The 54,510-nt window shown below is 67.8% G+C and carries 54 protein-coding genes, 1 tRNA gene and 1 pseudogene (1 of these 56 only partly in view); 28 read left to right on the plus strand and 28 right to left on the minus strand.

All coding sequences use genetic code 11. The features are described from left to right. From OEZ60_RS12365 to lpdA, 7 genes and pseudogenes are all read left to right on the plus strand, one after another. Positions 1-221: pseudogene (locus tag OEZ60_RS12365) on the plus strand (succinate--CoA ligase subunit alpha); the annotation flags it as partial. Between the two features lie 54 nt (positions 222-275). After that, positions 276-998, plus strand: coding sequence for a sulfotransferase family protein (locus OEZ60_RS12370; protein WP_263336591.1), 723 nt, complete (start codon positions 276-278; stop codon positions 996-998). Positions 999-1,095: 97 nt separating this feature from the next. Beyond that, on the plus strand, positions 1,096-4,062 hold the full coding sequence (locus OEZ60_RS12375; RefSeq protein WP_263336592.1) for a 2-oxoglutarate dehydrogenase E1 component: 2,967 nt from the start codon (positions 1,096-1,098) through the stop codon (positions 4,060-4,062). Further along, positions 4,062-5,609 (plus strand): 2-oxoglutarate dehydrogenase complex dihydrolipoyllysine-residue succinyltransferase, encoded by a 1,548-nt coding sequence (gene odhB, locus OEZ60_RS12380; RefSeq protein ID WP_263336594.1) that lies wholly within the window; start codon positions 4,062-4,064, stop codon positions 5,607-5,609. Before OEZ60_RS12375 ends, odhB begins: the two co-directional genes overlap by 1 nt. 30 nt (positions 5,610-5,639) lie before the next feature. Next, positions 5,640-6,026: a RidA family protein gene (locus OEZ60_RS12385; RefSeq protein WP_263336596.1), complete on the plus strand. Its 387-nt coding sequence runs from the start codon at positions 5,640-5,642 to the stop codon at positions 6,024-6,026. Positions 6,027-6,040: 14 nt separating this feature from the next. Next, the gene (locus OEZ60_RS12390) at positions 6,041-6,436 is read left to right on the plus strand and encodes an MAPEG family protein (protein WP_263336598.1); all 396 of its coding nucleotides are present in this window, start codon (positions 6,041-6,043) and stop codon (positions 6,434-6,436) included. Positions 6,437-6,589: 153 nt separating this feature from the next. Then, positions 6,590-7,978: a dihydrolipoyl dehydrogenase gene (gene lpdA, locus OEZ60_RS12395; RefSeq protein WP_263336600.1), complete on the plus strand. Its 1,389-nt coding sequence runs from the start codon at positions 6,590-6,592 to the stop codon at positions 7,976-7,978. 49 nt (positions 7,979-8,027) lie between these two features. Here the strand turns inward: lpdA and OEZ60_RS12400 are convergent, their stop codons facing one another. The 3 genes from OEZ60_RS12400 to OEZ60_RS12410 all read right to left on the minus strand — a co-directional run bounded on the left by OEZ60_RS12400 (position 8,028) and on the right by OEZ60_RS12410 (position 10,542). Beyond that, on the minus strand, positions 8,028-9,017 hold the full coding sequence (locus OEZ60_RS12400) for a sterol desaturase family protein (protein WP_263336601.1): 990 nt from the start codon (positions 9,015-9,017) through the stop codon (positions 8,028-8,030). 132 nt (positions 9,018-9,149) lie between these two features. Then, positions 9,150-9,800 carry a GntR family transcriptional regulator gene (locus OEZ60_RS12405; protein ID WP_263336604.1) on the minus strand — a complete coding sequence of 217 codons (651 nt, stop codon included), beginning with the start codon at positions 9,798-9,800 and terminating at the stop codon, positions 9,150-9,152. A 55-nt stretch (positions 9,801-9,855) separates the two neighbouring features. After that, the gene (locus tag OEZ60_RS12410; RefSeq protein ID WP_263336607.1) at positions 9,856-10,542 is read right to left on the minus strand and encodes a M48 family metallopeptidase; all 687 of its coding nucleotides are present in this window, start codon (positions 10,540-10,542) and stop codon (positions 9,856-9,858) included. A 159-nt stretch (positions 10,543-10,701) separates the two neighbouring features. Between OEZ60_RS12410 and OEZ60_RS12415 the strand changes: the two genes are divergently transcribed. The 4 genes from OEZ60_RS12415 (at position 10,702) to OEZ60_RS12430 (ending at position 13,466) form a co-directional block, all read left to right on the plus strand. After that, positions 10,702-11,031, plus strand: a complete 330-nt coding sequence (locus OEZ60_RS12415) for a TIGR02300 family protein (protein WP_263336610.1) — start codon at positions 10,702-10,704, stop codon at positions 11,029-11,031. A gap of 180 nt (positions 11,032-11,211) precedes the next feature. After that, a tRNA-Ala gene (locus OEZ60_RS12420) sits at positions 11,212-11,287 on the plus strand. Between the two features lie 197 nt (positions 11,288-11,484). After that, the gene (locus OEZ60_RS12425) at positions 11,485-12,012 is read left to right on the plus strand and encodes a hypothetical protein (protein WP_263336612.1); all 528 of its coding nucleotides are present in this window, start codon (positions 11,485-11,487) and stop codon (positions 12,010-12,012) included. A 431-nt stretch (positions 12,013-12,443) separates the two neighbouring features. Next, positions 12,444-13,466, plus strand: coding sequence for an acyltransferase family protein (locus OEZ60_RS12430; RefSeq protein ID WP_263336614.1), 1,023 nt, complete (start codon positions 12,444-12,446; stop codon positions 13,464-13,466). A 485-nt stretch (positions 13,467-13,951) separates the two neighbouring features. Here OEZ60_RS12430 and OEZ60_RS12435 read toward each other — a convergent pair whose 3' ends face one another. The 9 genes from OEZ60_RS12435 to OEZ60_RS12475 form a co-directional block, all read right to left on the minus strand. Further along, on the minus strand, positions 13,952-14,179 hold the full coding sequence (locus OEZ60_RS12435) for a hypothetical protein (RefSeq protein ID WP_263336617.1): 228 nt from the start codon (positions 14,177-14,179) through the stop codon (positions 13,952-13,954). Between the two features lie 397 nt (positions 14,180-14,576). Next, positions 14,577-14,957 carry a c-type cytochrome gene (locus tag OEZ60_RS12440; protein WP_263336620.1) on the minus strand — a complete coding sequence of 127 codons (381 nt, stop codon included), beginning with the start codon at positions 14,955-14,957 and terminating at the stop codon, positions 14,577-14,579. 24 nt (positions 14,958-14,981) lie between these two features. Beyond that, positions 14,982-15,902: an FAD:protein FMN transferase gene (locus OEZ60_RS12445; protein ID WP_263336623.1), complete on the minus strand. Its 921-nt coding sequence runs from the start codon at positions 15,900-15,902 to the stop codon at positions 14,982-14,984. Next, positions 15,899-16,411 carry a nitrous oxide reductase accessory protein NosL gene (locus OEZ60_RS12450; RefSeq protein ID WP_263336626.1) on the minus strand — a complete coding sequence of 171 codons (513 nt, stop codon included), beginning with the start codon at positions 16,409-16,411 and terminating at the stop codon, positions 15,899-15,901. The genes OEZ60_RS12445 and OEZ60_RS12450 overlap by 4 nt, the downstream gene beginning before the upstream one ends. Then, positions 16,408-17,229, minus strand: a complete 822-nt coding sequence (locus tag OEZ60_RS12455; RefSeq protein WP_263336629.1) for an ABC transporter permease — start codon at positions 17,227-17,229, stop codon at positions 16,408-16,410. Before OEZ60_RS12455 ends, OEZ60_RS12450 begins: the two co-directional genes overlap by 4 nt. Next, a complete protein-coding gene (locus tag OEZ60_RS12460; RefSeq protein WP_263336631.1) occupies positions 17,226-18,125 on the minus strand; it encodes an ABC transporter ATP-binding protein in 900 nt (299 codons plus the stop codon). Before OEZ60_RS12460 ends, OEZ60_RS12455 begins: the two co-directional genes overlap by 4 nt. After that, the gene (locus OEZ60_RS12465) at positions 18,118-19,368 is read right to left on the minus strand and encodes a nitrous oxide reductase family maturation protein NosD (RefSeq protein ID WP_263336633.1); all 1,251 of its coding nucleotides are present in this window, start codon (positions 19,366-19,368) and stop codon (positions 18,118-18,120) included. Before OEZ60_RS12465 ends, OEZ60_RS12460 begins: the two co-directional genes overlap by 8 nt. 3 nt (positions 19,369-19,371) lie before the next feature. Further along, a complete protein-coding gene (nosZ, locus tag OEZ60_RS12470) occupies positions 19,372-21,285 on the minus strand; it encodes a TAT-dependent nitrous-oxide reductase (protein WP_263336637.1) in 1,914 nt (637 codons plus the stop codon). A gap of 16 nt (positions 21,286-21,301) precedes the next feature. Next, positions 21,302-23,461 (minus strand): 4Fe-4S binding protein, encoded by a 2,160-nt coding sequence (locus OEZ60_RS12475; protein ID WP_411709803.1) that lies wholly within the window; start codon positions 23,459-23,461, stop codon positions 21,302-21,304. Positions 23,462-23,682: 221 nt separating this feature from the next. On the opposite strand from OEZ60_RS12475, the gene OEZ60_RS12480 reads away from it, so the two are divergent. Next, positions 23,683-24,390, plus strand: coding sequence for a Crp/Fnr family transcriptional regulator (locus OEZ60_RS12480; RefSeq protein WP_263336642.1), 708 nt, complete (start codon positions 23,683-23,685; stop codon positions 24,388-24,390). A 123-nt stretch (positions 24,391-24,513) separates the two neighbouring features. Here OEZ60_RS12480 and OEZ60_RS12485 read toward each other — a convergent pair whose 3' ends face one another. From OEZ60_RS12485 to OEZ60_RS12520, 8 genes are all read right to left on the minus strand, one after another. Beyond that, complete coding sequence (locus OEZ60_RS12485) at positions 24,514-24,765, minus strand: nitric oxide reductase F protein (RefSeq protein WP_263336644.1); 252 nt, start codon at positions 24,763-24,765, stop codon at positions 24,514-24,516. 3 nt (positions 24,766-24,768) lie between these two features. Beyond that, on the minus strand, positions 24,769-25,329 hold the full coding sequence (locus tag OEZ60_RS12490) for a cytochrome c oxidase subunit 3 (RefSeq protein ID WP_263336648.1): 561 nt from the start codon (positions 25,327-25,329) through the stop codon (positions 24,769-24,771). Further along, positions 25,326-27,245 (minus strand): nitric oxide reductase activation protein NorD, encoded by a 1,920-nt coding sequence (locus OEZ60_RS12495; protein ID WP_263336650.1) that lies wholly within the window; start codon positions 27,243-27,245, stop codon positions 25,326-25,328. Before OEZ60_RS12495 ends, OEZ60_RS12490 begins: the two co-directional genes overlap by 4 nt. Before the next feature lie 8 nt (positions 27,246-27,253). Further along, positions 27,254-28,057: a CbbQ/NirQ/NorQ/GpvN family protein gene (locus tag OEZ60_RS12500; RefSeq protein WP_290428730.1), complete on the minus strand. Its 804-nt coding sequence runs from the start codon at positions 28,055-28,057 to the stop codon at positions 27,254-27,256. A gap of 8 nt (positions 28,058-28,065) precedes the next feature. Then, positions 28,066-29,436 (minus strand): cbb3-type cytochrome c oxidase subunit I, encoded by a 1,371-nt coding sequence (locus tag OEZ60_RS12505; RefSeq protein WP_263336653.1) that lies wholly within the window; start codon positions 29,434-29,436, stop codon positions 28,066-28,068. 12 nt (positions 29,437-29,448) lie between these two features. Beyond that, a complete protein-coding gene (locus tag OEZ60_RS12510; protein ID WP_263336655.1) occupies positions 29,449-29,901 on the minus strand; it encodes a c-type cytochrome in 453 nt (150 codons plus the stop codon). A gap of 74 nt (positions 29,902-29,975) precedes the next feature. Beyond that, on the minus strand, positions 29,976-31,223 hold the full coding sequence (locus OEZ60_RS12515; protein ID WP_263336656.1) for an NnrS family protein: 1,248 nt from the start codon (positions 31,221-31,223) through the stop codon (positions 29,976-29,978). Beyond that, positions 31,220-33,283 (minus strand): NosR/NirI family protein, encoded by a 2,064-nt coding sequence (locus OEZ60_RS12520; protein WP_263336659.1) that lies wholly within the window; start codon positions 33,281-33,283, stop codon positions 31,220-31,222. Before OEZ60_RS12520 ends, OEZ60_RS12515 begins: the two co-directional genes overlap by 4 nt. A 133-nt stretch (positions 33,284-33,416) precedes the next feature. Between OEZ60_RS12520 and OEZ60_RS12525 the strand changes: the two genes are divergently transcribed. The 10 genes from OEZ60_RS12525 (at position 33,417) to OEZ60_RS12570 (ending at position 42,359) form a co-directional block, all read left to right on the plus strand. Beyond that, on the plus strand, positions 33,417-35,171 hold the full coding sequence (locus tag OEZ60_RS12525; protein ID WP_263336660.1) for a nitrite reductase: 1,755 nt from the start codon (positions 33,417-33,419) through the stop codon (positions 35,169-35,171). Between the two features lie 66 nt (positions 35,172-35,237). Next, the gene (gene cobA / locus OEZ60_RS12530) at positions 35,238-36,011 is read left to right on the plus strand and encodes a uroporphyrinogen-III C-methyltransferase (protein WP_263336662.1); all 774 of its coding nucleotides are present in this window, start codon (positions 35,238-35,240) and stop codon (positions 36,009-36,011) included. Beyond that, on the plus strand, positions 36,004-36,309 hold the full coding sequence (locus OEZ60_RS12535) for a c-type cytochrome (protein WP_263336664.1): 306 nt from the start codon (positions 36,004-36,006) through the stop codon (positions 36,307-36,309). Before cobA ends, OEZ60_RS12535 begins: the two co-directional genes overlap by 8 nt. Continuing rightward, entirely contained in the window at positions 36,306-37,445 is a 1,140-nt protein-coding gene (locus tag OEZ60_RS12540; RefSeq protein WP_263336665.1) for a cytochrome D1 domain-containing protein, read from the plus strand. Before OEZ60_RS12535 ends, OEZ60_RS12540 begins: the two co-directional genes overlap by 4 nt. A 2-nt stretch (positions 37,446-37,447) precedes the next feature. Continuing rightward, on the plus strand, positions 37,448-38,440 hold the full coding sequence (ahbB, locus tag OEZ60_RS12545) for a siroheme decarboxylase subunit beta (protein ID WP_263336667.1): 993 nt from the start codon (positions 37,448-37,450) through the stop codon (positions 38,438-38,440). Then, entirely contained in the window at positions 38,437-38,910 is a 474-nt protein-coding gene (locus tag OEZ60_RS12550) for an Lrp/AsnC family transcriptional regulator (RefSeq protein ID WP_263336669.1), read from the plus strand. Before ahbB (OEZ60_RS12545) ends, OEZ60_RS12550 begins: the two co-directional genes overlap by 4 nt. Beyond that, complete coding sequence (ahbB, locus tag OEZ60_RS12555; RefSeq protein WP_263336671.1) at positions 38,907-39,395, plus strand: siroheme decarboxylase subunit beta; 489 nt, start codon at positions 38,907-38,909, stop codon at positions 39,393-39,395. Before OEZ60_RS12550 ends, ahbB (OEZ60_RS12555) begins: the two co-directional genes overlap by 4 nt. Before the next feature lies 1 nt (position 39,396). Beyond that, on the plus strand, positions 39,397-40,608 hold the full coding sequence (nirJ, locus tag OEZ60_RS12560; protein ID WP_263336673.1) for a heme d1 biosynthesis radical SAM protein NirJ: 1,212 nt from the start codon (positions 39,397-39,399) through the stop codon (positions 40,606-40,608). Then, entirely contained in the window at positions 40,583-42,139 is a 1,557-nt protein-coding gene (locus tag OEZ60_RS12565) for a nitrite reductase (protein ID WP_263336675.1), read from the plus strand. Before nirJ ends, OEZ60_RS12565 begins: the two co-directional genes overlap by 26 nt. After that, positions 42,096-42,359, plus strand: a complete 264-nt coding sequence (locus OEZ60_RS12570) for a hypothetical protein (RefSeq protein WP_263336677.1) — start codon at positions 42,096-42,098, stop codon at positions 42,357-42,359. Before OEZ60_RS12565 ends, OEZ60_RS12570 begins: the two co-directional genes overlap by 44 nt. A gap of 165 nt (positions 42,360-42,524) precedes the next feature. Here the strand turns inward: OEZ60_RS12570 and OEZ60_RS12575 are convergent, their stop codons facing one another. From OEZ60_RS12575 to OEZ60_RS12585, 3 genes are read right to left on the minus strand one after another with little or no spacing between them, the layout of a single operon-like run. Then, on the minus strand, positions 42,525-43,265 hold the full coding sequence (locus OEZ60_RS12575; protein ID WP_263336679.1) for a maleate cis-trans isomerase family protein: 741 nt from the start codon (positions 43,263-43,265) through the stop codon (positions 42,525-42,527). Positions 43,266-43,275: 10 nt separating this feature from the next. Continuing rightward, positions 43,276-44,442 carry a M24 family metallopeptidase gene (locus OEZ60_RS12580; protein ID WP_263336680.1) on the minus strand — a complete coding sequence of 389 codons (1,167 nt, stop codon included), beginning with the start codon at positions 44,440-44,442 and terminating at the stop codon, positions 43,276-43,278. After that, a complete protein-coding gene (locus OEZ60_RS12585) occupies positions 44,439-45,629 on the minus strand; it encodes a diaminopropionate ammonia-lyase (RefSeq protein ID WP_263336682.1) in 1,191 nt (396 codons plus the stop codon). The genes OEZ60_RS12580 and OEZ60_RS12585 overlap by 4 nt, the downstream gene beginning before the upstream one ends. Positions 45,630-45,778: 149 nt before the next feature. Between OEZ60_RS12585 and OEZ60_RS12590 the strand changes: the two genes are divergently transcribed. Both OEZ60_RS12590 and ade read left to right on the plus strand, forming a co-directional pair. After that, positions 45,779-46,258: an Lrp/AsnC family transcriptional regulator gene (locus tag OEZ60_RS12590; RefSeq protein ID WP_263336685.1), complete on the plus strand. Its 480-nt coding sequence runs from the start codon at positions 45,779-45,781 to the stop codon at positions 46,256-46,258. Between the two features lie 65 nt (positions 46,259-46,323). After that, positions 46,324-48,021: an adenine deaminase gene (gene ade, locus OEZ60_RS12595; protein WP_263336687.1), complete on the plus strand. Its 1,698-nt coding sequence runs from the start codon at positions 46,324-46,326 to the stop codon at positions 48,019-48,021. 87 nt (positions 48,022-48,108) lie between these two features. Here ade and OEZ60_RS12600 read toward each other — a convergent pair whose 3' ends face one another. The 4 genes from OEZ60_RS12600 to OEZ60_RS12615 form a co-directional block, all read right to left on the minus strand. Next, positions 48,109-48,912 (minus strand): ABC transporter substrate-binding protein, encoded by an 804-nt coding sequence (locus tag OEZ60_RS12600; RefSeq protein ID WP_263336689.1) that lies wholly within the window; start codon positions 48,910-48,912, stop codon positions 48,109-48,111. Continuing rightward, complete coding sequence (locus OEZ60_RS12605) at positions 48,909-49,625, minus strand: ATP-binding cassette domain-containing protein (RefSeq protein WP_263336691.1); 717 nt, start codon at positions 49,623-49,625, stop codon at positions 48,909-48,911. Before OEZ60_RS12605 ends, OEZ60_RS12600 begins: the two co-directional genes overlap by 4 nt. Continuing rightward, positions 49,619-50,323 (minus strand): ABC transporter permease, encoded by a 705-nt coding sequence (locus tag OEZ60_RS12610; protein WP_263336692.1) that lies wholly within the window; start codon positions 50,321-50,323, stop codon positions 49,619-49,621. Before OEZ60_RS12610 ends, OEZ60_RS12605 begins: the two co-directional genes overlap by 7 nt. A 117-nt stretch (positions 50,324-50,440) precedes the next feature. After that, positions 50,441-50,947 (minus strand): DUF2478 domain-containing protein, encoded by a 507-nt coding sequence (locus OEZ60_RS12615; protein WP_263336694.1) that lies wholly within the window; start codon positions 50,945-50,947, stop codon positions 50,441-50,443. A 67-nt stretch (positions 50,948-51,014) separates the two neighbouring features. Here OEZ60_RS12615 and OEZ60_RS12620 point away from each other — a divergent pair, with 67 nt between their 5' ends. The 4 genes from OEZ60_RS12620 to OEZ60_RS12635 are packed head-to-tail and all read left to right on the plus strand — an operon-like array spanning position 51,015 to position 54,247. After that, entirely contained in the window at positions 51,015-51,887 is an 873-nt protein-coding gene (locus tag OEZ60_RS12620) for a formate dehydrogenase accessory sulfurtransferase FdhD (protein WP_263336695.1), read from the plus strand. Continuing rightward, a complete protein-coding gene (gene mobA / locus OEZ60_RS12625; protein WP_263336697.1) occupies positions 51,880-52,491 on the plus strand; it encodes a molybdenum cofactor guanylyltransferase MobA in 612 nt (203 codons plus the stop codon). The genes OEZ60_RS12620 and mobA overlap by 8 nt, the downstream gene beginning before the upstream one ends. Beyond that, positions 52,488-52,982, plus strand: coding sequence for a molybdopterin-guanine dinucleotide biosynthesis protein B (gene mobB, locus OEZ60_RS12630; RefSeq protein ID WP_263336699.1), 495 nt, complete (start codon positions 52,488-52,490; stop codon positions 52,980-52,982). The genes mobA and mobB overlap by 4 nt, the downstream gene beginning before the upstream one ends. Beyond that, complete coding sequence (locus OEZ60_RS12635) at positions 52,979-54,247, plus strand: molybdopterin-binding protein (protein ID WP_263336700.1); 1,269 nt, start codon at positions 52,979-52,981, stop codon at positions 54,245-54,247. The genes mobB and OEZ60_RS12635 overlap by 4 nt, the downstream gene beginning before the upstream one ends. Before the next feature lie 58 nt (positions 54,248-54,305). Here the strand turns inward: OEZ60_RS12635 and OEZ60_RS12640 are convergent, their stop codons facing one another. Then, on the minus strand, positions 54,306-54,510 hold the 3' portion of the coding sequence (locus OEZ60_RS12640; protein ID WP_263336954.1) for a sulfurtransferase TusA family protein. Its footprint extends 23 nt past the window's final position; the window shows 205 of its 228 coding nt (coding positions 24-228); the start codon falls outside the window, past its right edge; it ends in the stop codon at positions 54,306-54,308.

Below are 54,510 nucleotides of genomic sequence, written 5' to 3' on the forward strand. Positions count from 1 at the left end.
TCCTCAAGGACGAGGCCAGGCGCGGCCGCAAGAAGCCGGTCGCGGGCTTCATCGCGGGGCGCACCGCGCCTCCGGGCCGGCGCATGGGCCATGCCGGCGCCATTGTCGCGGGCGGCAAGGGCGGCGCAGAAGAGAAGATCGAGGCGATGCGCTCGGCCGGCATCGTCGTGGCCGACAGCCCGGCAACGCTGGGCGAGGCGGTCCTCAAGGCCATCGGGTGAATCACTGCCCGCCCCGGCACGGGCCGGGGCGGGCATCATGAAAGAGTGACGGAAATGCCGATTTTCCGGATAGGCGACCAGCTCCACTACTTCGCGCATGTCCCGAAATGCGGCGGGTCATCGGTCGAGGCCTATCTGACATCCCGCTTCGGCAGCCTCGCCTTCGTCGACACCCGCCATCTCGACCTGCCCGAGGCGCGGCGCTGGACCCGCTCCTCGCCGCAGCATGTCGCGATGGCCGACTTCCACCGGCTGGTGCCAGCCGACTGGATCGCCTCGTCCTTCGCGGTGGTGCGCCACCCGGTGAAGCGGCTGGTCTCGGCCTTCCGCTTCCAGGTCGAGGTCGAGGGCACGGTGGCCGCCCTCTGGTCGATCGACGAGTGGTTCGACGACTGGCTGAAACGGACCGAGGCGGAGCCGTTCCTCTACGACAACCATCTCCGCCCGCAGTCCGAAATCGTGCCGGAGGACGCCACGCTGTTCCGGATCGAGGACGGGCTCGACCGGCTGGTGCCGCATCTCGACGCGCTGGCCGGCAACACCGACGGCGCCCGCACGATCCCGGCCGAGAACGTCCGCAAGAAGTCGATTGGGCCGGATGCGGCGCGGCTGAAGCCCTCGGCCGAGACGCTGGCGCGGATCGGCGTCTTCTACGCCGACGACTTCCGGCGCTTCGGCTACGGTCTGCACGACGACATCCCGTCGGCCTCGACGCAGGCGCCCCAGCGCGGCCTGATGGGGCGGCTGGCCAAGACCTTCGCGGGGAAGCGGACATGACCAAGATCCGCCCCATTCGATTTCATCCGGCCGCGCGCGAGCGCGGTCCAACCCATGATGACAGGAGCGGCAGGCTCGCGCCTCGCCGAGTGAGATCATGACGGAACACAGCCCCAACGACCAGTTCCACGCCTCAAGCTTCCTTCAGGGCGCGAATGCCGAATATGTAGAGCAGCTCTATGCTCGCTTCGCCAATGATCCTGGCGCGGTCGACGCGACATGGGCGGAGTTCTTCCGTTCGCTCGGCGATGCCGAGAACGATGTTCGCAAGGAGGCGCGCGGCGCCTCGTGGGAGCGGCCCGATTGGCCGCCGATGCCCACCGACGAGCTGACCTCGGCGCTGACCGGCGAATGGCCGATCGCGGCGAAGGAGGCCAAGGGCGCGGGCGACAAGATCAAGGCGAAGGCCGCCGCGATGGGCGTCGCGGTCAGCGACGACCAGGTCAAGCAGGCGGTGCTGGATTCGATCCGCGCGCTGATGATCATCCGCGCCTACCGGATCCGCGGCCATCTCGTGGCCGACCTCGACCCTCTCGGCATGCGCTCGGAAACGCCGCATCCCGAGCTTGACCCGCGCTCCTACGGCTTTGCCGAGGCCGACATGGACCGGCCGATCTTCATCGACAAGGTGCTCGGCCTCGAACATGCCTCGATGCGCGAGATCCTCGACATCGTGAAGCGCACCTATTGCGGCACATTTGCGCTGCAGTACATGCACATCTCGAACCCCGAGGAGGCCGGCTGGCTCAAGGAGCGGATCGAGGGCTTCGGCAAGGAGATCGCCTTCACCCGCGAGGGCCGCAAGGCGATCCTCAACAAGCTCGTCGAGGCCGAGGGCTTCGAGAAGTTCCTGCATGTCAAATACATGGGCACCAAGCGTTTCGGCCTCGACGGCGGCGAGGCGCTGATCCCGGCGATGGAACAGATCATCAAGCGCGGCGGCAGCCTCGGCGTCCAGGACATCGTCATCGGCATGCCGCATCGCGGCCGGCTCTCGGTCTTGGCCAACGTGATGGCCAAGCCCTACCGGGCGATCTTCAACGAGTTCCAGGGCGGCAGCTTCAAGCCCGAGGATGTCGACGGTTCGGGCGACGTGAAATACCACCTCGGCGCCTCGTCGGACCGCACCTTCGACGGCAACACGGTGCACCTCTCGCTGACCGCGAACCCCTCGCATCTAGAGGCGGTCAACCCCGTCGTGCTTGGCAAGGTCCGCGCCAAGCAGGCACAGCTCAACGATACCGACCGGACCAGGGTCCTGCCGATCCTGCTGCACGGCGACGCGGCCTTCGCCGGCCAGGGCGTCGTGGCCGAATGCTTCGGCCTCTCGGGCCTCACCGGCCACCGCACCGGCGGCACGATGCACATCATCGTCAACAACCAGATCGGCTTCACCACCGCGCCGCACTTCAGCCGGTCGAGCCCCTACCCGACCGACATCGCGCTGATGGTCGAGGCGCCGATCTTCCACGTCAACGGCGACGACCCCGAAGCCGTGGTCCACGCCGCCAAGGTCGCGATCGAGTTCCGCCAGAAGTTCCACAAGGACGTTGTCATCGACATGTTCTGCTACCGCCGCTTCGGTCACAACGAGGGCGACGAGCCGATGTTCACCAATCCGCAGATGTACAAGCGGATCAAGACTCACAAGACGACGCTCCAGCTCTATACCGAGCGGCTGGTCAAGGACGGCCTGATCCCCGAGGGCGAGATCGAGGACATGAAGGCCGCCTTCCAGGCGCATCTCAACGAGGAGTTCGAGACCGGCAAGAACTTCAAGCCCAACAAGGCCGACTGGCTCGACGGCCGCTGGTCGCATCTCGACCGCGAGGGCGAGGAATACAGCCCTGGCAAGACCGCGATCACCAAGAAGCTGATGGCCGAGATCGGCACCGCGCTGACCCGCGTGCCGGAGGGCTTCGACATCCACAAGACCGTGGCACGCCAGCTCGACGGCAAGGCGGCGATGTTCAAGAAGGGCGAGGGCTTCGACTGGGCCACCGCCGAGGCGCTCGCCTTCGGCTCGCTTCTGACCGAGGGCTACCCGGTCCGCCTCGCCGGCCAGGACTGCACCCGCGGCACCTTCTCGCAGCGCCACTCCGCCTTCATCGACCAGTCGACCGAGGAACGCTACTACCCCTTGAACCACATCAAGGCCGGCCAGTCGCGCTACGAGGTCATCGACTCGATGCTCTCCGAATATGCCGTGCTCGGCTTCGAATACGGCTACTCGCTCGCCGAGCCGAACGCGCTGGTGATGTGGGAGGCGCAGTTCGGGGACTTCGCCAACGGCGCCCAGATCATGTTCGACCAGTTCGTCTCCTCGGGCGAATCGAAATGGCTCCGGATGTCGGGCCTCGTCTGCCTCCTGCCGCACGGCTTCGAGGGCCAGGGGCCGGAACACTCCTCCGCCCGGCTCGAACGCTTCCTGCAGATGTGCGCCCAGGACAACTGGATCGTGGCGAACTGCTCGACCCCGGCGAACTACTTCCACATCCTGCGCCGCCAGCTCCACCGCACGTTCAGGAAGCCGCTCATTCTGGTGACGCCGAAGTCGCTGCTGCGCCACCCGATGTGCATCTCCGATGCCGACGACTTCACCACCGGCTCGACCTTCCACCGCGTCCTCTGGGACGACGCCCAGAAGGGCCATTCCGAGACGAAACTGGTGGCCGACGAGACGATCAAGCGCGTGGTGATGTGCTCGGGCAAGGTCTACTACGACCTCCTCGCCGAACGCGACGCGCGCGGCATCGACGATGTGTATCTCCTGCGGCTCGAACAGTTCTATCCCTTCCCCGCGCAATCGGTGGTGAAGGAACTCGGTCGCTTCAAGCAGGCCGAGGTGATCTGGTGCCAGGAAGAGCCCAAGAACCAGGGCGCCTGGACCTTCGTCGAGCCCAATATCGAATGGGTGCTCGGCCGGATCGGCGCGAAGTCGCAGCGCCCGCGCTATGTCGGCCGCCAAGCCTCGGCCTCGCCGGCGACCGGGCTTGCCTCGCGCCACAAGGCCGAGCAGGACGCGCTCGTCAACGAAGCACTGACCGTCGGGGAGGCCAGCTGATGGGTATCGAGGTAAGGGTTCCGACGCTCGGCGAAAGCGTCTCGGAGGCGACCGTGGCGACCTGGTTCAAGAAGCCGGGCGACCGGGTCGCGGTCGACGAGATGCTCTGCGAACTCGAGACCGACAAGGTCACCGTCGAGGTGCCGGCGCCGGCCGCCGGCACGCTCGCCGAAATCGTGGCGGCCGAGGGCGCGACCGTCGCGGTCAACGCGCTGCTCGCGCAGATCGCCGAGGCGGGCGAGGCCCTGCCGGCGGAACCGACAGACAAGGGCGCCGCGAAAGCGCCGAAAGCGGATGAGGGCAAGATGTCTCCCAGGAATACCGACGTGATGGTGCCGACCCTCGGCGAAAGCGTGACCGAGGCCACGGTCTCGACCTGGTTCAAGAAGATCGGCGACAGCGTCGCCCAGGACGAGATGCTGTGCGAGCTCGAGACCGACAAGGTCTCGGTCGAGGTGCCTTCCCCGGTCGCCGGCCGGCTGGCCGAGATCCTCGCCCCCGAAGGCGCCACGGTCGACGCCAAGGCCCGCCTCGCGGTGATCGCCGAGGGCGCGGGCGCCGCCGCGGCCGCCCCCGCCGCACCCGCGGCCGAGGCCCCCGCCCCGGCCGCCGCGGGGGCCAAGGATGTCGAAGACGCGCCCGCCGCCAAGAAGGCGATGGCCGAGGCCGGGCTTTCGGCCGATCAGGTCACCGGCACCGGCCGCGACGGCCGCATCATGAAGGACGACGTCGCCAGGGCCGCCGCCGGGGCCGCCGCCGCGCCCGCCCCGGCCCCCTCCGCTGCCGCTCCGGCACCGGCGCCCGCCCCCGCGCAGGCGCCGCGCGCCCCGGTCCCGGCCGAGGATGCCGCCCGCGAGGAGCGGGTGAAGATGACCCGGCTCCGCGCCACCATCGCCCGCCGCCTCAAGGACGCCCAGAACACCGCGGCGATGCTGACGACCTACAACGAGGTCGACATGTCGGCGGTGATGGATCTGCGCAACGCCTACAAGGACGCCTTCGAGAAGAAGCACGGCGTGAAGATGGGCTTCATGTCCTTCTTCGTGAAGGCCTGCTGCCACGCGCTGAAGGAGGTTCCGGAAGTCAATGCCGAGATCGACGGCGGCGACGTCGTCTACAAGAACTTCGTCCACATGGGCGTCGCCGTCGGCACACCGACGGGCCTCGTCGTCCCGGTCGTGCGCGACGCCGACCAGATGTCCTTCGCCGCGATCGAGAAGAAGATCGGCGAGCTTGGCCTGCGCGCCCGCGACGGCAAGCTCTCGATGGCCGAGATGCAGGGCGGCTCGTTCACCATCTCGAACGGCGGCGTCTACGGCTCGCTGATGTCCTCGCCGATCCTCAACCCGCCGCAATCGGGCATCCTTGGCATGCACAAGATCCAGGACCGCCCCGTGGTGGTGAACGGCCAGATCGTCATCCGCCCGATGATGTACTTGGCCCTCAGCTACGACCACCGCATCGTCGACGGCAAGGGCGCGGTGACCTTCCTCGTCCGGGTGAAAGAGGCGCTCGAGGACCCGCGCCGGCTGCTGATGGATCTCTGAGGCAGCGGCCGGAACGGGAAGGGGCATGCCATGACACATCGGTTCATTGTCGACGTGCCGGGCGTGCCCGCCTCGCCCTCCCCGATCTCAAACGCGGTGATCGCAGGCGGGACGTGCCACATCTCGGGTCAGCTCGCCGTCTACGATGACGGATACCGCGCCGGCAGCGCCACCGAGGAGGCTGAGCGCGCGTTCGAGCTGGTCTTCCGGATCGCCGCACATTGCGGTTTCGCGCGCGAGGAGATCGTCTATGTCGACATCGCGTTTTCGAACCTTGATGATGTCGGCGAAGTCAACGCGGTCTACGGCCGGCTCTTCCCGGTGAACCGGCCGGCACGAACCATCTATCAGGCCGCCCGGTTGCCATTTGGCGGCAAGGTCAAGGTACAGGCCGTCGCGATGCGCGCATCAGAGTGAAAGGACCACGACCCATGTCCAGCGAACTGAACATCCTCGCGCTCTACGGGCTCTATACCTGCGTGATCCTGATCCTGAAGGTGACCGGCGCCACCGGCCAGCTCGGCATGGGCTATCTCCTCTCCTCGCGTGACGAACACCGCACGCTCACCGGCATCACCGCCCGCCTCGACCGGGCGCTGACGAACTCGGTGACCGCGATGGCGCTCTTCGCCCCCGCCATCCTCATCCTCGCGCTGAAGGACGGCTTCAGCCCGGCGACGCTCACCGCCGCCCAGGCCTTCCTGATCGCCCGCGTGCTCTACGTCCCGGCCTACGGCCTCGGCATTACCGGCATCCGCACCCTTCTCTGGCTCGTCGGCTTCGCCGCGACCGTGCTGCTCTACCTCATGGCGCTGATGGCCTCATGATTTCTTCTTTTCGCAAATATCCTCGGGGGGCGCGGCCGAATGGCCGCGGCGGGGGGCAGACAGCCCCCCGTCCGACGCCCGCCGCAGGGTCCGACGCCTGCCATACAGTCTGCCGACACCGCGCAGACACCGAAATGACCAAAGGAGTACCCCATGGCTGAGTTCGACGTGATCATCATCGGCGCCGGCCCCGGCGGCTATGTCTCGGCGATCCGCTGCGCGCAACTCGGCCTCAAGACCGCCGTCGTCGAGGGCCGCGAGACCCTCGGCGGCACCTGCCTCAACGTCGGCTGCATCCCGTCGAAGGCGCTCCTTCACGCCTCCCATGCGCTCCACGACGCCGAGACGAATTTCGAGAAGATGGGCCTGATGGGCGCCAAGCCGAAGGTCGACTGGGCCAAGATGCTTGCTTACAAGGACGAGGTCATCGGCCAGAACACCAAGGGCATCGAGTTCCTGTTCAAGAAGAACAAGATCACCTGGCTCAAGGGCTGGGGCTCGATCCCCGAACCCGGCAAGGTGAAGGTCGGCGACGAGGTCCACGCGGCGAAAAACATCGTCATTGCAACCGGTTCCGAACCGCTGCACCTGCCCGGCGTCACTGTGGACGAGAAGGTGATCGTGACCTCCACCGGCGCCCTCGAACTGCCGAAGATCCCGAAGTCGATGGTCGTGATCGGCGCCGGCGTGATCGGGCTCGAACTCGGCTCGGTCTATGCGCGCCTCGGCAGCGAGGTCACCGTCGTCGAATATCTCGACACGATCACGCCGGGCATGGACGGCGAGGTCGCCAAGACCTTCCAGCGGCTCCTCAAGCGCCAGGGCCTCGACTTCGTCCTCGGTGCCGCGGTGCAGTCGGCCGAGGTCAAGAAGGGCAAGGCCACGGTCAGCTACAAGCTGAGGAAGGACGACAGCGCCGCCACGCTCGAGGCCGACTGCGTGCTCGTCGCGACCGGCCGCGGCCCCTATACCGACGGGCTCGGGCTCGCCGAGATCGGTGTCGAGATGGAAAAGCGCGGCCAGATCAAGACCGACAGCCACTGGCAGACCAATATCAAGGGCATCTACGCGATCGGCGACGCGATCACCGGCCCGATGCTCGCCCACAAGGCTGAGGACGAGGGCATGGCGGTGGCCGAGGTCATCGCCGGCAAGCATGGCCACGTCAATTACGACGTGATCCCCGGCGTCATCTACACCACGCCCGAGGTTGCCACGGTGGGGCGCACCGAGGAGAGCCTGAAGGAGGAAGGCCGCGCCTACAAGGTCGGCAAGTTCGCCTTCATGGGCAACGGTCGCGCCAAGGCGGTGTTCCAGGGCGACGGTTTCGTCAAGATTCTCGCCGACAAGGAGACCGACCGCGTGCTCGGCGCCCATATCATCGGGCCCTCGGCGGGCGAACTCATCCACGAGATCTGCGTCGGCATGGAGTTCGGCGCCTCGGCCGAGGACATCGCGCTGACCTGCCACGCCCACCCGACCTTCTCGGAAGCGGTGCGCGAAGCCGCGCTCGCCTGCGGCGACGGGCCGATCCACAGCTGATCCACCCCTGGATGGCGCCGGACCGGCGGCAAGAGCCGCCGGACTTTCCTTACCTGTTGCGGACGCGCACCCGGGCTAGCGCACCGACCATTCGCCGGCCGTAGCGCCGCTTGAGGAGCCGCCAGGCATCGCGGAAGGGAATGATGTACAGCTTCACGCAGCTGTTCATCTCCGCGGCCGATTTCTTGTCGTGAATCCCGAAGACGACGTCACGGTTGTCCTCAGGAACAACGTAGGTTCCGAACAGCACGTCCCAGACCGGAAACATGAACGCGAAGTTCTTGTCGAAATGGTCGGGGTGGCAGCTGTGATGGACATGATGGTGGGCCGGAGAAGGAAAGACCTTCGACCAGACGCCCGGCCAGCGAAGCCAGACATGGGAATGTCGTAGGTTGTAGCCGGCCAGGTTGAACGCGAGCATCAGCAGCGGCACGCCGAGAAGCATCGGCATCGTCGGTATGTAGCCCAGGAGCTTGTAGGCCGCCACGGCCACCAACCCGTAGGAGCCTCCGATCACCGCCGCGTAGACGAGATTGTCGATCGGGTGTTCGCGGTAGTTGGACAGCGGGTGCATCACCTCGGCGCTGTGGTGAACCTTGTGGAACTGCCACAGCACCGGCACCTTGTGTTGCAGGTAGTGGATCACATAGGCCACGAAGTCGACGACGAGCGTTGCCACGAACATGAACCCGACGGCCATGCCGAGACCCGCAGCGCCCCCCGCCTCGGAACTAGTGGCGGCGTCGATGATCCCGACCCCGCCTGAAAACCACTCGAAGGCATAGGACGTGGACGCCGCGCCGAGCCCGAGCAGCAGAAAATGGCCGATGAGCTGGTGAAAGAAGAAATAGCGCAGGTCGAGCCATGCCGAGGGATGGCTCCAGACATGCGCCGGGAACAGAAACCGCAGGAATGAGGCGCGTTTGCCGGTCCGGCCGGCCCTTGCCTGCCGCCGGAACACCGCATAGGCGAACAGCGCCGATGTCGCGAGGTAGAGAAAATAAATCCGGTTCGCGGGATCGAACGGAAACCGGATCACCGACCATGAATGTAGTACGAAAGAGCGAAGCACTTCGCTGACCAAATCCATCATGGCTCGCTCACCCGGCCCTTCCTCTTATCGAACGCCCCCTCAAGGCGGAGTACTGACCGGAAACGCTGCCCCCCGCATCTACCCGGCAATATGACGCAAACCTTGCGTGACATCCGTCCGCACTGCAAGTCTCAAGGCCGGCTCGTCGCCCGCCTTCAACGCGGCGATAATCATCCGGTGGTGCTGCGGCGGCTCGGCCCGGGTCAGGCGCGAATAGAGCGCCCGCATGGTCGGGCCGAGCTGCAGCCAGACCGTCTCGGCGACCGCCAGCATCGCCGGCGCCTGGGCACGCAGGTAGAGCGTGCGGTGAAACTCGAGATTGGTGCGGATATAGGCCACCGCGTCGCGTTTAACGGCCGCCTCGGCATTGGCCATGTTGATCGCCTGCAGACGCTCGATCAGCGCGATATGGGCGCGCGGCAAAGCCCGGGTCGCAAGCTCGGTCTCGATCAGCGCCCTGAGGCTTGCCAGCTCCTCGATCCGCTCGTTGGTCAGGTCCGGCGTCGTCACCCGCCCCGAGGAGGAAAGCGTCAGCGCGCCCTCCGCCGCGAGCCGCCGCATCGCCTCGCGCGCCGGCGTCATCGACACGCCGTAGCTCTTGGCCAGCCCGCGCAGCGTCAGCGCCTGGCCGGGCGCCAGCTCGCCATGCATGATCTGCTGGCGCAGCGACCGGTAGAGCCGGTCATGCGCCGCGATGGTCGTGTCCGAGGGCCGCGTCTGCAAGAGCATGCCGGATGTGATCACGCCGGCCTGCCGCCGTCAATCGTCGCGGGGGCGCTTCCGCTCAGAAGTCGACGCGGTGCAGCTCGGCGCCATCGCGGCGCAGCCAGGCGCGGTGCCGCTCGTAATCCGGAGCCAGCCGCGCCACCACCGCCCAGAAGGCAGGCGAATGGTTCATCTCGACCAGATGCGCAACCTCATGCGCGGCCACATAGTCGAGCACCTCGGGCGGCGCCATGATCAGGCGCCACGAGAACATCAGCCCGCCCTCTGCCGTGCAGGATCCCCAGCGCGAGCGGGTATCGCGCAACGTGATGCGCCGGATCCGCCGGCCGATGGTCGCGGCATGGGCCTGCGAGGCGGCCTGCAGGCGCTGACGCGCGGCGAGTTTCAGAAAGGCAAGGATCCGCGCGCCGAGCCGCGCCTCGTCCGTCGGCACGAGAAGTGCCGTTCCTTCGACGCGAACCGCCGACACCGGCGCCGGTGTGACGACCAGCCTGCGGCCCTCGAACGGGATATTCGAACCGGGCGCCACAGCCAGCCGCGCGGCGGTGCCCCGCAGGATCTGGCGCACCCAGTCGGCCTTGCCTTCGGCAAAGGCCAAGGCTTCTGTCTCGCAGGCGCGGGCGGGCATAGACAGTGTCACCTTGCCGTCGAGGCGCGAGACGCGCAGCGAAAAACGTCTTGCGCGGACGGAGCGGCGAAGCGTGACCTCGACAGGTGGCTCGCCGGGTAATGTGCGTTGGGTCATGAAAAAATTCCTTCCGAACCGCACAATACAACCTCGACGGGCGGCGAAAAGGGCAAAAGCGACGGGCGCGAACACCATCGCGGAAAGCCTTTGACAGCCCCGCGCACTTGTGGCAGTTGGCACCGACTCTCGAAAAGACGTGCACAGAAGGAGTGTCCCATGCCCAAGGACGAATGGGGCGTCAAACGCCTCTGCCCGCATTGCGCCAGCCGGTTCTACGACCTCCAGCGCGACCCGATGACCTGCCCGGAATGCGGCCACAGCTTCAGCGCGGAAAGCCTGATCGCTGGCCGCGGCCGCACGATGATCAGCGAGAAGACCGCGTCCAAGACCGATGACCTCGATGTCGACGATCTGACCGACGACGACGATCTCGACGATGATTCGGGCGATTCCGATCTCGACGATGATCTGCTCGAGGATGACAGCGACGACGACGTCTCGCTCGACGAGATCGCCGATGTCGCGACCGGAGAAGACGACAGCTGACGCGCAATTTGCGTCTCGAAGGCAAGACCCGAAGCGGGCGCGGACCATTCCGCGCCCGTTTTGCTTGCGGCCGCGGGCTGCGGTGAAGCGATCTTCGCGCACGACGATTTTTCGCTTGCACCGCCTCGCGGCGTTCCCTATATCGCCCCTCACGCGGGCGGCGACGCCCGGACCTCCGGTGGGGCCATAGCTCAGTTGGGAGAGCGCTTGAATGGCATTCAAGAGGTCAGGGGTTCGACTCCCCTTGGCTCCACCAAATTCGCCTACAAGAGTAGCCGCTTACCGAGACCGCCGCTGGCGGTTTTTTTTGGTTCAAGAGTGCTGCGTAAGTTTGGCGTAAGACCTGCCGGTAGGTCCGCAGGTGCGTAAGCTGCTGATTCTTCACACAACGGAAATACGCAGGCGATCTGTTTCGTCGTCAAACACCTGCCACAATGTTAGGGTCAGGCTCCAATGCCCGACGACATGGCGAGAGCAAGCATGGACGAAATCGATTGGTCTGATCGAGCATTCTACGATGATGGTGAGTGGGTAACTTGGACTGAGATCAACCAACAGCTTCAATACAAGGAATGGGGAGCGAAGTATCCCAACGCCATCCGTTCATTGATCCCATATTTTGAAGACTTGATGTCTCTGGCCGCGAGCTACCACTACGAGACGGGTCAGCACCTGAATGTCTATGGGGACATCGGAGAACTGTTCGGTGCCATCACCTACGGCATCAAGTTGAACCGGAACTATGCGCAGGGCGCTGACGGCAGGCTCGGCAATGACCACGTCGAGATCAAGACAATTACACCGTTTAAAAGTCGCGACGAAGTGGTCGTCAAGCTGGCTGGGAACTTCAGCAAGCTGCTTGTCATCAAGATCAATCAGGACTTTCAAATTTCTGGGCGGATGATTGACCGCAAGGATCTACCAGATACGCATAGATCGTTCCTGCGCGTGAAATGGAGCGACTTGCCGGCGACACGTTAACTGCATTCTTGTAGCCGTAAACGAAAGGCGCTCCCAGACCTATGCCCGGGAGCGCTGCTGGATCACGCGGCAAGGAGACACCGCGCTCTGGCTGCGGTCGTTGGCTTAACGAGGGACGCACCGCTATGCCTTGCGCGGTTGGCTGGACCGCGTGCCGTAGAAAAGCCAACTCCTGTCGCTACGGCTGAGCTGGCTCAACGATCGGCCTGCCACGTTCCGTCCTCTTGCCCCCGAGCCGGCGCTTCTAAGGGAAAGTCCCTGTCCAGCGCTCCCACCGCCAGTTTCCACGCAGCCTCAGCCGTCGGGCCGATTCAGCAATTGTACCGCCCGATGCGGGAGAGTAAGGCGTCACCCGGGACACGCATAAGTAGCATTCCCACGGGATCCCTCCGGGTTTCGAACAGAGCTCTTCAAAACAGGCCAAAGGCTGCATGCTGAACTCACTCCAGTACCTTCGCGCGTTCGCGGCTCTGGCCGTAGTCCTGTTTCACTACCGAGACAAATTCGTCTCGGCGGGCGGATCGCCGGCGATCGCTTCATTGGTGGACTGGGGGCATGGCGGAGTCCCGATCTTCTTCGTGCTCGCCGGCTTCATCATGGTGTGGACAACGCGCCTGACGGCGTCGCCGGGCGTCTTCCTTTGGCGACGGGCCATCCGCATATATGGAGGGTATCTTCCGATTGCCCTCGCGTTCCTGGCCTTCAAAGCCGGCACGACAGGCGTGGAGGAATGGGTTCCGGAGGGACTGAATCTGGTTGGGTCACTGACCCTGACCGAATCCATTGCCGCAAGGCTTCTGATCTTTCCGACTTGGTCCCTCAGCTTCGAGCTGCTTTTTTATCTGGCCTTTGCGATCTGCCTGACCTACGGGCGGGACCGCTTCTTTCCCGCGGCGCTGCTGGTGGCCATAGGGATCTTCGCGCTCGGCAGTTGGGGTCCCATTCCGGCGGATGCCGCCAGGCCGATGACGAGTGCGCTGAACCTGCTGTTCATTCTCGGGCTCGCGGTCGGCTGGGTCGCGATCAATGTCACGCGAATTGACGACCGCTCCGTCATTGCGCTGGCGGTCCTGTGTGCTGTTTGCCTTGGCTATGGTTTTGCCATCGGCGACGATCAGCGTCCGCTGCACAGGCTACTGGGCTTCGGCCTCGGCTCGTCAGCTCTGATCCTTGTGCTGGTCGAACTCGAACGCCGCGAGCGCGTGCCCGACTGGCCATTCCTGCGTCGACTGGGAGATGCGTCCTATGCGCTCTATCTGCTGCACGTCCCGGCCACGTTCATGTTCGCGACGCTGAAATTCGACTCCTGGCTTGCGTGGCGCGGAGGCCCCTACGCAATGCTGGTGGTTTACCTCGCGGTCCTCCTCTCCGCGAGCATGTGTTACTTCGCTTTGGTAGAGATGCCGATCACCCAAGTTGGCCGCCGTCTGTCACGTGCGCTGAGCTTTCGCTGAGTTTGACTTACCGAATCTCCATTTCGTTCGCTTGAAAGGCCCCGCGCCTTTTGAAGCACGGCGTTTCTCAGCGGAGCATCGCGGACAAACTGCAGCGGAGCCTCGGCCGGCTCACACTACACCCGGCATGATCGAGCATTGAATCCCAGGCATACCCCGCCGGAATCGCTCTCCCTCGCGCGACCAGTCAACCTTGCCGGTTCGTGAAAACGCGCCGTCGGGGAACGAGCAGCGTAGCGGGGCGCTTGCAAGCCTCGGTCTCGGATCCGGATCACGCCGGTTCGACACCAGCAAGATCGCCGAGCGCCAGGAAATACAGTCCGGACGTCACTACGCGAGGGCAGCTTGGCACTCCGCACGGGCGGGCAGTTCAGCGCTCCGGCACCCGAGGCAACCGTCCTGAGCCGAGGCCTGTAGCGCATTGTTCGCCGCCCTGGCCTCGCTCTGGCGGGCGCGGCGGACAACGATCCGGATCGGAGTGCCAACTAGCCTCCGACGTAAACTCCGGACCGGGGGCGGTAGAAAATCTTCTGGTTGTGGAGCCGCCCCAGAAGCTCCTGAATTCGGCGCAGTGTGTCCGCGCGGTCGCCGTGGTCCGCGGCGGATCGTTCAAGCAAGGCCTGCGAAAGCGAGTCCCGGCTGTGCCGCAATGCCGTCTCGATCAGATCCATGTCTTCGACGGACAGCTCGAACATCTCGTTGTAATGGGGCATCTCTCCCTCCTCCGCCGCGATTACGGTGACGGACATCTCGCATGCCCTCTGGCCGCCCACTGGCATCCGGCATATCCATCCGGAATGAACTCTATCTGATTTTCTGTCTCGCGGAAAACGGTGACGGGACGCGGGAGCATCCGCTGCCGACGGGCGCCGGCCGATTTCGGCGAACCCGGAGCCTGCCTGTCCGCATGTCGTTTCCGGCGCCTTGTCGCGCGGTGTCGGGGGAAGGCTGCCGGAACACCCTGCCCTGGGGAAAGGATCGAATTCGCAACCGCGGTCCGAGCTCCTCTTGAGGATGCGCGATGACGCGTGCCACGGGCAAGCAGCACCCCGCGGCAGCGGGCTGCCGCGGGGCATGGGAGATGTGGTCGGCCCGCCTCGGGCCGCGCCGTTACTCGAAGGTCGCGAGATAGGCGATCACGTTCTCGATCTCGTCTTCCTTCTTGAGCCCCGCGAAGGACATCTTGGTGCCGTCGACGACATCCTTCGGCTTGGCGAGGAAGGCGGCGAGCGTCTCCTCGTCCCAGGTCAGGCCCTCGGCAGCCTTGGCGACCAGGCCGTCGGAGTATTTGAAGTCCGCGACCTGGCCGGCGGCGGCTCCGACGATGCCGTTCAGGATCGGGCCGACCTTGTTCTTGGCGTCCTCGCCGACCGCATGGCAGGCCTTGCACTTGTTGAACACCTTCTCGCCGGCCGCGGCGTCGCCGGAGGCGAAGGCGGGTGCCGCGAAACTCGCGGCGATAAGGGCGGCGATCGCGATCTGTCTGGTCATTGGATACTCCTCTGCGTTGAATGGTCAGATCAGGGTTTCAACTCTGGCGCCGGGCAGTTCTGCCACGACGGCGTCGATCTCGGCCGGCGTCATCAGGCAGAAGGCCGTCGACAGGCCGTCGGCGAGGGCCGCGGACGGCGCCGACACCGATGCCACGCGCTGCGCCCCGGCCGGTGCGCGGCGCCGTGGATCGAAAATATGACCAACCTCTCCCGCGGGATCAAGCACGGTCCCCGAGGGCGCCGAGGTGGCGAGGCAGCGGTCGCTCAGCGTCACCCGGTGGAGGATGCGGCCGTCCGGCGCGGCTATGCCCGCGCGCCAGGGAGTGCCATCGGCGCGGGTGCCGAGTGCGGCGATCTCGCCCATGTCGACGAGCACGTCGGTCATGCCGCGCGCCTTCAGGAGAGCGGCGATCCGGTCGGTGATGTAGCCCTGGGCGATGCCATTCAGCGTGAGCGCCATGCCCGGCCGGGCGAAGGCGATCTCGTCCGCGTCGAACCGCAGATGCTGCCAGCCGACGCGCGCCCAGGCCGACTCGATCCGGTCCGGGACGGGCGCACCGGCCGCCTCGGCATAGACCTGCCAGAGCGGCTGGATCGTCGGGTCGAAGGCGCCGCCGGTCTGGCGGTGGATCTGGCCGGACAGGCTCAGCACCTCGAGCAACTCCGGCGGCGGTGCCGCGAGCCAGCCGTTGCGGTTGAGCCGCACGAGGGCCGAGTCGGAGTTGTAGAGGCTGAAGATGCGCTCGAGGCGCTGAAGCTCGGCCCGAACGGCGGTGATCGCGGTTTCGGCGGCGCGGCGGTCGCCGCGAATGGTGAGCGAGGCCGGGGCGCCGAGCGCCACCCCGTGCCATTCGGTGGCGGCGGTCTCCGCCCGCGCGACCCCGGCGGCGAGCGTCGCGGCGGCGATGGTCAGGAAGCGGCGGCGGGTGAAGGGGCGCGTCATGACGGCGTCTCCAGCTTGGCGTCGAGGTCGATCGGGGCGAGCGCGGCCTCGTCGGGGATCTCGGCGAGCGGCACCGCCCTGCCGCCGTAGCGGCTGATGAAAGCCTCGGCCGCGGCGGGGTCGGCGAAGGGTACGATCTCGGGCGCGCCCATGCCACCCGCGACCTCGGCCTCCACCACGAACACCGCTGTGTCGGCGGCGGTCCAGTTAGTCGGCCCGGGCTCGTCCCAGCTTGCGGCCTTGCCCATGTCGGTCACATAGGTCGCGACGATGGCGGCGTCGCGCTCGGGGCTCTTGAGGTAAGCCACCGCATCGCGGACCTGGGCGAAGAACAACGGCTCCGGGATGCCTTCGAGGTGGATCTGCCCTTTCGGCCCGCCATGTTCGGCGACGTTCATCGCGCAGAAATGGGCGAGCGTCTCATCGGTGAAGGACACCGGGTCGGGCGCCACGGCGACCTCCTCCTTGCAGGCGGCGAGAAGCAGCGTGGCGATCAGGATGCGTTTCATGCTTCGACCCTCCGGAAGGCAAGCCGGGCCAGCATGAGGGCGAGGAACGGCCAGAGGCAGAGCGACAGGGGTGCGGCCCAGCCGGGCAGCGCGGTGGCGGCCCCGGTCATGCCGCTCGTCAGCGCGACGGCGTCGGAGGCGGCGATGTTCCAGAGCCGGAAGGCGTCGGCGGGGTTGGCGGCCATGACCCAGGGGAAGGCGGTCTGGGTGAAGGCGCCGCCGTTGTCGAGGACCAAGGCGCCGAGCAGGCCGAGGTCGTAGAGAACCACGAAGATCAGCCAGAGCCCGGCCGACATGCCCGCCGCGCCCGTGGAGCTGCCCGAAAGCGCCGAGATCATGTAGCCGAGCGCGAGGAAGACCGCACCGAGGAGGACCGAGGTCAGGATCAGGCGAAGAAGCGCCATCAGACTTTCCGGCGCGGCGCCGCCGGCGAAGGCGGCGACCGCGCCCGCCGCGCCGAAGCCCATCGTCATCGCGAAGGCGAGCGCCGCGAGATGGGCGATGAACTTGCCCATCAGCATCTCGCCCCGGCTCACCGGGTAGGAGAGGATCAGCGCGAGCCCGCCGCGCTCGGCCTCGCCGGCGATCGAGTCGAAGGCCATCATCAGCGCGAGAAGCGGCGCGAGATAAACCGAGAGCGTGGTCATCGAGGCGACCGAGACGGTCAGCATGTCGACCCCGAGCGCGCCGGTCGGCGCGCTGCCCGCGAAAGTCAGGGCGAGCGCGAAGAGCACCATGATCAGGGTCGCCATGAAGACCCAGCGGTTGCGGCGGACGATCAGGAACTCCGCCCGGGCGATGGCAAGGGCGCGTCTCATGTCCGGCCTCCTTCGGCATAGTGGCGGTAGAGGTCTTCGAGCCCCGGCGGCGTCATCTCGATATCGGCGACGAGGTCGCCGAGATGGGAGAGCCGGCGGAGCTCCTCCATCTTGTTCTCGGGCGCGCAGAGGATCTCGACCGAGGCGCCGTTCACCCGCGCGCCGCCGGTCTGGCCGGCGACCCTGTCGGCCGCACCCGGCATGGCACGGATACGGAGCCGCGTCGGCAGGCCGGCGCGGCGCGAGAGATTGGCGAGCGTGTCGTTGGCGACGAGATCGCCGTGGCTCAGGATCGCGATGCGGTCGGTGCGTGCCTCGACCTCGGTCAGCGCGTGCGAGGCGATCAGCACCGCCGCGCCCTCGGCCGCCAGTTCGTCGATGATCGCATAGAGCTCGTGGCGCGAAATCGGGTCGAGCCCGCTTGTCGGCTCGTCGAGAAGCGCGACCCTCGGCCGGCCGAGCAGGACCTGCGCGAGGCCGAGGCGCTGGCGCATTCCCTTCGACCAGGTGCCGATGCGGCGGTCGGCGGCGTCGGCGAGCCCGACGCGTTCGAGAAGCGGGCCGACTTGCGCCGTCGAGACCCCGGCGAGGCGGGCAAAGAGCGCAAGCTGCTCACGCCCGGTCAGCGATTTGTGAAAGGCGACGGCTTCGGGCAGGTAGGCGGTGGCGGCGCGGGCATGGGCGCTGCCCGGCGTCGCGCCGTCCACCGTGATCCGGCCGTCCGTGAGTGGCGTAAGGCCGAGAATCAATTTCATCAGCGTGGTCTTGCCCGCGCCGTTATGGCCGAGAAGCGCCACCCGCTCGCCCGCACGCAAGTCGAGCGAGACCGCGTTCAGGGTCCGAAGCGAACCGCGCTCCTTGGTGGCGGCGGCGATGCTCAGGACGGCATCAGTCATGGTTCATCTCCCATTCGGGCACCGGGATCTCGACCGGCCGCATCAGCGCGTGGCTGTCGACGACGCCGCCCGGCAGGAGCGCCGGGAAGGCCGATTGCGACCAGCGCACGAGCTGCACCGCGGGCGAGCCCAGAAGCAGCTTGGCCGATGGCTGGGTCCAGAGCACATGGTCCATGCTGTCGTTCGGCCGGTAGGGCGTGTCGGCGATGCCGTCGCCGTTGACGTCATAGGCGGCGAAATCGCTCCAGTAGTTGCCGCGGCCCTCGTCGGACCATTCGACCCAGCGGGTGCTCACGTATTTCACCTGGGTCCGGTTGCCGATGAAGGCGTTGCCGGTGATCGTATTGCCTTCGGAGCCGGCCGTGAAGTGGATGCCGATCTCGCAGCCTTCGAAGCGGTTGCCGGAGAAGGTGTTCTTGTTCGCGTTGTAAAGGAAGGCGCAGCGGTCCTTGACGCCGCGCACGAGGTTGCCGGTGACGATGCCGTCATTGGCATAGTTCAGCATCACGCCGTGCTCGCGGTCACCGATCGAGATGTTGTCGGCGACCTTGACCCGGCGCGAGAACATCACCGCGTAGCCGAGGTCGTTGCCGATCGAGAGATTGCCGGTGACCTCGCTGAAATTCGCGTACATGTAGTGGACGGCGAAGCGCAGCTCGCGGAAGCGGTTGTCGCGGAAGATGTTGCGCTTGGAGGTGTTGACGAAGATGCCGTCGCGGCCCCAGCGGATGTCGTTGCGCTCCACCACCGCGCCCGGCGCGTTCCAGACATAGACGCCGTTGCCGCGCGCGTTCATGTGGCGGTCCTGGCGGCCCTCGATCAGGTTCCCGGCGACGAGCGCGTCGCGGGCGCCGTGGACGTCGACGCCGTGAAGGTTGCCTTTCAGCACGTTGCCGCGCACCACCGCCCCGGTCGCTCCCTTGGTGAGCTTGATGCCGGAATCGAGCGTCTCGTGCGAGGCGCCGGAGCCGATCACGGTAAGGCCCGAAAGCGTCACGTCCGGCGCGGTCACGGTAATGACCGTGCCCTTGCCGCCGCCGTCGATCACCGCCTTGCCGCCGCCCTCGATCGTGACGGCGCGGTCGACGGCGACGGTCTCGCGGTAGGTCCCGGGCCGGAGCAGGAGCGTGTCGCCCGCCTCGGCCCGGGCAAGCGTCTCGGAAAGCGCCCCGGGCGCCACGTCCCACTCGGCCGCCGCAGCCGGCAGCGCGAGAAGGATCAGAAGCGCCCGAAGCAGCATCATGGCTCAGACCGCCTTCGGTTCGACGAACATCCGGCCGCGCATCTCCATGTGGAGCGCGTGGCAGAACCACTGGCAGTAGAACCAGTGCACGCCCGGCCGGGTCGCCTTGAAGGTCACCGAGGCGGTGGCCTGCGGCGCGACCTCCATGGCGATGCCGTAGTTCGACAGGCAGAAGCCGTGGGTCACGTCGTCCACATCGTCCATGTTGGTAATGTAGACGGTCACCTCGTCACCTTCCTTCACGGTGAATTTCTCCATCGAGAATTCCGGTGCCACCGAGGACATGTAGACCCGCACCTTGTCGCCGTCGCGGATCGGCTCGTCGTGGCCCCAGTCGAGGTCGACGCCGTCCGCCTCGGCCTGCTTGCGCGCGTCTTCCCACATCGGGTCGTCGCGCTTCCAGACATTGAGCGGGTTCACCTTCGAGCGGTGGACGAGGATGTTGTCATGCGGCTCGGCGAAGGTCGGGCCGTCGTGGACCACCTTCATCTCGTCCGACGAGATGTCGATGAGCTGCTCGTTCTCGGGCTTAAGGGGACCGACGTTCAGGAACCGGTCCTTGGAGAACTTGTTCATCGAAATCAGCCACTTGCCATCCGCCTCGGAGGTCTCGCCCATCGTGGTCGAGTTGTGGCCCGGCTGGTAATGCACGTCGACCTTGGAGATGATCGGATCGACGTCCTCGCCGGCAAAGGCGCGGATGGCCTTGTCGATGTTCCACTTCACGACCTGGCTGTCGAGGAAGAGCGTGGTGAATGCGTTGCCCTGCCCGTCATAGGCGGTGTGAAGCGGCCCGAGGCCCAGCTGCGGCTCGGCTACGATGCAGGACCGCGGGTCGGCATCCTCGGTGAAGAGCGCCTCGACCTTGTCGACGTCGATCACCGAGACGGTGGGCGAGAGCTTGCCGTTGATCACGACGTGCTTCTTGTCGGGCGCGGTGTTGACGCCATGCGGGCTGTTCGGGATCGGGATGTAGCGGGTGTAGTTCTTGTTCGAACCCTTGCGCCCGTCGAGCACCGGCACGCCGTTCAACTCCTGGAAGTCGCCCGCCGCGACGCCCTCCTCGATCGCCTTGATGTTGAAGACGACGACATGGTCCATCTCGCCCGCCGTCATCTCGGCAAGGTTCATGCCCATTTCCGAGTTGTAGGAGGTCGAGAAGGCATATCTGCCCTGGTAGTCGCAGTCGGTGTTGTCGAGGTTGCCCGAGACCATCACCTGCCACGCCACCTTCATCTCGTCGCCGTCGATGGCGCTGAAGATGTTCACATACTGGCTCGGGTCGTCAAGGATCTTGCCGTCGTTGACCAGCGGCGCCTCGTGTTCGCCGTTTGCGAAGACATAGCCGGTGCGCGGGTACTTCTGCGGCCGCATGCCGTGGATGTCATGGGCGTTCGGGATCTCGATGATCTTGTCGCATTTCATGACGTCGCAGCGCACCCGCGCGACGCGGGTATTGGCCTTGTCGTTCATGAAGAGGTAGCGCCCGTCATAGGTCCCGTCGGTAAAGGACATGTGCGGGTGGTGAAGGTCGCCGTTGTCGTAGGTGACCTTGCCCTGCGAGGCGAGGAAGGCCTTGGTCTCCTCGGTCAGGCCCTCGGTCAGGACCTTCAGCGACTCGTTGGTCTGGCCCCAGCCGGTGGCAGAGCAGCGGTTGAAAACCGGCACGCGCATGAGTTCGCGCATCGAGGGCACGCCCATGATCCGAAGCTCGCCGGTCTGGCCCGAGGACCAGAAGCCGTAATACTCGTCGAGTTCGCCCGGCGCGAGGTGCGGACTCGGCGACTGTGCGTTCGCAGGCGTGGCGCCAAGCAGGCCGAGCCCGGCCCCTCCGGTCGCGGCCAGGACCGAGCTTCCGGCGGTCGCGCCGAGCATGCCGCGCCGGGTCATGGCGAGTTTCTTGAAGGCTTCAGACATCCCGATCTCCTTTCGGTCAGGTTTCGGCCAGTTCCCGGTCTTGCCGGGATCGGGCCATTTTCGGTGCTTTCCCCACGGACGCCCGCCGCTTCAGCTGGCGGATGACCACGGGGCATTTCGCGTCGGACTGGTAGAGGACCTGGCAATGCAGGCAGTTGACGCATTCGTTGGGACTGATCTCTCCGGTCGGGTGGATCGCCTGGACCGGGCATTCGATGGCGCAGGTCTGGCAGGGATGGCCGCAGTCCTTGTAGCGCTTGAGCCAGTCGAACATGCGGATCCGCGCCGGGATCGCGAGCGCGGCGCCCAAGGGGCAGAGGTAGCGGCAGTAGAACCGCTCGACGAAGAGGCCGGCGATCAGGAGCGCGGCGGCGAAGACCACGAAGGGCCAGTCGCGGACGAACTTGAGGATGATCGCAGTCTTGAAGGGCTCGACTTCGGCCAGTTTCTCCGCCGTCGGGATCGAGGCAAGCGAGACGCCGAAGAGGACGAGGAAGATCACGTATTTCACAGGCCAGAGCCGTTCGTGCAGGCCCCAGGGCAGGGTCCATTGGGGCACGCCAAGGACCCGCGCGATCCGGTTCGTAAGCTCCTGCAGCGCGCCGAAGGGGCAGAGCCAGCCGCAATAGGCGCCACGGCCCCAGAAGATCATCGCGGCGGCCACCGCGAACCACTGGATGAAGACCAGGGGATCGAGGAGGAACGCGTCCCAGGTGAAGCCATCGCGGAGGCTCCCCGCCAGCGCCATCAGGTTCACCACCGAGAGCTGCGCATTCGCGTACCAGCCGATGAAGACGAGCGTGACGGTGAGGAACCCCATCCGGAACCACAGGAAGGCGCGGGCGTCCCGCGTCGCCTGGACCTGGAAGAAGAAGGCCGCCGTCAGCACGAAGAGCATCACCCCGAGGGCGGCGATCTCGACGGTCCGATCACGCCAGATCCGCTGCCAGAGCGCGGTCTTGGCCGCGGCTTCCTCGGCGGCGGCGGAGGCCTCGGTCGCGGGCGCCGCGGCGGGCAGCAGGAATCGCTCCGGCAGCCGGTAGTCGAGGTCAAAGGTCAGGAAGGTCTTCTCCACCGCGCCGATGGCACGCTGCGCGAGAAGCTGGATGCGGAACGGCTCGGCCGGATCGAACCCGGCATCGGCGGGAATCTTGAAGATGTCGAGTTCGGTGAAGCTCGGTGCGCCTTCCGCCGCGACGACGCCAAGGCGCCGGTGCTGCTTGTCGAAGAACCGCACCGCGCTGTCGCCCTGGATCAGCTGGATCCGGTCGAAGATGCCGCCCCGCACATAGCCCGAACCCTTGAAGGAGTAGCGCCCGCGCCCGAGGATCAGGACCGCGTGCTCGCCCTCGCCGAGCCAGTTCGTCAGGTTCGCGTATTCCGCCTCGCCAAGAAGGCTCCGTCCGATTGCCGGCACGCTGACGAGCGCGGCCTGCATGTCGATGAAGACATCCTCCGGCGCGCCGGGCTCCGGCCGCGCGATGGCCTTCGCGTCGCCGGTCGCGGCGAAGGCCGCGTTGATCTGGCCCACGTCGAGCGCGAGCCGCCGGATCGAGCCGTCGCCGGCGAGCGTTGCCCAGTCGGCCGTCTCGGTCACGGCGGGGTCGAGCGCGCGGGCCGGCCCGCCCTGCGCTTCCGGCGCGAGCCCGCCGAGGCCGAGCGCACGGGCGACCTTGATCCCGGCGCGGATGATCGAATCGTCGATCACCATGATCGTCACGGTGGCGCCCGAGATTATGTCGAGGTCATGCGCCGAGCCGCCGGCGGCGGCCTCGGCCTTGAGGTCGATCCCGGCATAGCTCTCGGTCAGCGCGCGGACCTTCGAATCGGGGATGCCGATCAGCACGATCGGCTCGGAATGCTTGACGAGCTCCACACCGGTCAGCACCGCCTCCGGGGAGATCGCCGCGACGACATGGATGGGCTTGCCGGAGTAGCCCGTGGTGCCGACGAAATCCGAGGTGAGAAACGCCCATGCCACGGTTTCGCCCTTCGCCGTCACGGGCGCGACGGGCAGGTCGCCGCGGATCGCGCCGAACCCGTCGGCGCCTTCCGCGAAGGCCGCGGGATCGAGGTCCGGCAGGAAGTCGGCCAGCGTCTCGGCCTTTGCGGAGCGCGGGATCGGCGCGAGCAAGAGGACGAGCGCCAGGGTGATCAGGAAACGTAGCACGGGCAATCCCAGTATTCGCGGTTCCGCGCCAGAAGCACCCGGAGCACCCCGGATGTCGTTGACTTAGGTCAAGCTGCCGGGGGTCGGTTCCGATAACCCGATAAAAATCGTATCCTTATTTGTCACAGGTCAAATCGCGGGCCCGGCCTGCGCGGTAGCGAGGGCGCAAGGACGGGGCCCGAGTCGGCCCCCGATCGTCATTGACGACCACGCGCAAAGGACAGGACATGATCACCAGCGCCGACCGCAGGATCGCCCGCAACTCGCTTTTGCTGTCGAAGCTCGAGCCGGAGATGGCCGACGCCGTGCTCGACCAGTCGCGCGAGGTGACCTTCGAGCGCGGCGCGGCGCTCTTCCTGCAGGGCGAGACGGCGGATTGCATCCACATCGTCGTCGACGGATGGGTGAAGCTCTACCGGATCGCGCCGAACGGTGCCGAAGCCGTGGTCTGCGTCTTCACCCGCGGTCAGAGCTTCGGCGAGGCGCTGGCCTTCCAGAAACGCGACTATCCGGTGGCGGCCGAGGCGGTGACCGAGGCGCGGGTGATCCTCGTCCCCGCCCGCGTCATCGCGGCCCTGATCCGCGAGACGCCGGAACTGGCGATGAGCCTTCTGGCCGCGACCTTCGTGCATCTCCACGGCCTCGTATCGCAGGTCGAGCAGCTCAAGGCACAGACCGGCGCGCAACGGGTGGCGGAGTTCCTGCTGGAGCTCTGCCCGGTCGAGGAGGGCGCCTGCACGGTCACGCTGCCCTATGACAAGGTGCTGATTGCCGGCCGGCTCGGGATCAAGCCGGAAAGCCTCTCGCGCGCCTTCGCCCGGCTCAAGGAGCATGGCGTGAGCGTGCGCAAGAACCACGCCGCGATCCGCAGCGTCGGCGGGCTTCGCGCCTTCGCCGAGAGCGACCCGGCCGAGGCCTGGAGCAAGGCGCTCTAGACAGCGGTCAACCCAGACGGATCGCGGGAGTCTCAAGCGCCTCCCCTCCCCCTCCCTCCCCCACGAGGGGGGAGGGAAGCGCCAGGGTCCAATCCGGCGCGGCACTGCCCCGCCCCGCGGCGTTCAGCCGACGATGTAGAGCCCCAGGAGCAGCACCCCGACGAGCGCGAGCACCCAGTCCGCGCCGCGCATCCAGAATGGCGCGCCGGCGAGGCGGAGATAGGTCGCGAGAATGGTCCGCGCCTTCGCGAGGCCCAGACCGAGGATCAGGATCGAGGTAAGGCGGCCGGGATCGGACCAGTCGGCAAGCGCCGCCGAGAGGAGCGAGAGCCCGATCAGAAGCGCCCAGGCGCGGGGAAGCGGGTCGCGGATCATGGCTCAGCCCATCAGGTAAATCACGGGGAAGAGCAGCACCCAGACGAGGTCGACCATGTGCCAGAAGGCCGCCGCCGTCTCGACCGGGTAGGGCCGCAGCCTTATCGCCACTAGGCCGAGGATCAGCACCCCGGCCGCGACATGGGCGGCGTGAAAGCCGGTGAGCAGGTAGTAGAAGGTGAAGGCCGCGTGGCTCTCGACCCCGATCCCCTGGGCCGCAAGATCGGCATATTCGAAGCCCTTCACGACGAGGAACACCACCCCGAGTGCCATCGCGAAGGCGAGCCAGAGCCGCCCGGCGCCAAGACGCGCCGCCTCCGCCGACCGCGCGGCCAGCGCTGCCGCGACGCCGCTGGTGACGAGAACCGCGGTGTTGAGCGCCGCGGCCGCCGGATGAAGCGCCGCCTGCGCCGTGGCGAAGCCCGCCGGGTCGGTCGCGCGCACCGCGAGAAAGGCCGCGAGGCCCGCGCCGAAGACCAGCAGTTCCGAGACGATCAGCACCCAGATCATCAGGTCGCCCGGCAGGTCGTCGAACGGCCCCGTCTCGGTCGGCGAGTCGGTCATGCGCCGACGAGCCTGCGGTAGATCTCGGGCAGCGCGGTGATCAGCCGGTCGGGATGCGGCACGAGCGCATAGCCGCCGCGCCCGAACATGCGCGGGAACCACGACTTGCCGTCGCGGTCCACGGTGATGCCGAAGACCGCATGGCCCGCGCGTTCGGCCTCCCGCACCGCCATGCGGCTGTCCTCGATGCCGTGACGGCCCTCGTAATGGTCGAGGTCGTTCGGCTTGCCGTCGGTGATGACGATGAGGAGCCGGCGTTTCTTCGCCTGCCCCGAAAGCTCCGCCGAGCAATGCCGGATCGCCGCGCCGAGCCTTGTGTAGAAGCCGGGGCGCAAGGCGCCGAGGCGCTGCTCCACCACGTCCGTCATCGGCTCGCCGAACTCCTTGCAGCCGGTGACATAGACCCGGTCGCGCTTCAGCGAGGAAAAGGCGTGGATCGCGAAATCGTCGCCGCAGGCATCGAGCCCCCAGGCGAGGGCTGCCAGCGCCTCGCGCTCGATGTCGATGACGCTGCGCCCCGTCACCGCGCTCTCGGTCGAGCGCGAGGTGTCGAGCAGGATCGAGACGGCAAGGTCGCGCGCCACCGGCCGCGTCTGGCGCCAGATCCGCTCGCTCGCGCGGCCGGTGGCGTTGAACTCGACCTGCGCACGCACGGCGGCCTCGAGATCGAGGTCGTCGCCGTCCGGATAGCCCGGCTGCGACATGCGCCCCGGCCTCAGCGCCTCGAACTGGCGGCGGACATGGGCGATGCGCCGAATCGCCGCCGGATCGGCGCGGAACGAGGGCACCGCGTCGCCCGGCTCGATCTTGGAGGCGAGGACGCGGGCATGGGCGGCAAGGTACTGGCCGGTCCTGACGTCCCATTCGGGGTAGAGGAACGTGCCCGACAGGGCCTCGCGGTCGACATCCTCGGGCGCGAGATCGAGATGGAGCTTGAGCTTCGTCGCCGGGGCCTTGGAGACCTGGCCGAGGCCGATCTCGTCCTGGTCCTCGGCGGCCTTCTTGGCGGCGTCGTGGTCGTCGTCCTCGACCCGCCGGTTGAGGTTCAGGAACTCGGCCCAGCTCAGGATCGCCTCGAACTTGTGGAGGATGAAGCTGTCCTTGCGCTCGGCCTGATCGGCCTTGCGGCGGCGGGCGCGGGTCGTGCGGCCCTCGCTGTCCTCGGGAGTGCCGTCGGTGTCGCGGGTCTCGACCTCCGATCCCGCGGAGGCGTCGGCGGGGCGCAGGTCGGGCCAGAGCGGCACCGGGCGGAACGGTCGGTAGCGGCGCGGCGCCGTCACGTCAGTGGCGCCAAGCAGCGCCTCGGCGCGCGCTGGCAGCGGCGCGGGATCGCCGAGCGCCTGACGCACCAGCGCCTCCACCGCGGCCTCGGTTTCCGGCAGGGCGGGAAGGTCGCGCTGCCGCAGGTAGGCGCGGGCCAACTCGTCATGCAGCGCCCGGAGCCCCGGCGCGTTTTCCAGCGTGAGGCCAACCATCTCGCGCGCCGCCGCGATGGCGCGCAGGTCGGCGCACAAGGGATCGGTCTCGGCGACCGGGCCGCCGGCATGGGCGGCGGCGGCGGCGAGCCAGACATAGAGCGCGGCATTGGCCTCGCGCATCGGGAAGACCCCGAGCCCCTCGGGCAGGCGCAGAACCTCGCCGTCGAAGCTCGCGCGGGCGACCCGCTCGGCCTCGGTACCGAGGCGGCGGGCGAAGGAGAGCCGGTGGTGGCTCACCTCGTCGCGCGCCGGCCGGAACTCGACCGAAGGCGCGCCGCCCAGGCCGCGAAAAAGAACCGCCAGCCGCCCAGCGACCTCGGAGAGGTCGACGCGGGCTTCGTCATGCGCCTTCGGCGCGTCCAGACGGCTGGCAAGCGCGTGCCACAGTTTCCCGACGCTTTCCTCGGGTTCCCATGGCTCGAACTCGATCCTGCCCATGGCCGGCCTCACCCGAAAACGGCCGTTGCAAGATCGAGCAGCCCGCGTTTGACGTCCTCGTCATCGGTCAGGGGCTCGACCATCGCGACGCGGATCGCGCGGTCGACGCCCATCCCCCCGGCGATCAGCGTCGCGGCATAGACGACGAGCCGGGTGGAAACGCCCTCCTCCAGGTCCTGCCCCTTCAGCCCGCGAAGCTTGCCGGCGAGCCGCACGAGCGAGCGCACACGCCCCTCGTCGAGGCCGCTTTCGCGGGTGACGACGGCGATCTCGTGCTCGGGCTTCGGGAAGTCGAACTCCATCGCCACGAAGCGCTGGCGGGTGGAGGGCTTCAGCGTCTTGAGAATGTTCTGGTAGCCGGGGTTGTAGGAGGCGACCAGCATGAAGCCGGGTGCTGCCTCCAGCTCCTCGCCGGTGCGGTCGATCGGCAGGATGCGGCGGTCATCGGTCAGGGGATGCAGCACAACGGCCACGTCCTTGCGCGCCTCCACCACCTCGTCGAGATAGCAGATGGCACCCTCGCGCACCGCGCGGGTCAGGGGGCCGTCGACCCAGACCGTCTCGCCGCCCTTGAGAAGATAGCGCCCGATCAGGTCGGCAGCGGTAAGGTCGTCATGGCAGGCGACCGTGTAGAGCGGCCGGCCGAGCGCGGCCGCCATATGCGCCACGAAGCGGGTCTTGCCGCAGCCCGTCGGCCCCTTGAGAAGGACCGGCAGGCCGTTGCCATAGGCGGCCGCGAAAATCTCGCACTCGTCGCCGTGAGCGAGGTAGAAGGGGGCCTCGGCCCCCCTCAGGTTGATGTTTCCGTCCATCATCGCGCTCACTCCGCGGCAGACATGGACGCGGCGCCCCGCGCGATGATCTCACGCCGCGGCACGAGCACCGCGTAGATGAAGAGCACCGCACCGAGCACGACCGCCACGCCCGAGCCGAGCCGCATCGCGTAGAAGATCCAGAGCTGGTCCTGCACCTCCATGTAGTTCATGCCGAGGACGCGCTGGAGATGCGTCTGCACGGTGCCCGCGAAGGTCAGCGTGAAGGTCATGAACACCATGCCGCCCGACATCAGCCAGAACGAGGCCATGTTGAGCACCTGGTTGTAGGGGTCGCGCCCTTTCAGGAGCGGCAGCGCGTAGGACATGATCGCGAGGTTCAGCGCGACATAGGCGCCGAAGAAGGCGAGGTGACCGTGCGCGGCCGTGATCTGGGTGCCGTGGGTGTAGTAGTTCACCCCATGGAGCGTGTGCAGGAAGCCCCAGACGCCGGCGCCGAAGAAGGCGAGCGTGGCGCAGCCGAGCGACCACAGGAGTGCCGCCTTGTTCGGGTGGTCGCGGCGGCCCTTCCAGACCATGACGAAGGCGAAGGACATCATCGCGAAGAACGGGATCACCTCGAGCGAGGAGAAGATCGACCCGATCCACTGCCAGTAGGCCGGCGTGCCGATCCAGTAGTAGTGGTGGCCGGTGCCGAGGATGCCCGAGAAGAGGGCGGCGGCAACGATGACGTAGAGCCATTTCTCCACCACCTCGCGGTCCACGCCCGTCAGCTTCAGCATCAGGTAGGCGAGGATCGCGGCCATGATCAGCTCCCACACGCCTTCGACCCAGAGGTGGACGACATACCACCAGTACTGCTTGTCGAGCGCGAGGTTCGACGGGTTGTAGAAGGCGAAGAGGAAGAGGAGCGCGAGGCCCCAGAGGCCGAGGAGCAGGATGTTGGTGATCGCGGTTTTGCGACCCTTCAGCACCGTCATCGTGACGTTGTAAAGGAAGATCAGCGCCGCGACGACGATCCCGGCCTTCACCCATTTCGGTTGTTCGAGGAACTCGCGCCCCTCCTTGCCGAGAAGGAAGTTCCCCTCGAAGAGGTTGAAGAGATAGGTCACGACCACGCCCGCCGTGCCGAGCACGAGGATCGCGAGCTGGATATAGGCGAGCTTGGTCGAATGGATCTCACGCTCGGCCTCTTCCGGGATGAGGAAGTAGGCCGCACCGAAGAAGCCGGTGATCAGCCAGACGACGAGGCTGTTGGAGTGGAGCATCCGGCCGATGTTGAACGGCAGGATCTCCGAGAGGAAGTTCGGGGCGACATAGATGTAGCCCAGGACGAGGCCCATCGTGACCTGAACCGCGAAGAGCGCGAGCGCGACCGCGAAATAGGCGAGGGCGATTTTCTGAGTCTGATATTTCATGATCGTCCCTCCTCAGCCCGCGTCGTTCGGGGGCCAGTCCTGCGTGCGGATCTTGTTGGTCCACAGCAGGAAATCGGTAAGCTCGCGGTATTCCTGATCGCTCAGGCCGAAATTCGGCATCTGGCGGCGACCTTCGATGCCGGTGGGCATCGCGTCCATCCAGGCTTTCAGCGACTCGTAGGCCGCTTCGGGGTCGTCCGCGACACCCCAGCGGGTCATCACGTTGCCGAGTTCGGGCGCGAAATAGGCGCCCTCGCCGAGAATCGAATGGCAGTTGATACAGGCGTGCTTTTCCCAGATGTGCTTGCCGGCGGCCACGCTTTCCGTCAGCCCCGCTTTGTCGGTCGAGGTGTTGACGATGTAGAAATGGCTGTGGGCCGACAGCCCCAGGAAAATCACGATGAAGAACAGGGAGCCGCCGTAGAAGACGTTCCTCGCCATGCTCTTGGTCATGACTTCGCGCATTGCGCTCTCCTTTTTCGGAGCGGTTTCAGTGACGCGACAAAGCCCGGAAAACCGTTGCGGCGCCTTAACATAAGTCAAGCAGCAACGCGGCTATGCCCATTCGTTCGACCGGGCGCCTTGGGCGCGTCCTCGCGCGGCGCGCGCGGCCCCCAGAAGGCCGGCCAGAGCGCCACCGTGGCGAGCAGGAAGGCCGCGAGCCAGAGCCCGCCCGAGACGAGCATCGCCGGCATGTAGAGATCCGGCGGAAGTGCCGCGCCGCCCCAGCGCACAAGGGCCGCGAGCGCGACGAGCACATAGCCCGCCGCCACCGGCCCCGGCGCGACGAGCGGGCGCCCGGTATGGCCGAGCGTCGCCCGACTCATCATCGCCAGCGTCATGCCGCCCACCGCGCCGATCGCGACGAGGTGGAGGGCGGCGTTCTCGTCGCCGATGCCGTGCCGGGCGAGACCGTAAGCGATCATTCCGAGCCCGAGCATCAGGTAGGCGAGATGCAGCGCCCAGAGAATCGGCCGCGCCGCCGTCCAGAGCCCGCGCCAGCCCGCGAGCCGGGCGAGCAGCGCCGCGCCGGCGAGGAGCGCGATGGCGCCGGTGATCGCAGCCGGCAGCCCCGCGAAGATCGCGAGCGGCAGCGCGATGGCGCCCGCATTTCCGGCGATCTCAAAGGGACGCCGCGACACCGGCAGGCCGGTCTCGCGGCCCGACTGGACCATCGCGTTGCGGGTGAAGGCGGGGGTCACTCGCCCGCCGAGAACCGCGATCATCGCCGCAAGGCCGAAGAGCCCGCCGCGCAGGCCGGCCTCGAGCGTATCGGCGGTCACGCCGATCCATTCGAGATGCACCATCAGGTTGCCGGTCCAGACGATGGCGATGAGGCCGAGGAACATCACGTTCTGCGGCTTCGGCCGGCGGATGAGCTGGGTCGCGATCTTCGCCGCGAGAACCGGCAGGAAGGCAAGGTCCGCAACCGCGACGATGACGGGCGGCAACGTACCAACCGACCAGAGCGCGACCCGCCCGAGAAGCCAGAGGAAGGCGGCGGTCGCGATGAAGAGATGCCGCGCCGCCTTGGCGCCGGTCCAGTTCGGCACCGCCGTCAGGAAGAATCCGCCGAGAGCTGCCGCCGCGTAGCCGAAGACCATCTCGTGCGCGTGCCAGAGCTGCGGCGGCACCGCATCGGGGACAAGCCCCGCTAGCCCGCCCATGCCCGTCGAGACGGCGGCGAGCCAGGCCTCCCATGCCGCAACGGCAAGGATCGCGTAGAGAGCTGCGGCGAGGAAGAAGACTCGAAAGCCCTCTCCGAAAAGCCGTTTGATGGCGGTCATTGGGAATCTCCGGTCGCACCCGGCGCCCGGCTGCGGCGCTTCAGGATCGTGCAGGTGGTGGCGTCGTGATAGATCACCTGGCAGCGCAGGCAGAGGACGCATTCATTGGGATTGATCCGGCCCAGAGGGTCGATCGCGCCGACGGTGCATTTCGTCTCGCAAAGCCGGCATTCGCGGCCGCATTGCGGGCGCCGCTTCAGCCAGTCGAAGATCTTCAGCTTCGCCGGGATCGCGATGCCCGCGCCCAGGGGGCAGAGATAGCGGCAATAGAACCGTTCGACGAAGAGCCCGGCGACGAGCAGAAGGGCGACGAAGGCCAGGAATGGCCAGGCACGCAGGAATCGCAGGGAAATCGCGGTCTTGAACGGTTCCGCCTCGGCCAGCACCAGCGCGTCGTGCATCGAGTAGAACGACAGCGCGAGGATCGCGAGGAAGAGCGTGTACTTGATCACCCAGAGCCGCTCGTGCAGCGCCTGCGGCACCGCGACCTGCTTGACGCCAAGCCGCGCGGCGGCATTGTTCAGAAGCTCCTGCAGCGCCCCGAACGGGCAGAGCCAGCCGCAATAGACCCCCCTGCCCCAGAACAGGAGGCCGAGCGCGGTGAAGCTCCAGAGGATGAAGATCACCGGATCGACGAGGAAGGTCTCCCAGCGGAATCCGGTCAGGAGCGAATGCAGGAAGGCCACGACCTGCACCACCGAAAGCTGCCCGTTCAACCCCCAGCCGAGAACGAGGAACGTGGTAGCGAGGAAGCCGAGCCGAACCCGGCGCCAGAGCATCGGCCGGCGCACGAACCCTTCCTGCAGGAAGAGGATCAGCGTCAGAACCGAAAGCATCGCCGCGACGATCACGATGGCGGGGCGCTTGTTCTGCCAGGCCGAGCGCCAGAGCGGCTCCGGTTCGGGCGGCGGCGCCAACTGAAACGCGTCAGGCAGCGCGTAGTCGGCGCCGATGACGGTCGTGACGTCATCCCTGCCGCTCTCGGCCGGACGGGTGGCGGTGATCTCGACCCGGAAGGGCTCCTTGGGATCGAAGCCCTCGGCGGCAAGGCGGTAGATGCCGATCTCCTTCACCGCCGGGGCGCCCTCGATGTGGAGCTTCTTGACGAAGATGTAGTCGTCCTTCGTCGGCTGCAGGCGGACGCCGCCCTGCACCACGGCGATCCGGTCGAAGCTGCCGCTCTGGCGCCAGGCGGTGCCGCGCGGCGAGTGCAGCCCCGACGAGATGAGGATCAGCGCGACATCCTTGGCCCCGAGCGCGCCGATGGCACGGGTGAAGTTCTGCTGGCCGAGGAGATTGCGCCCGACGGTCGGGGGGTCGATCAACCCGGCCCAGAGGTCGAGGAACGGCGCTTCCCCCTCGGGTGGCGGGTTCTTTCCGCCCTGGAGAACCGCCCGCGCTTCGCTGAGAGTCATCGTCGCATGGGCCAGCGCACCGGTGGCGACGAGCCCCTGCCAGTCGAGCGCGGTGTAGCCGACGCGGTCGATCCCGCCGGTCTCGGAGATCAGGCCGCGGCCGATCGCGAGCGCGCGCGCGGTGCGCAGGATACCGTCGCGGATCGCGGCGGTCGAGACGGTCGCGCGCGAGATGATGTCGGGCATGTCGGCGCGCGCGTCGGCCAGGCTCTCGCGCGGGGCGGTCAGGTCGACACCGGCGAAACCGTCCACGTAGCGGGCGATGTCGGCATCCGAGATACCGAGCGTCAGGACCGGCTCGGCATGGGCCATCAGTTGCGCCCCGGCGATCCGCCCGTCGGGCGCCAGCGCAACGATCACGTCGAGCGGGCGCCCGGAATAGCCGACCGAGCCCGCGACCTCCCAGGTCGAGCCGAGATGGCCGAGGACCGAACCGCCTGCTTCGGCGCGCCAGCCCGGCACCGCGCCCTCCTCGCGGATCACCGTCACCGGACCTTCGGCGCCAAGAAGCTGCGCCGCGAGCACGGCATCGGGCTCCGCCGGCGCGATCGCATCGGCGGCGAGCCCCGCGGCTTGGGCCACGGTGGCGAAAAGTGCGAACAATCCGGCGGCCAGAAGGCGCCGGACCGGACTGATCAGGGGCATCGGAGCCTCCGGGCTCGGACTGTCGCGCCAAACTGCGCCGGGGGGAATTTGTCTACCTTGATCAAAGTCAAGGTGCGCCCGCGGGCTTCGGTGCAGCGTCTTCCTGCCTCACCAGCGATCGGAGATACCCGTCATGAATACTCAGCCAATCCGTGGCAGGCGGCGCCTGCTCGCCAGCGCGGCCCTTGCCGTGGCGCTTGGCGCGTCGGGCGCAGTCGCGCAGGAAAAACCAGCCGACCATGTCGACGGCCCCGCCGCCGCCTACGAGCCGAGCATGACGACGCTCGGCCAGCTCCAGCTGGAGATTCCCGGCCGCAAGGCCGACGACCCAGTGATGACCCAGGAGGAATTCAACGAAGCCTCGACCATCTACTTCGAGCGTTGCGCCGGCTGCCACGGCGTTCTGCGCAAGGGCGCGACCGGCAAGCCGCTGACGACCGACATCACCCGGGCGAACGGCTACGAGTACCTACAGAGCTTCATCAACTACGGCTCGCCCGCAGGGATGCCGAACTGGGGCACCTCGGGCGAGATGACCGAGGCGCAGGTCGACCTGATGGCCCGTTACCTGCTTCTGGAGCCGCCGGCGCCGCCGGAATTCGGCATGCCGGAAATGCGCGCGAGCTGGAAGCTGATCGTGCCGCCGGCGGACCGCCCGACCGAGAAGATGAACGACATCGACATCGACAACCTGTTCTCCGTCACCTTGCGTGATTCCGGTCAGGTTGCGCTGATCGACGGCAAGACCTACGAGATCCATGCCGTCATCGACACCGGCTACGCGGTCCATATCAGCCGCATCTCGGCCTCGGGCCGCTATCTGTTCGTGATCGGCCGCGACGCGCTCGTCAACATGGTCGACCTCTGGATGGAGACTCCGGCGACGGTCGCGCAGATCAAGGTCGGCTCCGAAGCCCGCTCGATCGAGACCTCCAAGATGGAGGGCTACGAGGACAAGTACGCCATCGCCGGCAGCTACTGGCCGCCGCAATACGTGATCATGGACGGCGACACGCTCGAGCCGCTGAAGATCGAATCGACCCGCGGCATGATCTACGACGAGCAGACCTACCACCCCGAACCGCGGGTGGCCTCGATCGTGGCCTCGCACTACAACCCGGAATTCATCGTCAACGTGAAGGAGACCGGCAAGATCCTCCTGGTCGACTACTCGGACATCAAGAACCTCAAGGTGACCGAGATCGAGGCCGAAAGGTTCCTGCATGACGGTGGCTTCGATTCGACCAAGCGCTACTTCCTCGTCGCGGCCAACGCGCGCGGCAAGGTGGCGGTCGTCGACACCAAGGAAGGCGAGCTGACCGCTCTGATCGAGACCGGCGGCGCGACCCCGCATCCGGGCCGTGGCGCGAACTTCGTCCACCCGGTCTACGGGCCGGTCTGGGCGACCTCGCACCTCGGCGACGAGACCGTGGCGCTGATCGGCACCGATCCGGAAGGTCATGCCGATCATGCCTGGAAGATGGTGCAGAGCTTCTATGCCCTCGGCGGCGGCTCGCTCTTCATCAAGACCCATCCGGAGTCGAACCACCTCTATGTCGACGCTCCGCTGAACCCGGACCCGGAAATCTCGGCCTCGGTCGCGGTCTTCAAGATCGACGAGATGACCGAAGCGGAGCCGGAATACGTGACGCTGCCCATCGGCGAATGGGCCGGCATCGCGGAAGGCCAGCCGCGCGTCGTCCAGGGCGAGTTCAACAAGGAAGGCACCGAAATCTGGTTCTCCGTCTGGAACGGCAAGGAGCAGGAATCGGCGATCGTCGTGGTGGACGACAAGACGCTTGAACTGAAGCATGTGATCAAGGACCCGCGCCTGATCACGCCGACCGGCAAGTTCAACGTCTTCAACACCCGTCAGGACGTCTACTGACACCTTTCGGGGAGGGCCGGTAGCGGCCCTCCCCTCCCAAGCCAGCCGAACCGGAGTGCCGCTGCGATGACAACCGAGGGTCAGGTCCATCTCGTCGGCGCCGGGCCGGGCGACCCGGAGCTTCTGACGCTCCGCGCCCACCGACTTCTTTCCGAAGCCGACGTGATTGTGTACGACCGCCTCGTCTCGCCCGAGATCATGGCGCTGATCCCGGCCGCGACGCGGCGGATTTCCGTCGGCAAGGCCACCAGTCACCACACGATGCCGCAGGAGGCGATCAACCGGCTCCTCGTCGATCTCGCCCGCCAGGGGCTCAATGTCGTGCGCCTCAAGGGCGGCGACCCCCTGATCTTCGGGCGCGGCTCCGAGGAGGCAGAGGCGCTCCGCGATGCCGGCATTGCGCATGACTACGTTCCCGGCATCACCGCCGCTCAAGGAGCGGCCAGCACCACCGGCGTGCCGCTCACCCATCGCGGCCTCGCGACCGGCGTGCGCTACGTCACCGGCCACCGTGCCGCCGATGCCGCACTCGACCTCGACTGGGACGGGCTCGCCCGGCCCGACACGACGCTCGTGATCTACATGGGCGCCGCGACCATGGCCGCGATCGCCGCCGAACTCATCCGCCGTGGCCGACCCGCCGATCTGCCCGCGATGGCGGTCGCCTCGGCGACCACGCCGCGCGAGGCTCGCGTCGTCTCGACGCTGTCGCAGGTGGCCGAGGAGGCCGCCGGACTGGAGGCGCCGGTCCTTTTCATCGTCGGCGAGGTCGTCTCGCTCTGCGCGGCCCAGCCGCTGCCCGAACTCCTCGCCGACCTGCCGATGGTGGCCAATGCGTAGCCTCCTCGCCCTCGCGATCCTCGGCCTCGCCCTGCCCGCCGCGGCGATGGAGGCCACCGACGCGGCCCGCCTCGAACGGCTGGTCGTGCAGGATTGCGGCTCCTGCCACGGGCTGACGCTGAAGGGCGGGCTCGGATCGCCGCTCACGCCCGAGGTCCTGGCCGATGCCGAACCCGAGGGCCTCGCCTCGATCATCCTCGACGGCGTGCCCGGAACGGCAATGCCCCCGTGGCGGCCGCTCCTCACCGAGGAGGAGGCGCTCTGGATCGCCCGTTACCTCAAGGACCCGTCGCAATGAAATACGTGCTTCTTGCCCTCCTCATGGCGACGCCCGCGCTGGCCGACGAATACCGCGCGACCGGCGATCTCGGCCTCATCGTCGAGCGGGCGACCGGCTCGCTCGTCGTCGTCGACCAGTCCGACCGCGCCGCGATCGGACGGATCGAAGGTCTGGGCGACCTTTCGCACGCCTCGCTCGTCTATTCACCGGACGAACGTTATGCCTATGTCTTCGGCCGCGACGGCGGGCTCTCCAAGGTCGACATCCTCAGCCGCGAGATCGTCGCCCGCGTCCTGCAGGCCGGCAACTCGATCGGCGGCGCGATCTCGGATGACGGCACGCTCGTCGCGGTCTCGAACTACGAGCCGGGCGGGGTCCGGGTCTTCGACGCCAAAACGCTGGAGATGGTCGCCGACATCCCGACGGCGTCGAAAACTATCGGCCTCGTCGATGCGCCCGGCCGGCGCTTCGTCTTCACGCTCTGGGACAAGGGCGAGACCTGGATCGCCGACATGAAGGGGGCCGAACCGGCGATCACCAAGGTCACCGGCATGGGCACCAATCCCTATGACGCGCTTCTCGCCGGCGACGGGCGAACCTACATCACCGGGCTTTTCGGCGAGGACGGCCTGACCGCGCTCGACCTCTGGGACGAAACGCCGGAGCCGATCCGGGTGCTGCCCGGCTACGGCCGCGGCGAGGAGGAGTTGCCGGTCTACAAGATGCCGCATCTGGAGGGCTGGGCCGAGGCGGCGGGCGAGTTCGTCCTGCCCGCGGTCGGCCATCACGAGGTCCTCTGGATCGACGCCAGCGACTTCACCGAGACAGGTCGCACGCAGACCCACGGCCAGCCGGTCTTCGCGATGGCGCGCCCCGACGGGCGCCAGGTCTGGGTCAACTTCGCCCATCCACTGAACGACACCGTGCAGGTGATCGACCGGATGACGCACGAGGTGATCCACGAGATGAAACCCGGCCCCGCCGTCCTCCACATGGAGTTCACGCCGCGCGGCCACGAGGTCTGGATCTCGGTCCGCGACGAGAACCGCGTCGACATCTACGACACCGAGACCTTCGAGAAACTGGGCGAGGTGGCGGCGGAAAGCCCCTCGGGCATCTTCTTCACCGCCCGCGCCCACCGGACGGGACTGTGACCATGACGATGATGCTGCGCCCCGAGGACAAGCGGCTGATCGAGGCCTGGCAGCGCGACCTGCCGCTCGTGCCGCATCCCTTCGCCGAGATCGGTGCCGCACTCGGGCTGTCGGAGGAGGAGGTATTGGCGCGGCTCCGCCACCTTGCCGCGATGGGCGCCATCGCCCGCGTCGGCGGCACCTGCCGGCCGAACACGATCGGTGCCTCGACGCTCGCGGCGATGGAGGTGCCCGACCTCCGCGTCGACGAAGTCGCCGCCATCGTCGGCGCCGAACCGGGGGTAAATCATTCGTACCTGCGCGAAAATGCGCTCAATCTCTGGTTCGTCGGCACCGGGCCCGACCGGCTTCATCTCGACGCGACCCTCGCGCGGATCGAGAAGCGCACCGGCTTGAGGGTCCTCGACCTGCCGCTTGTCCGCGCCTTCAACGTCGATCTCGGCTTCCCGCTCGAGGGCGAAAGGCGGATGCCGCCGGCCTCCGCCCCGGCCGACCTCAGCGCCATCCGTCCCGACGACGGCGCGATAATCCAGGCGATGACTGACGGGCTCGCGCTGGTCGCGCGCCCCTTCGCGGCGCTTGGCGACGATCTCGGCCGGGCGGAGATGGAGGTGATCTCGCGGCTCCGGGCCCTGACTGAGGCGCGCATCCTCACCCGGCTCGGCATCATCGTGCGCCACCGTGCCATCGGCTGGCGTTCGAACGCGATGGTCGTGTGGGACGTGCCGGAGGACGAGATCGACCGGGCGGGTCCCGCGCTTGCCGGCTATCCCGGCGTCACGCTCTGCTACCAGCGCCGCCCGGCACCGGGGAAATGGCGCTACCGGCTCTATTCGATGATCCACGCCCGCACCCGCAGCGAGGCGCTCGACATCCTCACGGGCGCGGCCGACCTGCCCGAGCTTCGGGGCAAGGACCACGAGGTTCTGTTCTCGCTGCGCTGCTTCAAGCAGACCGGGGCTCTGGTCCACGACCGCGGCACGGTGGCGGCATGAGACGCGCGCCCCTCCCCGACGGCGCGCTCGACGCGACCGACCGGCGCATCCTCAACGCGCTGCAGGAGGGCTTTCCGCTCGTCCCCCGGCCTTTCGCCGAGGCCGGCGCGGCGTTGGGCCTTGCCGAACAGGAGCTGATCGACCGCATCGCCCGCCTGAAGGAGATCGGCGCGGTGACCCGGTTCGGCCCGTTCTTCGACGCCGAAGCGATGGGCGGCGCCTTCTGCCTCTGTGCGATGGCGGTTCCGGAGGCGGACTTCGACCGCGTCGCCGAGATCGTCAACGCCTTCCCCGAGGTCGCCCACAACTACGCCCGCAGCCACCGCCTCAACATGTGGTTCGTTCTGGCGACCGCGACGCCGGAGGAGATCGCCGCGACCGCGGACAGGATCAAGGCCGCGACGGGGCTTTCGGTCCTGCTCTTCCCGAAACTGAAGGAATTCTTCATCGGCTTCCGGGTGGCGGCATGAGGATCGACGCGACCGACCGCCGGATCATCGAGGCGACGCAAGCCGGGCTGCCGCTGGTGGCCGAGCCCTATGCCGAACTCGCCGACCGGCTGGATATCCCTGAGGACGAGCTCCTCGGGCGGCTCTCGGTGATGCAGGGCCGCGGCATCATCCGCCGTATCGCGCTCGCGCCCAACCATTACGCGCTCGGGATGGCCGCGAACGGGATGAGCGTCTGGGACGTCGCCGACGAGACCGCCGAGCGGCTTGGCGCGACGGTCGGGGCGCTTCCCTTCGTCTCGCATTGCTACCTGCGCCCCCGCGCCCTGCCCGAATGGCCCTACAACCTCTTCGCGATGATCCACGGCACCACGCGGGACGAAGTGGAGGCGCTGCGCAGCGAGATCGCGGCGCTGCTCGGCGACGCGCACCGCGCCTCGGATATCCTCTATTCGACGCGCATCCTGAAAAAGACCGGCCTCAGGCTGAAAGCAGAAGGAGGCTAGGATGTTCCGGCTGACCCAATACATGCAGGAGCTTGTCGACCCGACCCCGGTGCGTCGCCGCGCGGGGCCAGTGAAGCCGGTGGTGATCTGGAACCTCACACGGCGCTGCAACCTGCGCTGTCGCCATTGCTACACGACCTCGGCGGATGTGCATTTCCCCGGCGAGCTCAGCCACGAGCAGGCGATGGGCGTGCTCGACGACCTGCACGAATTCGGCGTCTTCGCGCTGATCCTCTCGGGCGGAGAGCCCCTGTCACGCTTCGACTTCTTCGAGCTGGCCGAACGCGCCCGCGACCTGAAGTTCCGCCACCTTTCGCTGTCGACGAATGGCACAAAGCTCACGGGCGACACCGCGAATCGGGTGGCCGATCTCGGCTTCGACTACGTCGGCATCTCGCTCGACGGGATCGGCGAACGGAACGACTGGTTCCGGGGCGTCGACGGTGCCTATGCTGAGGCGCTGCAGGGCGTGCGCGACTGCAAGGCGCGAGGCATCAAGGTCGGCCTGCGCTTCACCATTACCGAGAGCAATGCCGAGGACCTGCCCGGGATGCTTGACCTCTGCGAGGCCGAGGGGGTGGACAAGTTCTACCTCTCGCACCTCGTCTACGCCGGGCGCGGCGACAAGCACCGGGGCGAGGACACCGATCACCAGCGCACCCGCCGTGCGATGGACCTCCTGATCGACCGCGCCTGGGACGCGGTCTCGAAGGGCCGGCCGCTGGAGATCGTCACCGGCAACAACGACGCCGACGCGGTCTATTTCCTGCGCTGGGTCGAGCGCAACTTCGATGCGGGCAAGGCCGCGCATGTGCGGGCGCATCTGGAAGCCTGGGGTGGCAATTCCTCGGGCCTCGGGGTCGCGAATATCGACCACCAGGGCCGCGTGCACCCGGACACTTACTGGTCCGACTACACGATCGGCAGCGTTAAGACCGAGCCCTTTTCGGCGCTCTGGACCGGGGCGGACCCGATGCTCGCGACGCTGCGCCAGCGGCCGCGCCCCCTCAAGGGCCGCTGCGGCGCCTGCGCCTTCAAGGAGGTTTGCGGCGGCAATACCCGCATCCGCGCCCTGCAGCTGACCGGCGATCCCTGGGCCGAGGACCCCGCCTGCTACCTTTCCGCCGAGGAAATCGGCGTCGAGGAGTCCGACCGTCTCACCGTCGCACCCTTCCGGGGCAAGAGCCATGATCCTGCGCACCGTTTCTTCTAGCCTCCTCGCCGCGCTCGCGCTGGCCTCCGCCCCCGCCCTCGCCGATCCCGCCGCGCTCTACTCCGAGCACTGCGCGAGCTGCCACGGCGAGAACCGCCTCGGCGGCACCGGCCCCGCGCTGATCCCCGAGACCTTGGGCCGCATGCGCGGCCCCGCCGTCGAGGACGTCATCGCCCACGGCCGCCCGGCGACGCAGATGCCCGCCTTCGCCGAAACGCTCCGGGCCGAGGACATCGCGGCACTTGCCGCCCATCTCGGCGAACCGCTCGCCGAGGTGCCGGAATGGACCGAGGCCGACATCGACGGCACCCGCGAGATGGTGGCCGACTACACCCCGGCCGCAGCGCCGGTCTTTTCGGGCGATCCGATGAACATCACGCTCGTGGTCGAGACCGGCGATCACCATGTCAGCGTGCTCGACGGAGACACGTTCGATGTGCTCGACCGCTTCGCCACGCCCTTCGCGGTTCACGGCGGCCCGAAATTCTCGCCCGACGGCCGCTACGTCTTCATCATGTCGCGCGACGGCTGGGTCCAGAAATACGATATCTGGTCGCTCCGCGAGGTCGGCCGGGTCCGCGCCGGGCTCAACTCCCGCAACATCGCGATGAGCCATGACGGCAAGTGGCTTGCGGTCGCCAACTACCTGCCGATGACGCTGACGATCCTCTCGACCGAGGATCTGAGCGTCGCGAAGGTGATCGACGTCATCGGCCGCGACGGCACTGCCTCGCGCGTCTCCGCCGTCTACCAGGCGCCGGAACGCAAGAGCTTCGTCCTCGCCCTCAAGGACACGCCGGAGATCTGGGAGGTCGCGACCGACCCGGATGCCGGGCCCTATCACGAGGGCTTCGTCCACAGTTTCGAGGCCGGGATGGAGGAATCGCTCGCCGCGGAACAGGGGCTGTTCGCGCGGCGCCGGATCATGGTGGACGAGCCGCTCGACGATTTCTTCTTTACCCCCGACTACGCCAACCTGATCGGCGCGAGCCGCGCGGGCGACAAGGGAGTCGTCGTCAACCTCATCGTCGGCCGGCCGATCGCGGAACTGCCGCTGCCGGGGATGCCGCATCTCGGCTCGGGCATCTCCTGGATGCGGGGCGGCCACCGGGTGATGGCGACGCCGCATCTGAAGGAGGGCGTGCTCTCGGTGATCGACATCGACGACTGGACGATCTTGACGACGATCGAGACCGAGGGGCCGGGCTTCTTCCTCAGGAGCCATGAAAACAGCCCCTATGTCTGGGCCGATGTCTTCTTCGGGCCGAACAAGGACGCGATGCAGATCATCGACAAGGAGACGCTGGAGATCGTGAAGACGCTCAACCCGGCGCCGGGCAAGACCGTCGCCCATACCGAGTTCACCCGCGACGGCAGCCATGCGCTGGTCTCGATCTGGGAGGATGACGGCGCGGTCATCGTCTATGACGCCAAGACCTTCGAAGAGGTGAAGCGGCTGCCGATGCGCAAGCCCTCAGGAAAGTACAATGTCTGGAACAAGATCACCTTCTCGGACGGCACCAGCCATTGAGGGCCGTTGGCCGGTCTGGAAGCTCGGGCTGCTGCTCTATCCCTTCGCCGCCGCCGCGGTGGCGATCAACCTCTTCATGCTGGCGCTGATGGGTCAGGCGATCGGGCTCACCGCGCTGTCGCCGGTCACCACGCTCTGGCTCGCGCTGCCCTTGGGCATCCCCGCGACCTGGGCCGCGGGACACTGGGTGCGCCACCTCCTCGACGAGGCAGCGCGGTAGAACCGGGTCCGAGCGGAAGAAACCACGCCAGGTTCAGGTGCCTCCCCTCCCCCTCGTGGGGAGGGGATGGGGGTGGGGGCAGCCCCCCTCCCTCTCCCTCCCCCACAAGGGGGGAGGGAAGCGCCCGGCCGCATCCGCGCGCCGCTGCATCGGCCAAGCTCCGGCTCAGAGCGCGAAGAGCCGCGAGGCGATCGGCGCGGGGCCGGTCAGCCCCGCGAGGACCCGCATGTGCCAGCCGAGCGCGAGGTTGGACGAGATCACCGGCTTGCCGATCCGCCGCTCGGCCTCCGCCGCGATCCCCGCGACGCGGAGGTTGGTGCAGGAGACGAAGACCCCGTCGCACTCGGCCATCGCATCGACCGCCTCGATGGCCGAAAGGATGCTCTCGGGCGCGATCCGGGCCACCACGCGGTCGTCGCCCTCCTCGAACGAGCCGAATCCCGCGATCTCGAACCCGTTCGCCTCCAGAAGCGCCCGCATCGCCGCCGAGACGCTCTCGACGTAAGGCGTCACGAAGCCGAGCCGCTTCAGCCCGAGCGCCCGGCAGGCCGCCATCGTCGCGCTGACCGGATCGGTGACCCTGGCGCCGGGCCGTGCCCGGTTGATCGCCCGCGCGACCCCTTCGGGGCCAATCACGGTCGCGCCCGAGGTGCAGCCATAGCCGATCACGTCGAAGGCCACCTCGGGCAGCATCCCTGCCGCCTGCGGCAGCGCCGCCTCCATGCTGGCGAGCGTCTCGGACGTCACCTCGGGCGGCATCTCGATCCGGCTGTGATAGAGCGCGACGCCGTTCGCAGGTAGCAGCACCCGCATTTCGTTTTCCAGCGTCTCGTCGGCGGGAAGCACGACGAGGCCGAGCGTGGCCCCCGGCCCCATGCCCGCGTCGGTCGCGAATGGCAGCTTCATCGCCCCTCCCTCAGCCGATCACCGGCAGATCCCGCGCGGCGCGCGTCGACAGCAGGACCGGTGCGCCATCGGTCACGACGATGTTCTCCTCGTGCACCATGATCCGCCCGTCACCGTAGCTCAGCGAGGGCTCAAGCGTCAGCACCATGTTCGCCTCGAGCACGGTCTCGTCGAAGAGAGCATGCGACGGCCATTCGGTGAGCTGCATCCCGAGCCCGTGGCCCAGCCGCCCGACATCGCCCGGCCCGGTGTCGTATTCGGCGATCACGCCCTGCATCGCCCGGAAGAGGTCGCGGCAAGTGACACCGGGGCGCGCGGCGGCAAGCCCCGCCTCGGTCGCGCGCCACAGCACGTCATAGGCCCGGCGCGAGGCGTCGTCGGCGCGGCCCACCGCCCAGTTGCGGTCGAAGTCACAGAAATAGCCGTCGAAGACCGAGCCGGTGTCGAGCATCAGGATGTCGCCCGCCTGCAGCGGCCGCGACGAGGGCGGCGAGATCACGTCGTGATAACCGCCCTGATCGGCGCCGCCGACGAGATAGGGCACGTCGTCAGCCCCCTCCTCCAGACAGGCGCGGCGAAAGGCGCGGAAGGTCTCTTCCAGCGGCTGGCCGGAATGGACGAAGTCCGGCACCCGCGCGAAGGTGCGCGAGGCGATGGCGCAGATATGGCCGATCTTCTCGATCTCGCGCGGCGATTTCACCATGCGGAGCCCGCGGATGATCGGCGTCGCGTCGGCGATCTCCAGCCCCGGCAGCCCGGCGATCAGCCGCTCGTAATCGCCCAGCGGCATCCGGAGCTGCGTCTCGTGCCCCTTCGGCAGGCCGATCTTCGCCCCGCGCCCGGCATAGGGCGCGAGCAGGTCGGTCAGGAGCCCGATCCCGTCATCCTCGGGCGCGGGCGCGGACCAGGTACGGATATCCTCGACCCAGGTCCGCCGCATCAGCGCCGCGCCGATCTCGGGGATCACCGCGACGGGCTTGCCCTTCGCCGGCAGAAAGAGGAACCACGGCCGGGTCGGGCTTTGCCAGAAGAGCGTCTGGTAGCCCGAGAAATAGCGCACCTCGGCCTCGGTCATCACCAGGATGCCGTCGAGCCCGGCGCCCGCCATCAGCGCTTGCGCGCGGTCGAGCCTCGCCTCGAACTCGGCCGTCGGAAAGCCGCGTTCGGGGACGCTCATCGCGCGGCCCCGGCCATGATGCGGTCGTAGATCGCGGCATCGGTCACGCCCTCGGAGCCGATCACCAGCACGACCGAGCCCGCGTCGAGCCCGAGCGCCGCGCGCAGGCTCTCGTCGCCCGCCGCGGCGATCACCGCGGCAAGGCCCGCGACCGCGGATTCGCCCGCCTTGATCGCCGGATCCTTGCCCTCCGGCCGCGCGAGGCGGCGCATCGTCGGCGCGACGTAGTCGTCGGGTATAGTGACGAAGTCCGAGGCTTCCTCGGACAGGATCTTCCATGCCAGCGTCGAGGGTTCGCCGCAGGAGAGCCCGGCCATCACCGTCTCCTCGGCGATGGCGACCGGTGTGGCCCGGCCCTCCTTCGCGCTCTCGTAGAGGCAGGCGGCGAGGTCGGGCTCGACGATCACCACGCGGGGGCCGGCCTTGCCCCATGCCTGGCGCAGCGCCGCGGTGACGGAAGCCGCGAGCCCGCCGACGCCGCCCTGCAGGAAGACATGGGTCGGCGGCGTCTCCATTGCGCCAGTCACCTCGTTCGTCATCACGCCGTAACCCGCCATCACGTCGCGCGGCGGCTGGGTGTAGCCCTCCCACGACGTGTCGGAGACGACGAACCAGCCGTTCGCCTCGGACTCCTCGCGCGCCGCGCGCACCGAGTCGTCGTAGTCGCCGTCGACCACAACGACCGTCGCGCCCAGATCGCGCATCGCGTCGATCCGGCCCTGGCTCACATCCCTGTGGACATAGATCCGGCACGGCGCGCCGAACATCCGCGCGCCCCAGGAGAGCGAGCGCCCGTGGTTGCCGTCGGTCGCCGAGGCGAGCGTGATCTTCGCCGCCTCGCCCGCGAGCTTGCCGCTGCGGATCTCCTCCAGCGCGACCTCGCGGCCGAGCCGGCGCGACAGCTCGCGCTGCAGGACGCAAGCGCCGGCATAGGCACCGCCCAGCGCCTTGAAGCTGCCGAGCCCGAAGCGCGGCCCCTCGTCCTTGTAGAGGATCGCGGCCAGCCCGAGCTCGCGGGCGAGATCGCCGAGCCGGTGCAACGGCGTCGGCGCGTAGCCCGGCCACTGGGTGATCTCGGCGATGGCGCGGGCGAAGTCTGCGCGGGTCAGCACCTCCTCGGCGGCGGCGCCGGGGGTAGGGTCGACATAAACATGGCCGATCTTCGCGGGGTCGAAATGCTGGGTCATGCGCTGTCTCCTCCTCGCGCTGCGTTGGGTGATGGGTAGCGCATTCCGGCGTACGATTTCGGGATATGAGTGACGGAAACCGTCCGATTCTCGTCGATCATGTCACAAGAACGTGCGAAATTCGGACACCATCACACCGGAAGCCTCTCATGCCCGAAAGACTCGCCGCTCTCGACCCGTTCGACCTCCGTCTACTAGAGCTTTTGCAGGAGAACTGCCGCCGCACCGCCGAGCAGCTTTCCGAGCATCTCGGCCTCTCGCCGACGGCGGTGCAGAAACGGCTGAAGCGGCTGCGCGAGACCGGCGTGGTCGAGCGCGAGATCGCGATCCTCGATCCCGGAGCGGCCGGGCGCGGGATGACGATCATCGTCGAAGTCTCGATGGAGCGCGAGAACCTCGGCGTGCTCGAAAGCTTCAAGCGGCGGATGCAGGAGGCGCCCTTGGTGCAGCAATGCTACTACACCACCGGCGAGGCGGATTTCACGCTGATCCTCGTCGTCAGGGACATCGCCGAGTACCAGACCTTCACGCAGGAGAATTTCTTCGGCACGCCCGAGGTCAGCAAGTTCAAGACGTCGATCGTGATGGACCGGGTGAAGGTCGGGCTCGGCGTGAGTCTAGACGCCTGAGCGATCTGGACGGGAGGCGCGGAAAGGGGTCTTCTGGGCGGGCGGTTTGGAACGGAGCGGAGACGATGGCGGAACTTGAACGGCGGATCGCGGCGGGGCGCGGGGACGAGCCGGCCGATATCGTCCTGAGGGGCGGGCAGGTCTTCGACGTCGTGACAGGGGCGATGATCGCGGGCGACGTCGCTGTCTGCGGCGACACTATCGTGGGCATCGGCGCCGACTACGAGGGGCGCGAAGTGATCGACGTCGCGGGGCTGGTGCTGGTACCGGGCTTCATCGATACGCATCTGCATATAGAAAGCTCGCTCGTCACCCCGTTCGAGTTCGACCGCTGCGTCGCGCCCCGCGGCATCACTACCGCGATCTGCGACCCGCACGAGATCGCCAACGTGGTGGGTGTGGACGGCATCCGCTACTTCCAGGAGGCGAGCCGCCATACGCTGATGGACATCCGGGTGCAGCTCTCCTCCTGCGTGCCGTCGACGCATATGGAGACCGCCGGTGCCCGGATCGAGGCGGCGGATCTGGCACCGCTGATGGGCCATCCCTCGGGCATCGGGCTTGCCGAGTTCATGAACTATCCCGGCGTGATCCACCGCGATCCCGGCGCGATGGCGAAGCTCGCGCTCTTCGAGGGCGGCCATGTCGACGGCCATTGCCCGCAACTTTCGGGCCGCGACCTCAACGCATATATCGCCGCCGGCATCCGCACCGAGCACGAGGCGACCACCGCCGAGGAGGCGCTGGAGAAGCTGAGGAAGGGGATGCGGGTGCTGATCCGCGAGGGCTCGGTCTCGAAGGACCTCGAGGCGCTGGCACCCGTTCTGACCGAAGCGACCTCGGCCTATCTCTGCCTTTGCACCGACGACCGCAATCCCCTCGACATCGCCGAGCATGGCCATCTCGACTACATGATCCGGCGGCTGATCGAAAAGGGCGCCTCGCCGCTCGCGGTCTATCGCGCGGCGTCGCTGTCGGCGGCGGAGGCCTTCGGGCTGAAGGACCGCGGTCAGATCGCGCCGGGCAAGCGGGCCGATATCGTCGCGGTCGACAGCCTCGAAGGCTGCCACGCCCAACTTGTCCTCTGCGCCGGGCGGCGCGTCGATGATGCCGCCTTTGCCGCGCGGCAGACGATCCCCCCGGTCGGGCGCGGCTCGGTCAAGGCGCCGGTCGTGCGGGCCGAGGATTTCCGCGCCCGCGCCAACCGGACCGAGACCGACGTCATCGGCATCATCGAGGGCAAGATCATCACCGCGCATCTGCGCGAGGAAATCCCGATCACCGATGGCGACAAGCGCCCCGACCTCACCCGCGACCTGATCCGCATCGCGGTGGTGGAGCGGCACGGCAAGAACGGCAACATCGCCAACGGCTTCGTGAAGGGCTTCGGGCTGAAAGCCGGGGCCATCGCCTCGACCGTCTGCCACGACCACCACAACATCGCCGTCGTCGGCGCCGACTATGCCGACATGGCGCTCGCCGCGAACCGGCTGGGCGAGATCGAGGGCGGCTTCGTCGTGGCGCAGGGCGGCAAGGTGCTCGCCGAGCTCGCGCTGCCGGTGGCGGGGCTGATGAGCCTCGACCCGTTCGAGACGGTGCGCGACCGGCTGGTGGCCCTGCGCGCGGCGGCGACGGGGCTCGGCGTCACGCTGGAGGAGCCGTTCCTGCAGCTCGCCTTCCTCGCCCTGCCGGTGATCCCGGCGCTGAAGATCACCGACCGGGGCATGGTGGACGTGACGAAGTTCGAGATCATTCCGGGGTGAGCCCGACGCAGGAAACCCGCGTCGGACAATCGTGCAGCTAGCGTACAGCGGACGTATGCCCTGCGTCGGTACGGCGGCGGCCGCCTCTCACATCGCTTCCGCGTTGAAGTGGAAGAGCTGCTGGTCGCCGATCTTGTAGCCCTCGATCAGGCCCTCGGCCTTGTCGCTCGTGAGCCAGTCCTCGAGCGCCTTTGCGGCGTCGGCCTTGACGTGCGCGTGCTTCTCCGGGTTGACCGGCAGGTAGGCGTACTGGTTGAAGAGCGCCTTGTCGCCCTCGTAGAGGAGGCCGAGGTTCGCCTTGTTCTCGAAGTTGAGCCAGCTCGCCCGGTCCGAAAGGATGTAGGCGTCCATGCCGGCCGCGGTGTTCAGCGCGGCACCCATGCCCTGGCCGACGGCCTTGTACCAGTCGCCCGCGGGCTCGATCCCGGCGGCCTTCCAGAGCTTCAGTTCGGCCTTGTGGGTGCCGCTGTCGTCGCCGCGGCTGACGAAGGGGGCTTGCGCCGCCGCGATCCCGGCGAAGGCCTCGGTCGCGGCGGTCGCCGCCTTCACGCCCGCCGGATCGGCGGCGGGGCCGACGACGACGAAGTCGTTGTACATGATCTCGCGCCGGTGGGTGGCGTGGCCGGCAGCGACGAATTCCTCCTCGGCGGCCTTGGAATGGACGAGGACGGCGTCGACGTCGCCGGCCTCGCCGAGCTTCAGCGCCTGGCCGGTGCCAACGACGAGAAGCTCGACGGTGATCCCGGTGTCCTTCTCGATCTCGGGCAGAAGAATTTCCGCGAGGCCGGAATTGGCGAAGGACGTGGTGACGGCCATCTTGAGCTCTTCGGCCCCGGCGGCGGTCGCGAGCCAGAGCGCCGACAGGGCGGCAATGGCGGTCGTGAGTTTCATGGTAAAAGGTCTCCGTTGATATGGGCCCTGGCTTCCGGCGTTCCCGGCCCGGCAAAGAACGCGTCCCGAGAGCCGGATTCGATCAGCCGGCCATCGGAGAGGAAGAGGATGTCGTCGGCGAGGCGGCGGGCCTGGCCGACGTTATGGGTCGACATGACGATGCGGGTGCCCCTGTCGCGGGCACCGGTCAGGACGCGCTCGATCTCGGCGGTCGAATGCAGGTCGAGGTTGGCGCAGGGCTCGTCGAGGAACAGCACCTCGGGGGCGCGTATCAGCGCGCGGGCGAGCGCCATCTTCTGCCGCTCGCCGCCCGAGAGCACGTTCACCGGCGCGCTCAGCGTCACCTTCAGCCCGACCATGTCGGCTTCCCGCTCTGCCGCCTTGCGCGCCTCGCGCCGCGAGAGGCCGTCGAGGATCAGCGGATAGGCGATGCAGTCGATGACGCTCCGCCGCATCAGGATCGGGGTCTGGAACACGAAGGCCTGCCGCGCGCGGATCTGGTCGGCCTCGCCCCGCCACTGCATCCGGCCCCGGCTGATCCGTTCGAGCCCGTGCATGCAGCGCAGGAGCGAGGTCTTGCCCGCCCCGTTCGGCCCCATGACGATGGTGATTCCCTCGCCTTCGAGCCTGTAGGTCACCGGCCCGAGGATGCGCTTGCCCTGGCGGCGCAGCTCCACCTCGTCGAGCGTGAGCGGCAGGATCGGGCTTACCATCGGCTGCCCCTTTCGGTGCCCGAGAGCACATGCAGCGCAAGGTTCACCGCGACGGCGAGGGCGATCAGCACGAAGCCTAGGGCAAGGGCAAGTCCGAAGTCACCCTTGCCGGTTTCGAGCGCGATCGCGGTCGTGAGCACCCGCGTCGCGTGGTCGATATTTCCGCCGACGATCATGATCGCGCCAACCTCGCCGATGGCGCGGCCGAAGCCCGCGAGCGCGGCGGTCATCAGCGCCCGGCGCCCGTCCCAGAGAAGCGTACCGATGCGTTGGCGGCGCGTGGCGTGGAGCGAGATCAGGAGGTCGTGGTAATCGGCCCAGAGCTCGCGGATCGCCTGGTGCGAGATCGAGGCGATGATCGGGGTGATGATGATCACCTGGGCGATGATCATCGCGGTCGGTGTGAAGAGGAGGCCGAGAACGCCCAAGGGGCCGGACCGCGAGAGGGTGACGTAGACGACGAGGCCGACGACGACCGGCGGCAGGCCCATCAACGCGTTCAGGACCACGATGACGATGCGCCGGAGGCGGAACCGGTTGACCGCGATCCAGGCGCCCAAGGGCAGGCCGATCGCCGAGGCGATCAGCGTCGCGGTGACGGTGACCTGGAGCGAGCGCAGGGTGATCTCGGCGAGATCGGCGTCGAGCGTCACGACGAGGCGTGCCGCCTGGGTCAGACCCTCGAAGATGTCGTTCATCGCGCCCGGCTCCCTGTCGCCGTCTCTGGACGCCCTGCTTAAGTGGCCCGCAAGCCGTTGAAAACGGTCAATCTGTACTTGCGCGGGGAAAAAATGTTCACCATGTGCAAAGCGACGTCAGGTCGACGCGTTCCGACACCAGCCGAGGATCGCCGAGAAATCGAGCGGAATCGGTTCGGCGAACTCATGGGCGAAGGCCTCGAACCCGGGCAGGTTGGCGGCGTTCACCGCCGTCAGCACCGGCACGCCCGACGCCAGCGCGCGACCGATGACGGGCCGGAAGCCGCGGCCGTCGATCTCCTGCTTGCCGAACTTGTTGACGATGAGAAGCCGCGGGCGCGGCGTCGCATCGAGGGCCGCCTCGACGATGCCCACCGCCTGTTCGAGCCCCGAGGGATCGAGCCGGCAGCCCTTAGCGAGCGCCCCGAGATTCTGGGATATCCGCACGATCCGGTCGGCGGCGAGCACATGCAGGTCCATGTCGCAGTGATGCATCTCGCCGCGCTCGGAATTGACCTGCACCGCACCCGCGAGCGGCCAGCCCTCGTCGTGAAGCTGCCGCGCCACCTCGGCCAGCACGCGGTCCGCCGCGCCCCTGCCTTCCGCGATGACATAGCCGAGCATGTCTCCGATCCCCTTGAAACCGCTCCCGCCGGAATACAAGATGCCGCGCCAAACGGAAAGCTCTCCCATGACGCCTAGCCTGCCGATCCTGCCCGACCCCGCCGACCCGCGGCTGACCCGCCGCGTCACCGGCACCGACCAGACCGGTGCGGTGACCGAGATCGCGGTGGTCGAGGAGCGCCCGCTGACGATCTTCCTGAATTCCCAGGAGATCGTCACCGCGATGACGATCGGGGATTACCCGGACTACCTGGCGCTCGGGTTCCTGCGCAACCAGGGGATGCTGAAGGCCGACGACGTGGTGACGGGCGTCGATTACGACGAGGAGATCGAGACGGTCGTCGTCCGGACCGAGCGCGCGACGTCCTACGAAGAGAAGGTGAAGAAGAAGACCCGGACCTCCGGCTGCGCCGTGGGGACGGTCTTCGGCGACATGATGGAGGGGCTCGACGGGCTGGTGCTGCCGAAGGCGGAGGTCCGGACGAGCTGGCTCTACGCGCTCGCCAAGGCGATCAACACGACGCCCTCGCTCTATCTCGAGGCGGGCGCGATCCACGGCACGGTGCTCTGCGAGCGCGACCGGCCCTTGGTCTACATGGAGGATGTCGGCCGCCACAACGCGGTGGACAAGATCGCGGGGTTCCTCTTTCGCCATGAAGTCGAGGCCGGCGACAAGATCCTCTACACGACCGGGCGGCTGACCTCGGAAATGGTGATCAAGACCGCGCAGATGGGAATCCCGGTCCTCGCCTCGCGCTCGGGCTTCACCGCCTGGGGGGTGGAGATCGCGCGTCAGGTCGGGCTGACGCTCATTGGCCGGATGCGGGGGCATAGGTTCGTCTGCCTTGCGGGCGAGGAGCGGCTGGTGCGGGACGTCGACCCGGCGACGGTGCCGGAGGAGGATGCCAAGCACCGCAGGAAGGGGGCCGGTGATGAGTAGCGTGCCGGGCGTCATCCTTGCCGGCGGGCTCGCGACACGGATGGGCGGGGGCGACAAGGGGCTGAAGGTGGTCGCGGGCAAGCGGCTTCTCGACCATGTGGTCGCGCGGCTCGTCCCCCAGTGCGGCCCGCTCGCGATCAACGCCAATGGCGATCCGGCGCGGTTCGCCGAGTTCGGGCTGCCGGTCCTGGCCGACAGCCTGCCCGACTATCCAGGCCCCCTCGCCGGCGTCCTCGCCGGGCTCGACTGGGCGGCGGGGCTCGGTGCCGATTCCATTGTCACTGTCGCCGCCGACACGCCGTTCTTTCCCGCAGACCTGGTGGCGCGGCTTAAGGCCGCCGCCGGACCTTCCGGCCTCGCGCTCGCCGCCAGCCCCGACGCGGGCGGCAAGCTCTGGCAGCACCCGACCTTCGGGCTCTGGCCCGTGGCCTTGCGCGACGACCTGCGCGCGGCGCTCGAAGGCGGCCTAAGGAAGATCGTCCTCTGGACCGAGCGCCACGGGGCCGGCATCGCGGAATTTTCCTCCGACCCGTTCGATCCCTTCTTCAACATCAACACGCCCGAGGATATCGGCGAGGCCGAGCGGATCGTGGGGGCGGCATGAGGGTCTACGGCGTTACCGGCTGGAAGAACTCCGGCAAGACCACGCTGATGGAGCGGCTGGTGACCGAGATCACCGGCCGGGGTTTCTCGGTCTCGACCGTCAAGCACGCCCACCACGCCACCGAGATCGACCACGAGGGCCGCGACAGCTATCGCCACCGTCAGGCCGGTGCGCGCGAGGTTCTGGTCGCCTCGCCCGTCCGCTGGGCGCTGATGCACGAGCTCAGGGAGGCCAAGGAGCCGCCCCTGGCCGAACTGCTGACGAAGCTCTCCCCGGTCGATCTGGTGCTGATCGAAGGCTACAAGCGCGAGCCGCATCCGAAGGTGGAGGCGCACCGGCGCGAGACCGGGCGGCCGCTTCTGGCGGGCGAGAACGCCTCGGTTCGGGCGGTGGCGTCGAATGCCGCGCCCGAGGGGCTGTCGGTGCCGGTTTTTCACCTCGACGATGTGGGCACCATCGCCGATTTCATCCTGAAGGAGGTCGGGCTGTGAGCGAGCTGATCCCGCCGCGCCTACGCGACGATTGTTTCGCCATGCCGCAGGGCGTGGAATGGGTGCCGGTCGACGAGGCGCTCGCCCGGCTCCGCGACGCGCTCGCGCCGGTCACTCAGACCGAGCGGGTCGCCAGCGCCGCCGCCTCGGGCCGGGTGCTGGCGGCGGATGCCGTAGCCCGCCGTTCGAATCCGCCGCGCCCCAATTCGGCGGTCGACGGCTACGGCTTCGCGCATGAAGCGACCGGGGCCGGCGTGCAGCGCCTGCCGCTCGCCGCGGGTCGCGCCGCCGCCGGGCAGCCCTATGATGGCGCCGTTCCGGCGGGCCACGCGATCCGCATTCTCACCGGCGCGATCCTGCCCGAGGGCGTCGATACCGTGGTGCTGGAGGAGGATTGCGCGACCGATGGCCGGATCGTCGCCTTCGACGGGCCGGTGAAGCCGCGCGCCAATACCCGCAAGGCCGGCGAGGACGTGGCCGAGGGCGCGTTGGCGCTGCCCAAAGGCCACCGGCTCCGCGCACCCGATCTCGCGCTGCTGGCGGCCCTCGGGATCGCCGAGGTCGAGGTCGTGCGACGGCTCCGGGTCGGCGTGCTTTCGACCGGCGACGAGATCGTGGGTGAACCCGCCGAACCCGCCCTGCCGCACCAGATCTACGACGCGAACCGGCCGATGCTGCTGGCGCTCGCCGCCGCCTGGGGCGTGGTACCGGTCGACCTCGGCCATGTCCGCGACGACCCGGCCCTGATCGAGGCGGCGCTCGTCCGCGGCGCGGCGGAGGCGGACGTGATCCTGACCTCGGGCGGCGCCTCGGCCGGGGACGAGGACCACGTCTCGGCGCTTCTGCGCGCCAAGGGCACGCTGTCGAGCTGGCGGATCGCGATGAAGCCGGGGCGGCCCCTGGCGCTCGCGCTCTGGTCCGGCGTGCCAGTCTTCGGACTGCCGGGCAACCCGGTCGCGGCCTTCGTCTGCGCCGCGGTCTTCACCCGTCCCGCGCTCAGCCTGATGGCCGGTGCGGGCTGGGCCGAGCCCTTGGCGGTGACGCTGCCGGCCGGATTCACCAAGTCGAAGAAGGCCGGGCGGCGGGAATACCTGCGCGCCCGGATCGGCGCCGACGGGCGGGTCGAGGTCTTCGCCTCGGAAGGCTCGGGCCGGATCAGCGGGCTCGCCTGGGCTACCGGCCTCGTCGAGCTGCCCGACGAGGCGATGAACGTGGCGCCCGGAGATCCGGTGCGGTTCCTGCCCTACTCCGGGCTCGGGCTCTGAACGGGACACAAATTTTTGGCGAAAATTTGCACGATTCTTCGCCAAAAAATCGCGGCGCCTAACGGCGGCGGATAAGGTAAACTTGGGCACCGTCCTGCTCGTCGGTGGCAAGCAGCACATGGCCGGATTCATTGCAGAAATGCGGCACGTCGATCACCGCGGCCGGATCGGTCGCGATGAGCCGCAGCACAGTCCCAGGCGCCATGCCGATCAGCCGCTTGCGCGCCTTCAGGACCGGCAGGGGGCACAGAAGCCCGGTCGCG

Source organism: Albidovulum salinarum (assembly GCF_025673475.1).
Lineage (GTDB): Bacteria > Pseudomonadota > Alphaproteobacteria > Rhodobacterales > Rhodobacteraceae > Albidovulum > Albidovulum salinarum.

What these genes read in the sequence shown, in the direction of transcription:
- OEZ60_RS12525 (WP_263336660.1), top strand. Translation starts at nt 33,417, where the DNA reads ATGAATACTCAGCCAATCCGTGGCAGGCGGCGCCTGCTCGCCAGCGCG.
- OEZ60_RS12575 (WP_263336679.1), bottom strand. Translation starts at nt 43,265, where the DNA reads ATGAAGCTGCCATTCGCGACCGACGCGGGCATGGGGCCGGGGGCCACG.
- OEZ60_RS12460 (WP_263336631.1), bottom strand. Translation starts at nt 18,125, where the DNA reads ATGACTGATGCCGTCCTGAGCATCGCCGCCGCCACCAAGGAGCGCGGT.
- ade (WP_263336687.1), top strand. Translation starts at nt 46,324, where the DNA reads ATGGCGGAACTTGAACGGCGGATCGCGGCGGGGCGCGGGGACGAGCCG.
- odhB (WP_263336594.1), top strand. Translation starts at nt 4,062, where the DNA reads ATGGGTATCGAGGTAAGGGTTCCGACGCTCGGCGAAAGCGTCTCGGAG.
- OEZ60_RS12480 (WP_263336642.1), top strand. Translation starts at nt 23,683, where the DNA reads ATGATCACCAGCGCCGACCGCAGGATCGCCCGCAACTCGCTTTTGCTG.
- nirJ (WP_263336673.1), top strand. Translation starts at nt 39,397, where the DNA reads ATGTTCCGGCTGACCCAATACATGCAGGAGCTTGTCGACCCGACCCCG.
- lpdA (WP_263336600.1), top strand. Translation starts at nt 6,590, where the DNA reads ATGGCTGAGTTCGACGTGATCATCATCGGCGCCGGCCCCGGCGGCTAT.
- OEZ60_RS12385 (WP_263336596.1), top strand. Translation starts at nt 5,640, where the DNA reads ATGACACATCGGTTCATTGTCGACGTGCCGGGCGTGCCCGCCTCGCCC.
- OEZ60_RS12505 (WP_263336653.1), bottom strand. Translation starts at nt 29,436, where the DNA reads ATGAAATATCAGACTCAGAAAATCGCCCTCGCCTATTTCGCGGTCGCG.
- OEZ60_RS12445 (WP_263336623.1), bottom strand. Translation starts at nt 15,902, where the DNA reads ATGACGCGCCCCTTCACCCGCCGCCGCTTCCTGACCATCGCCGCCGCG.
- OEZ60_RS12415 (WP_263336610.1), top strand. Translation starts at nt 10,702, where the DNA reads ATGCCCAAGGACGAATGGGGCGTCAAACGCCTCTGCCCGCATTGCGCC.
- OEZ60_RS12485 (WP_263336644.1), bottom strand. Translation starts at nt 24,765, where the DNA reads ATGATCCGCGACCCGCTTCCCCGCGCCTGGGCGCTTCTGATCGGGCTC.
- OEZ60_RS12370 (WP_263336591.1), top strand. Translation starts at nt 276, where the DNA reads ATGCCGATTTTCCGGATAGGCGACCAGCTCCACTACTTCGCGCATGTC.
- ahbB (WP_263336667.1), top strand. Translation starts at nt 37,448, where the DNA reads ATGACGATGATGCTGCGCCCCGAGGACAAGCGGCTGATCGAGGCCTGG.
- OEZ60_RS12610 (WP_263336692.1), bottom strand. Translation starts at nt 50,323, where the DNA reads ATGAACGACATCTTCGAGGGTCTGACCCAGGCGGCACGCCTCGTCGTG.
- OEZ60_RS12465 (WP_263336633.1), bottom strand. Translation starts at nt 19,368, where the DNA reads ATGATGCTGCTTCGGGCGCTTCTGATCCTTCTCGCGCTGCCGGCTGCG.
- OEZ60_RS12600 (WP_263336689.1), bottom strand. Translation starts at nt 48,912, where the DNA reads ATGAAACTCACGACCGCCATTGCCGCCCTGTCGGCGCTCTGGCTCGCG.
- OEZ60_RS12570 (WP_263336677.1), top strand. Translation starts at nt 42,096, where the DNA reads ATGTCTGGAACAAGATCACCTTCTCGGACGGCACCAGCCATTGAGGGC.
- OEZ60_RS12585 (WP_263336682.1), bottom strand. Translation starts at nt 45,629, where the DNA reads ATGACCCAGCATTTCGACCCCGCGAAGATCGGCCATGTTTATGTCGAC.
- OEZ60_RS12375 (WP_263336592.1), top strand. Translation starts at nt 1,096, where the DNA reads ATGACGGAACACAGCCCCAACGACCAGTTCCACGCCTCAAGCTTCCTT.
- OEZ60_RS12535 (WP_263336664.1), top strand. Translation starts at nt 36,004, where the DNA reads ATGCGTAGCCTCCTCGCCCTCGCGATCCTCGGCCTCGCCCTGCCCGCC.
- OEZ60_RS12520 (WP_263336659.1), bottom strand. Translation starts at nt 33,283, where the DNA reads ATGCCCCTGATCAGTCCGGTCCGGCGCCTTCTGGCCGCCGGATTGTTC.
- ahbB (WP_263336671.1), top strand. Translation starts at nt 38,907, where the DNA reads ATGAGGATCGACGCGACCGACCGCCGGATCATCGAGGCGACGCAAGCC.
- OEZ60_RS12490 (WP_263336648.1), bottom strand. Translation starts at nt 25,329, where the DNA reads ATGACCGACTCGCCGACCGAGACGGGGCCGTTCGACGACCTGCCGGGC.
- OEZ60_RS12500 (WP_290428730.1), bottom strand. Translation starts at nt 28,057, where the DNA reads ATGGACGGAAACATCAACCTGAGGGGGGCCGAGGCCCCCTTCTACCTC.
- mobA (WP_263336697.1), top strand. Translation starts at nt 51,880, where the DNA reads ATGAGTAGCGTGCCGGGCGTCATCCTTGCCGGCGGGCTCGCGACACGG.
- OEZ60_RS12540 (WP_263336665.1), top strand. Translation starts at nt 36,306, where the DNA reads ATGAAATACGTGCTTCTTGCCCTCCTCATGGCGACGCCCGCGCTGGCC.
- OEZ60_RS12620 (WP_263336695.1), top strand. Translation starts at nt 51,015, where the DNA reads ATGACGCCTAGCCTGCCGATCCTGCCCGACCCCGCCGACCCGCGGCTG.
- OEZ60_RS12550 (WP_263336669.1), top strand. Translation starts at nt 38,437, where the DNA reads ATGAGACGCGCGCCCCTCCCCGACGGCGCGCTCGACGCGACCGACCGG.
- cobA (WP_263336662.1), top strand. Translation starts at nt 35,238, where the DNA reads ATGACAACCGAGGGTCAGGTCCATCTCGTCGGCGCCGGGCCGGGCGAC.
- OEZ60_RS12605 (WP_263336691.1), bottom strand. Translation starts at nt 49,625, where the DNA reads ATGGTAAGCCCGATCCTGCCGCTCACGCTCGACGAGGTGGAGCTGCGC.
- OEZ60_RS12405 (WP_263336604.1), bottom strand. Translation starts at nt 9,800, where the DNA reads ATGCTCTTGCAGACGCGGCCCTCGGACACGACCATCGCGGCGCATGAC.
- OEZ60_RS12425 (WP_263336612.1), top strand. Translation starts at nt 11,485, where the DNA reads ATGCCCGACGACATGGCGAGAGCAAGCATGGACGAAATCGATTGGTCT.
- OEZ60_RS12580 (WP_263336680.1), bottom strand. Translation starts at nt 44,442, where the DNA reads ATGAGCGTCCCCGAACGCGGCTTTCCGACGGCCGAGTTCGAGGCGAGG.
- OEZ60_RS12590 (WP_263336685.1), top strand. Translation starts at nt 45,779, where the DNA reads ATGCCCGAAAGACTCGCCGCTCTCGACCCGTTCGACCTCCGTCTACTA.
- OEZ60_RS12510 (WP_263336655.1), bottom strand. Translation starts at nt 29,901, where the DNA reads ATGCGCGAAGTCATGACCAAGAGCATGGCGAGGAACGTCTTCTACGGC.
- OEZ60_RS12515 (WP_263336656.1), bottom strand. Translation starts at nt 31,223, where the DNA reads ATGACCGCCATCAAACGGCTTTTCGGAGAGGGCTTTCGAGTCTTCTTC.
- OEZ60_RS12435 (WP_263336617.1), bottom strand. Translation starts at nt 14,179, where the DNA reads ATGCCCCATTACAACGAGATGTTCGAGCTGTCCGTCGAAGACATGGAT.
- nosZ (WP_263336637.1), bottom strand. Translation starts at nt 21,285, where the DNA reads ATGTCTGAAGCCTTCAAGAAACTCGCCATGACCCGGCGCGGCATGCTC.
- OEZ60_RS12615 (WP_263336694.1), bottom strand. Translation starts at nt 50,947, where the DNA reads ATGCTCGGCTATGTCATCGCGGAAGGCAGGGGCGCGGCGGACCGCGTG.
- mobB (WP_263336699.1), top strand. Translation starts at nt 52,488, where the DNA reads ATGAGGGTCTACGGCGTTACCGGCTGGAAGAACTCCGGCAAGACCACG.
- OEZ60_RS12455 (WP_263336629.1), bottom strand. Translation starts at nt 17,229, where the DNA reads ATGAGACGCGCCCTTGCCATCGCCCGGGCGGAGTTCCTGATCGTCCGC.
- OEZ60_RS12450 (WP_263336626.1), bottom strand. Translation starts at nt 16,411, where the DNA reads ATGAAACGCATCCTGATCGCCACGCTGCTTCTCGCCGCCTGCAAGGAG.
- OEZ60_RS12565 (WP_263336675.1), top strand. Translation starts at nt 40,583, where the DNA reads ATGATCCTGCGCACCGTTTCTTCTAGCCTCCTCGCCGCGCTCGCGCTG.
- OEZ60_RS12430 (WP_263336614.1), top strand. Translation starts at nt 12,444, where the DNA reads ATGCTGAACTCACTCCAGTACCTTCGCGCGTTCGCGGCTCTGGCCGTA.
- OEZ60_RS12390 (WP_263336598.1), top strand. Translation starts at nt 6,041, where the DNA reads ATGTCCAGCGAACTGAACATCCTCGCGCTCTACGGGCTCTATACCTGC.
- OEZ60_RS12440 (WP_263336620.1), bottom strand. Translation starts at nt 14,957, where the DNA reads ATGACCAGACAGATCGCGATCGCCGCCCTTATCGCCGCGAGTTTCGCG.
- OEZ60_RS12495 (WP_263336650.1), bottom strand. Translation starts at nt 27,245, where the DNA reads ATGGGCAGGATCGAGTTCGAGCCATGGGAACCCGAGGAAAGCGTCGGG.
- OEZ60_RS12410 (WP_263336607.1), bottom strand. Translation starts at nt 10,542, where the DNA reads ATGACCCAACGCACATTACCCGGCGAGCCACCTGTCGAGGTCACGCTT.